Origin of the sequence: Silanimonas sp. (assembly GCF_027531545.1) — a bacterium.
In the GTDB taxonomy this organism is placed as follows: domain Bacteria; phylum Pseudomonadota; class Gammaproteobacteria; order Xanthomonadales; family Xanthomonadaceae; genus Silanimonas.
The window spans coordinates 282,894-340,564 of record NZ_JAPZSC010000018.1; the positions used below are offsets into that span (position 1 = coordinate 282,894).

General features: G+C 64.9%; 48 protein-coding genes, 1 pseudogene and 1 riboswitch (2 of these 50 cut by a window edge). Of the genes and pseudogenes, 39 read left to right on the forward strand and 10 right to left on the reverse strand.

The window, feature by feature from the left end; genetic code table 11:
* The 4 genes and pseudogenes from O9280_RS12530 to O9280_RS12545 all read left to right on the forward strand — a co-directional run.
* Positions 1–387: the final stretch of a methyl-accepting chemotaxis protein gene (locus tag O9280_RS12530; RefSeq protein ID WP_298343177.1), read on the forward strand. The gene continues 1,824 nt to the left of window position 1, outside the view; only the last 387 of its 2,211 coding nucleotides appear in the window; its start codon lies beyond the left edge, outside the window; the stop codon is at positions 385–387.
* Positions 388–424: 37 nt separating this feature from the next.
* The gene (locus O9280_RS12535) at positions 425–1,300 is read left to right on the forward strand and encodes a transporter substrate-binding domain-containing protein (protein WP_298343180.1); all 876 of its coding nucleotides are present in this window, start codon (positions 425–427) and stop codon (positions 1,298–1,300) included.
* A 33-nt stretch (positions 1,301–1,333) separates the two neighbouring features.
* On the forward strand, positions 1,334–2,179 hold the full coding sequence (locus O9280_RS12540) for a transporter substrate-binding domain-containing protein (protein ID WP_298343183.1): 846 nt from the start codon (positions 1,334–1,336) through the stop codon (positions 2,177–2,179).
* Between the two features lie 170 nt (positions 2,180–2,349).
* Positions 2,350–3,051, forward strand: a pseudogene (locus O9280_RS12545) (transporter substrate-binding domain-containing protein); the annotation flags it as partial.
* 53 nt (positions 3,052–3,104) lie between these two features.
* Here the strand turns inward: O9280_RS12545 and O9280_RS12550 are convergent.
* Positions 3,105–3,848 (reverse strand): hypothetical protein, encoded by a 744-nt coding sequence (locus O9280_RS12550; RefSeq protein ID WP_298343186.1) that lies wholly within the window; start codon positions 3,846–3,848, stop codon positions 3,105–3,107.
* Positions 3,845–7,384, reverse strand: coding sequence for an indolepyruvate ferredoxin oxidoreductase family protein (locus tag O9280_RS12555; protein WP_298343189.1), 3,540 nt, complete (start codon positions 7,382–7,384; stop codon positions 3,845–3,847). The genes O9280_RS12550 and O9280_RS12555 overlap by 4 nt, the downstream gene beginning before the upstream one ends.
* A gap of 299 nt (positions 7,385–7,683) precedes the next feature.
* Here O9280_RS12555 and modA point away from each other — a divergent pair, with 299 nt between their 5' ends.
* The 5 genes from modA (at position 7,684) to O9280_RS12580 (ending at position 11,513) form a co-directional block, all read left to right on the forward strand.
* Positions 7,684–8,421, forward strand: a complete 738-nt coding sequence (modA, locus tag O9280_RS12560) for a molybdate ABC transporter substrate-binding protein (RefSeq protein WP_343228757.1) — start codon at positions 7,684–7,686, stop codon at positions 8,419–8,421.
* Between the two features lie 10 nt (positions 8,422–8,431).
* Complete coding sequence (modB, locus tag O9280_RS12565; RefSeq protein WP_298343192.1) at positions 8,432–9,115, forward strand: molybdate ABC transporter permease subunit; 684 nt, start codon at positions 8,432–8,434, stop codon at positions 9,113–9,115.
* Positions 9,112–9,825, forward strand: a complete 714-nt coding sequence (locus tag O9280_RS12570) for an ATP-binding cassette domain-containing protein (RefSeq protein ID WP_298343195.1) — start codon at positions 9,112–9,114, stop codon at positions 9,823–9,825. The genes modB and O9280_RS12570 overlap by 4 nt, the downstream gene beginning before the upstream one ends.
* 47 nt (positions 9,826–9,872) lie before the next feature.
* Positions 9,873–10,625, forward strand: a complete 753-nt coding sequence (locus O9280_RS12575; RefSeq protein ID WP_298343198.1) for a helix-turn-helix domain-containing protein — start codon at positions 9,873–9,875, stop codon at positions 10,623–10,625.
* A gap of 75 nt (positions 10,626–10,700) precedes the next feature.
* Positions 10,701–11,513: a TOBE domain-containing protein gene (locus O9280_RS12580; RefSeq protein ID WP_298343201.1), complete on the forward strand. Its 813-nt coding sequence runs from the start codon at positions 10,701–10,703 to the stop codon at positions 11,511–11,513.
* Here O9280_RS12580 and O9280_RS12585 read toward each other — a convergent pair.
* On the reverse strand, positions 11,510–12,676 hold the full coding sequence (locus O9280_RS12585; protein WP_298343204.1) for a tellurite resistance/C4-dicarboxylate transporter family protein: 1,167 nt from the start codon (positions 12,674–12,676) through the stop codon (positions 11,510–11,512). The genes O9280_RS12580 and O9280_RS12585 overlap by 4 nt on opposite strands.
* A 3-nt stretch (positions 12,677–12,679) precedes the next feature.
* Between O9280_RS12585 and O9280_RS12590 the strand changes: the two genes are divergently transcribed.
* The 5 genes from O9280_RS12590 (at position 12,680) to O9280_RS12610 (ending at position 18,614) form a co-directional block, all read left to right on the forward strand.
* Positions 12,680–13,936: an alginate export family protein gene (locus O9280_RS12590; protein ID WP_298343207.1), complete on the forward strand. Its 1,257-nt coding sequence runs from the start codon at positions 12,680–12,682 to the stop codon at positions 13,934–13,936.
* Positions 13,937–14,017: 81 nt separating this feature from the next.
* Entirely contained in the window at positions 14,018–14,500 is a 483-nt protein-coding gene (locus O9280_RS12595) for a hemerythrin family protein (protein WP_298343210.1), read from the forward strand.
* A gap of 17 nt (positions 14,501–14,517) precedes the next feature.
* Positions 14,518–15,414: a prephenate dehydrogenase/arogenate dehydrogenase family protein gene (locus O9280_RS12600; RefSeq protein ID WP_298343213.1), complete on the forward strand. Its 897-nt coding sequence runs from the start codon at positions 14,518–14,520 to the stop codon at positions 15,412–15,414.
* A gap of 67 nt (positions 15,415–15,481) precedes the next feature.
* Entirely contained in the window at positions 15,482–16,693 is a 1,212-nt protein-coding gene (locus O9280_RS12605) for an NnrS family protein (RefSeq protein ID WP_298343216.1), read from the forward strand.
* Positions 16,694–16,697: 4 nt separating this feature from the next.
* A complete protein-coding gene (locus tag O9280_RS12610) occupies positions 16,698–18,614 on the forward strand; it encodes a pyridoxal-dependent decarboxylase (protein WP_298343219.1) in 1,917 nt (638 codons plus the stop codon).
* Here the strand turns inward: O9280_RS12610 and O9280_RS12615 are convergent.
* Genes O9280_RS12615 through O9280_RS12630 form a run of 4 tightly spaced genes read right to left on the reverse strand, consistent with a single transcriptional unit; the run spans position 18,572 to position 20,681 of the window.
* On the reverse strand, positions 18,572–18,955 hold the full coding sequence (locus tag O9280_RS12615; RefSeq protein ID WP_298343365.1) for a 6-carboxytetrahydropterin synthase: 384 nt from the start codon (positions 18,953–18,955) through the stop codon (positions 18,572–18,574). The genes O9280_RS12610 and O9280_RS12615 overlap by 43 nt on opposite strands.
* A gap of 40 nt (positions 18,956–18,995) precedes the next feature.
* Positions 18,996–19,397 carry a putative zinc-binding protein gene (locus tag O9280_RS12620; protein ID WP_298343222.1) on the reverse strand — a complete coding sequence of 134 codons (402 nt, stop codon included), beginning with the start codon at positions 19,395–19,397 and terminating at the stop codon, positions 18,996–18,998.
* Positions 19,394–20,470 carry a hypothetical protein gene (locus O9280_RS12625; protein WP_298343225.1) on the reverse strand — a complete coding sequence of 359 codons (1,077 nt, stop codon included), beginning with the start codon at positions 20,468–20,470 and terminating at the stop codon, positions 19,394–19,396. Before O9280_RS12625 ends, O9280_RS12620 begins: the two co-directional genes overlap by 4 nt.
* Positions 20,451–20,681: a DUF2249 domain-containing protein gene (locus tag O9280_RS12630; RefSeq protein WP_298343228.1), complete on the reverse strand. Its 231-nt coding sequence runs from the start codon at positions 20,679–20,681 to the stop codon at positions 20,451–20,453. The genes O9280_RS12625 and O9280_RS12630 overlap by 20 nt, the downstream gene beginning before the upstream one ends.
* Positions 20,682–20,829: 148 nt before the next feature.
* Positions 20,830–20,959: riboswitch (molybdenum cofactor riboswitch) on the forward strand.
* Here O9280_RS12630 and moaA point away from each other — a divergent pair.
* From moaA to ubiM, 15 genes are all read left to right on the forward strand, one after another.
* Positions 20,956–21,939, forward strand: coding sequence for a GTP 3',8-cyclase MoaA (gene moaA / locus O9280_RS12635; protein WP_298343232.1), 984 nt, complete (start codon positions 20,956–20,958; stop codon positions 21,937–21,939). (Overlaps the previous riboswitch by 4 nt.)
* 33 nt (positions 21,940–21,972) lie before the next feature.
* Positions 21,973–22,941: a bifunctional molybdenum cofactor biosynthesis protein MoaC/MoaB gene (gene moaCB / locus O9280_RS12640; protein ID WP_298343234.1), complete on the forward strand. Its 969-nt coding sequence runs from the start codon at positions 21,973–21,975 to the stop codon at positions 22,939–22,941.
* On the forward strand, positions 22,938–24,197 hold the full coding sequence (gene glp / locus O9280_RS12645; protein ID WP_298343237.1) for a gephyrin-like molybdotransferase Glp: 1,260 nt from the start codon (positions 22,938–22,940) through the stop codon (positions 24,195–24,197). Before moaCB ends, glp begins: the two co-directional genes overlap by 4 nt.
* Positions 24,194–24,454, forward strand: coding sequence for a MoaD/ThiS family protein (locus tag O9280_RS12650; protein WP_298343239.1), 261 nt, complete (start codon positions 24,194–24,196; stop codon positions 24,452–24,454). Before glp ends, O9280_RS12650 begins: the two co-directional genes overlap by 4 nt.
* 2 nt (positions 24,455–24,456) lie before the next feature.
* The gene (locus O9280_RS12655) at positions 24,457–25,008 is read left to right on the forward strand and encodes a molybdenum cofactor biosynthesis protein MoaE (protein WP_298343242.1); all 552 of its coding nucleotides are present in this window, start codon (positions 24,457–24,459) and stop codon (positions 25,006–25,008) included.
* Positions 24,983–25,552 carry a molybdenum cofactor guanylyltransferase gene (locus tag O9280_RS12660; RefSeq protein WP_298343247.1) on the forward strand — a complete coding sequence of 190 codons (570 nt, stop codon included), beginning with the start codon at positions 24,983–24,985 and terminating at the stop codon, positions 25,550–25,552. Before O9280_RS12655 ends, O9280_RS12660 begins: the two co-directional genes overlap by 26 nt.
* The gene (locus tag O9280_RS12665) at positions 25,549–25,893 is read left to right on the forward strand and encodes a hypothetical protein (protein WP_298343249.1); all 345 of its coding nucleotides are present in this window, start codon (positions 25,549–25,551) and stop codon (positions 25,891–25,893) included. The genes O9280_RS12660 and O9280_RS12665 overlap by 4 nt, the downstream gene beginning before the upstream one ends.
* A 67-nt stretch (positions 25,894–25,960) precedes the next feature.
* The gene (locus O9280_RS12670) at positions 25,961–29,707 is read left to right on the forward strand and encodes a nitrate reductase subunit alpha (RefSeq protein ID WP_298343252.1); all 3,747 of its coding nucleotides are present in this window, start codon (positions 25,961–25,963) and stop codon (positions 29,705–29,707) included.
* Positions 29,707–31,254 carry a nitrate reductase subunit beta gene (gene narH / locus O9280_RS12675; protein WP_298343254.1) on the forward strand — a complete coding sequence of 516 codons (1,548 nt, stop codon included), beginning with the start codon at positions 29,707–29,709 and terminating at the stop codon, positions 31,252–31,254. The genes O9280_RS12670 and narH overlap by 1 nt, the downstream gene beginning before the upstream one ends.
* On the forward strand, positions 31,251–31,937 hold the full coding sequence (narJ, locus tag O9280_RS12680) for a nitrate reductase molybdenum cofactor assembly chaperone (protein ID WP_298343257.1): 687 nt from the start codon (positions 31,251–31,253) through the stop codon (positions 31,935–31,937). The genes narH and narJ overlap by 4 nt, the downstream gene beginning before the upstream one ends.
* Positions 31,934–32,635, forward strand: a complete 702-nt coding sequence (narI, locus tag O9280_RS12685) for a respiratory nitrate reductase subunit gamma (RefSeq protein ID WP_298343260.1) — start codon at positions 31,934–31,936, stop codon at positions 32,633–32,635. Before narJ ends, narI begins: the two co-directional genes overlap by 4 nt.
* Positions 32,636–32,638: 3 nt before the next feature.
* A complete protein-coding gene (locus O9280_RS12690; protein WP_298343262.1) occupies positions 32,639–33,517 on the forward strand; it encodes a peptidylprolyl isomerase in 879 nt (292 codons plus the stop codon).
* A gap of 117 nt (positions 33,518–33,634) precedes the next feature.
* Positions 33,635–34,996, forward strand: a complete 1,362-nt coding sequence (locus tag O9280_RS12695; RefSeq protein ID WP_298343265.1) for a nitrate/nitrite transporter — start codon at positions 33,635–33,637, stop codon at positions 34,994–34,996.
* 13 nt (positions 34,997–35,009) lie between these two features.
* Complete coding sequence (locus tag O9280_RS12700) at positions 35,010–36,326, forward strand: nitrate/nitrite transporter (protein WP_298343268.1); 1,317 nt, start codon at positions 35,010–35,012, stop codon at positions 36,324–36,326.
* A gap of 66 nt (positions 36,327–36,392) precedes the next feature.
* The gene (ubiM, locus tag O9280_RS12705) at positions 36,393–37,652 is read left to right on the forward strand and encodes a 5-demethoxyubiquinol-8 5-hydroxylase UbiM (RefSeq protein WP_298343271.1); all 1,260 of its coding nucleotides are present in this window, start codon (positions 36,393–36,395) and stop codon (positions 37,650–37,652) included.
* Here the strand turns inward: ubiM and O9280_RS12710 are convergent.
* The gene (locus O9280_RS12710; protein ID WP_298343274.1) at positions 37,639–38,043 is read right to left on the reverse strand and encodes a ribonucleotide reductase subunit alpha; all 405 of its coding nucleotides are present in this window, start codon (positions 38,041–38,043) and stop codon (positions 37,639–37,641) included. The genes ubiM and O9280_RS12710 overlap by 14 nt on opposite strands.
* 135 nt (positions 38,044–38,178) lie before the next feature.
* Between O9280_RS12710 and O9280_RS12715 the strand changes: the two genes are divergently transcribed.
* From O9280_RS12715 to O9280_RS12725, 3 genes are read left to right on the forward strand one after another with little or no spacing between them, the layout of a single operon-like run.
* Positions 38,179–38,415 carry a hypothetical protein gene (locus O9280_RS12715; RefSeq protein WP_298343277.1) on the forward strand — a complete coding sequence of 79 codons (237 nt, stop codon included), beginning with the start codon at positions 38,179–38,181 and terminating at the stop codon, positions 38,413–38,415.
* A gap of 24 nt (positions 38,416–38,439) precedes the next feature.
* Positions 38,440–39,816: a hypothetical protein gene (locus tag O9280_RS12720; protein WP_298343280.1), complete on the forward strand. Its 1,377-nt coding sequence runs from the start codon at positions 38,440–38,442 to the stop codon at positions 39,814–39,816.
* A 5-nt stretch (positions 39,817–39,821) separates the two neighbouring features.
* The gene (locus O9280_RS12725) at positions 39,822–40,580 is read left to right on the forward strand and encodes a helix-turn-helix domain-containing protein (protein ID WP_298343283.1); all 759 of its coding nucleotides are present in this window, start codon (positions 39,822–39,824) and stop codon (positions 40,578–40,580) included.
* A gap of 835 nt (positions 40,581–41,415) precedes the next feature.
* Here the strand turns inward: O9280_RS12725 and O9280_RS12730 are convergent.
* A complete protein-coding gene (locus tag O9280_RS12730) occupies positions 41,416–41,811 on the reverse strand; it encodes a helix-turn-helix transcriptional regulator (protein ID WP_298343286.1) in 396 nt (131 codons plus the stop codon).
* A 609-nt stretch (positions 41,812–42,420) separates the two neighbouring features.
* On the opposite strand from O9280_RS12730, the gene O9280_RS12740 reads away from it, so the two are divergent.
* The 7 genes from O9280_RS12740 to O9280_RS12770 all read left to right on the forward strand — a co-directional run bounded on the left by O9280_RS12740 (position 42,421) and on the right by O9280_RS12770 (position 54,287).
* Complete coding sequence (locus O9280_RS12740) at positions 42,421–43,335, forward strand: TnsA endonuclease N-terminal domain-containing protein (protein WP_298343292.1); 915 nt, start codon at positions 42,421–42,423, stop codon at positions 43,333–43,335.
* Entirely contained in the window at positions 43,316–45,574 is a 2,259-nt protein-coding gene (locus O9280_RS12745; protein ID WP_298343297.1) for a hypothetical protein, read from the forward strand. Before O9280_RS12740 ends, O9280_RS12745 begins: the two co-directional genes overlap by 20 nt.
* A gap of 32 nt (positions 45,575–45,606) precedes the next feature.
* Positions 45,607–47,022 (forward strand): ATP-binding protein, encoded by a 1,416-nt coding sequence (locus O9280_RS12750; protein WP_298343299.1) that lies wholly within the window; start codon positions 45,607–45,609, stop codon positions 47,020–47,022.
* 1,715 nt (positions 47,023–48,737) lie between these two features.
* A complete protein-coding gene (locus tag O9280_RS12755) occupies positions 48,738–49,421 on the forward strand; it encodes a hypothetical protein (RefSeq protein WP_298343301.1) in 684 nt (227 codons plus the stop codon).
* A 368-nt stretch (positions 49,422–49,789) separates the two neighbouring features.
* Complete coding sequence (locus tag O9280_RS12760; RefSeq protein WP_298343304.1) at positions 49,790–51,574, forward strand: AAA family ATPase; 1,785 nt, start codon at positions 49,790–49,792, stop codon at positions 51,572–51,574.
* Positions 51,561–53,378, forward strand: a complete 1,818-nt coding sequence (locus O9280_RS12765) for an ATP-dependent helicase (RefSeq protein WP_298343306.1) — start codon at positions 51,561–51,563, stop codon at positions 53,376–53,378. Before O9280_RS12760 ends, O9280_RS12765 begins: the two co-directional genes overlap by 14 nt.
* Positions 53,379–53,381: 3 nt before the next feature.
* Entirely contained in the window at positions 53,382–54,287 is a 906-nt protein-coding gene (locus O9280_RS12770) for a restriction endonuclease (RefSeq protein ID WP_298343308.1), read from the forward strand.
* Positions 54,288–54,614: 327 nt separating this feature from the next.
* Here O9280_RS12770 and O9280_RS12775 read toward each other — a convergent pair whose 3' ends face one another.
* Positions 54,615–57,671, reverse strand: partial view of a CusA/CzcA family heavy metal efflux RND transporter gene (locus O9280_RS12775; protein WP_298343310.1) — the 3' portion only. Its footprint extends 90 nt past the window's final position; the window shows 3,057 of its 3,147 coding nt (coding positions 91–3,147); its start codon lies off the right edge, out of view; the stop codon is at positions 54,615–54,617.

Below are 57,671 nucleotides of genomic sequence, written 5' to 3' on the forward strand. Positions count from 1 at the left end.
GAGCAGGGCCGCGGCTTCGCCGTGGTGGCCAGCGAAGTGCGTGCGCTGGCACAGCGCGCCACGGCGGCCGCGAAGGAGATCCATGGCCTCATCGGCGAGTCGGTGGCCGAAGCCACCGAGGGCGCGAAGCTCGCGCACCGCGCCGGCGAGACGATGGAGATCGTCGTGCGCTCGGTGCGCCAGGTCACCGACATCATGGCCGAGATCAGCGCGGCCACGATCGAGCAGGCGCGTGGCATCGACCAGGTGAACCAGACCATCGTCGCGATGGACGGTGCTACGCAGCAGAACGCCGCCCTCGTCGAGGAGGCCAGTGCCGCCGCGGCGTCGATGGAGCAGCAGGCGGTGGAATTGCGTGACGCGGTCGGGCGATTCACCCTCACCTGAGTGCGAGAATCGGGGCGCGCGCCGGAACGGGCGCGCCATGTCGACACGGGGAGGTTCGGGGTTGCCGAACGGTTGGACGAACATCGCGAAGGGCCTCGCGAGCGCTGTCGCCGCGATGCTGTTCCTCGCGGCCCCTGCGTTCGCCGATGCCTGCAGCAAGACGGTGCGCTGGGAGCTCCAGCCGCCCTACGGGATCGTGCGCCCCGACGGCGAGCGCGCCGGCTACTACACCGACGTGGCCCAGGAAGCGCTCGCCCGGATGGGCTGCTCTTCGACCCTCGTCGCCCGCCCTTGGGCGCGCGGCCTGAAGGAACTCGAGGACGGCCAGCTCGACTTGATGCCCGGCATGTTGTTCAACCGCGAACGCAGCCGCTATGCGCTGTTCTCGCGCGGCATCAACCTGTCGCCGAACCTGCTCTTCCTGACCGCCGCGGCATCGCGGCGGGCCGCGCTGCCGCGCTTGGCCGACCTGCGCGACACCGACCTCAAGATCGCCATCGAAACCGGTGCCTACTACAGCGCCGAGTACGCGGCCCTGATCGTCGACCCGCGCTTCGCTGCGCGCTTGCATCCGGTGCCCGACCGCGCGCGGGCGTGGTTGATGCTCGAGAGCGGGCGCGTTGATGGCGTGATCTCCGACCAGGCCTCGGCGCTGGTCGCGGGCATGCCGCTGCGTCCGACCGGCGACGCGCCGCGTCCGGTGCTCGTGCTGTCCTCGGTGCCGGCACGCGTGGCCTTCAGCCGCCGCCACCATGACGAGGCCTTCGTCGCGCGTTTCGACGCCGCCATCGAATCGATGATCGCCGACGGCTCGCTGCTGCGATTGCGCGAGCGCTACGTGCCCTGTCCGACGGATCCGTTGACCTTGGGATGCCAGGCCGATGCCGTGGAACCCTCGCCGTCTCCGCCCTGAGCGAGGGATGGACGCCGAGCTATGCTCCAGCCCATGCGCCGCTCCCTGATCCTCTGTCTGTTCGCCGCATCGGCCGCGGCCACCGCCCTGCCGGCACGTGAAGCCTGCATCCGGACGGTGCGCTGGGAGCCGTCGGAGCCCCCCTACAACCTGCGGCTTCCCGATGGACGCCAAGGCGGCTACTCCGCCGACCTCGTGGTGGAGATCCTGCGCCGGATGGGATGCGAGGCCCGTCTGGTCGACATGCGTTGGCCGCGCGCGCTCGTCGAGCTGGAAGCCGGGCGCCTGGACATCATGCCGGGCATGATGCACACGCCCGAGCGCGACGTATTCGCGCGCTTCACCCGCAGCATCAACCTCTCGCCCAATCTTCTCTACCTGTCGGGGGCCGCGCGGCAACGCTATCCCGCGCTGAGCACGCTCGCCGACCTGCGCTCGACTGCGCTGACCATCGGCGTCGAATCCTCGGCCGCCTACGGGCCGGCGTTCGTCGCCCTGAAGGACGACCCGGCATTCCGCGCCCGTCTGTACTTCGTGCCGAACCAGCGCACCGCCTGGCAGATGCTGGCCGCCGGCCGTCTCGATGGCCTGATTTCCGACGATGTGCTTGCGCGCATGGTGGGCCTGCCGATGCAGCCGGAGGCGAGTGAGGTGCGCGCAGTGTTGACGGTGGCCGAGGCGCACGCGTTGATAGGATTGAGCCGTCGCACTGTCGATGCGGCGTTTGCCGAGCGTTTCGACGCGGTGCTCGCCGAAACCGTGGCGGACGGCTGGTTGCCACGCTTGCGCGAGCGCTACATCGGTTGCCCGACGGATCCGGCGACGTTGGGTTGCGTGGAAGCAGCCGGCATCGATGCCGCGGTGCCGCCGTCGGAATGAGGAGGCCTCGACTTCCCCGCGTGGCGCGTACAGATTCCGACGATGGGAGCGTCAGCGGCGTGAGTCCCTGATCGGGAACCTCGCGAGGAAGGCCGGAATCGCGCTGTTCTTCCCGGAAACCCGATGTGGCGAAGTGCTACGGTTCGCGCGTGGAGCTTTGTTGGAGCGGTATGCGCCTTCTATTCGCCCTGCTGGCCGCGCTTTGCGCGTGCGCACCGGCTTCCGCGGAGCCGGGGCCGCGCAATCCTTGTGTCCTCACCACGCGCTGGAACCCCCTGCCTCCTTACTGGCTAGCACGTGAGGGGCAGCCACCGACGGGCTATCTTGCGGAGCTTCTCACCGAGCTGGGGCGCCGTACCGGTTGCGAGGTGCGCTTTCGGGAAATGAACTGGGCGCGCGGCGTTGCAGAAATGAGGGCCGGCAGGATCGACCTGATCGCCGGCGCCGTGCAGAGTCCGGAGCGCGATCGCTTCGCCTATTTCACACGTGCGATCAATGCCACGCGCAACGTGCTGGTGCTTCGCGCCGAGCTGGCTGCGACGGTCGATGTCGACGATCTCTCCGCGCTCGCCGCAACGGAGCTCAGGATCGGGATCCAGGCCGGGGCCAATTACGGGCCTGAGCACGTGGCGCTCTCGCGCGATCCCGCGTTCGCCGCGCGGCTCCGTCCCATCCTTGAACCGAAGATCGGCTGGCAGATGTTGGCGAGCGACCGCCTCGATGGTTTTTTCATCGATGAGCTGAGTGCTTTGAGTTACCAGGCCGACATGTCCGGGCGCGTCCCGCTGAAGCAGGTCTTCATCTTCTCCGACGAGCCGTCGCGCGTCATGGTGGGTCGCCATCTCGGGGCAGCGAAGGCAGGGGCGGTGGACCGTGCGATCGATGCCATGGTGGCTGACGGCTGGCTGCTGCGCTTGCGCGAGCGTTACGTGCCCTGCCCGACCGACCCCGAGACGCTCGGCTGCGCCGCGCCCGCGTCCACGCCAAGCGCCTCGGAAACGCGGCCCAGCATGCCGAGCAGTGCGCGTGCCGAGGGCACGAGCGACTCCACGAACGCCCGATAGTCGAGTCGCGCCTCGTGCGTGACGTCCATCGCCTCGTCAGTCTCGGCATCGAGGTCGTTGAAGCGGAGAATGACACCGTCCCGCCCGACGGCACAGTAAAGGCCGATCTGTGCCAAGGGTGAGGCCGCCCAGGACTCGTCCGTCTCGTCGAAGATGACGAGGGTTTCGCCCGCGCGCAGCCCTTCGATGGCGTCGAGCGTCCGTCCGAGCATGGCGGCCTCGCGCGCGAAAACCGGCACCCAGACGCGCTTGCCGCCCCCGAGATCGAGCCCGATCGCGAGGCTGTAGTCCTGCACCAGCGGCCACCAGCTGGCAGCGCGAACATCCGGCGTCCGCGCACGCAGCGCCCTGAGCTGTTCGATGTAGGTATCGAACAGCGCCTGGCCTTCCCTGCCCCGGAGTCGCGTGACATCGAACTGCGCGAAGGCATCGTCGTCGATCGACCCCGCCGCCATCGGCTCGAGCGGCCCGCTCAGGGCAGGCAGGGCGAGCCGGTGCCGGCCCTTGAACCAGCCGAAGAAGCGCGGCACCGTCGCCTGCGTCAACAGGTTCAGGCTGGCCTCCAGATGCACCGGCTCTCGCAGCACCCGCGCCGCGGCGGTCACGTTACGAGGCCAATAGCGATGCCCGGCTTGGCCCAGCGCCGCAGCAGTTCGGCGCGCAGCGTCTCGGCCTTCTCGACGTGGCGCTCCTTGACGTGGCCGAAGCCGCGGATGTGCTCCGGCACCTCGGCGATCTCGACGGCGAGCGCGTGGTTCTCCGCCGACAGCTTCGGCAGCAGCTCGAGGATCGTCTGCACGTACTCGTCGCGCAGGCGGCGTTCCATCTTCCGCTCCTCGGTGTGGCCCACCGGGTCAAGCGCCGTGCCGCGAAGGAACTTCAGGTGCTTCAGCACCTTGAAGGCGCTGAAGATCCACGGGCCGTACTCGCTCTTCACGAGATGGCCGTCGGCGTCCTTCTTCGAGAGCAGCGGCGGCGCCAGGTGGAAGCGAAGCGAACCGCCGTCCTCGAATTGTTCCTTCAGGCGCGCCTCGAACTCGCCCGAGGTGTACAGGCGGGCGACTTCGTACTCGTCCTTGTAGGCCATCAGCTTGAAGGCGTAGCGGGCGACCGAACTCGACAGCGCATCCTTGCCCGGCGTCTTCGCGCTCTCCGCCGCGCGCACTTCGGCGACGAGGTCGCTGTAGCGCTTCGCGTAGGCGGCGTTCTGGTAGTCGGTGAGGAAGGCGACGCGGCGGGCGATGGTCTCGTCCAGCGTCAGCGACAGCGTCTCGTCGTCCAGCGCGTCGGCGGTGCCGCTGCGCTGCGCGGGCACGGCATCCGCCGCTTCGATCACCTTGTCGATGTCGATGGCCGCGAGGCGGCCCCAGCCGAAGGCCTGCTTGTTCATCTCGACGGCGGCGCCGTTGAGCTCGACCGCGCGCATCAGCGATTCGAAGGTCACCGGCACCAGGCCCAGCTGCCAGGCGTAGCCGAGCATGAACAGGTTGGTGGCGATGGCGTCGCCGCAGAGCGCGGTGGCGAGCTTGTTCGCCTCCACCGTGAACGGCGCACGGCCGCCGAGGCTGGTGCGCACCGTCTCGATGATCGCCTCGGCCGGGAACTGCAGGTCCGGTGCTTTCAGGAACGAGGACGGCATCGCCTCATAGGTGTTCAGCACGACTTCGGTGCGGTCGGCGCGGATCTTCGACAGCGACCAGTAGTCGTTGACGACGACCATGTCGCAGCCGAGCACGAGGTCGGCCTCGCCCGCGGCGATGCGCACGGCGTGCAGCTCGGCCGGGTTCTTGCCGATGCGGATGTGCGTGGTGACCGCGCCGCCCTTCTGCGCGAGGCCAGTCTGGTCGAGCACCGAGGTGCCCTTGCCTTCCAAATGGGCCGCCATCCCAAGCAATGCGCCGATGGTGACGACGCCGGTGCCGCCCACGCCGGTGAGCAGGATGTTCCAGGGCTGCTCGAGGCTGGAGCGGACGTTCGGCATCGGCAGCGCGCTGAAGTCGATCTTGGCCTTCGGCTTCTTCTTGCGCAGCGGCGCGTCAACCACCGAGACGAAGCTCGGGCAGAAGCCGCGCACGCAGCTGAAGTCCTTGTTGCAGCCGCTCTGGTCGATCTCGCGTTTGCGGCCGAACTCGGTTTCCTTCGGCAGCACCGAGACGCAGGCCGACTTCACCGAGCAATCGCCGCAGCCTTCGCAGACCAGCGAGTTGATGACGACGCGCTTCGGCGGGTCGACCATCAGCTTGCGCTTGCGGCGGCGGCGCTTCTCGGCCGCGCAGGTCTGGTCGTAGATCAGGATCGAAGCGCCCTTCACTTCCGACAGCTTCTTGTGCACGTCGTCGAGTTCAGCGCGATCGTAGAACTGCACGCCGTCCGGGAAGATCGACGGGTCGGACCACTTCTCGATGTCGTCGCTGACGACGACGATGGTCTGGATGCCTTCGGCGCGCATCTGCCGCGCGATGTCCGGCACGGTGAGCGTGCCGTCCACCGGCTGGCCGCCGGTCATGGCGACGGCGTCGTTGTAGAGGATCTTGTAGGTGATGTTGACCTTGGCCGACACCGCCTGGCGGATCGCCAGCGAGCCGGAGTGGAAGTAGGTGCCGTCACCGAGGTTCTGGAAGACGTGCGGCGTCTCCACGAAGGGCGCCTGCCCACACCACGTCGCACCTTCGCCACCCATCTGGGTGAAGGTGTCGGTGCGGCGGTCCATCCACGTGACCATGTAGTGGCAGCCGATGCCGCCCAGCGCGCGGTGGCCTTCCGGCACCTGGGTGCTGGTGTTGTGCGGGCAGCCCGAGCAGTAGGTCGGCACGCGCGGGAACAGCGGGCGCGGCAGGGCGAGCTCCTGCTCCTTCTCGGCGATCCACTTCAGGCGCGCGGTGATGGCTTCCGAATTGAAGAAGCGGTTCAGGCGCTTGGCGATGACGCGGGCGATGCGCGCCGGCGTGAGTTCGCTGGTGCTCGGCAGGATCCACTCGCCGCTCTCGTCGTACTTGCCGACGATGCTCGGGCGCTGGCCGTCGAAGTTGTAGAACTGCTCCTTCATCTGCGCTTCGATGAAGGCGTGCTTCTCCTCGACGACCACGATGTCCTCGAGGCCGCGGGCGAAGTTGCGCAAGCCCTGCGGCTCCAGCGGCCAGGTCATGCCGACCTTGTAGACGCGGATGCCGATGGCCTCGGCGTCCTTGTGGTCGATGCCGAGGTACTCGAGCGCCTGCAGCACGTCGAGGTAGCTCTTGCCGGCGGTGACGATGCCCAGCCGCGCGCGCGGCGAGTCGTAGATGATCTTGTCGAGCTTGTTGGCGCGTGCGAACGCGTGCGCAGCCTTCACCGCGTACTGGTGCAGGCGCATTTCCTGGTCGAGCGGCGGATCCGGCCAACGGATGTTGAGGCCGCCCGGCGGCAGCTCGAGGTCGGTCGGGATGACGATGTCGAGCTGGTGCGGATTGACGTTCACCGAGGCCGACGATTCCACCGTCTCGGCGATCGTCTTGAAGCCCACCCAGCGGCCCGTGTAGCGGCTCATGGCCCAGCCGAGCAGGCCCATGTCGAGGATGTCCTGCACGCCGGCCGGGTTCAGCACCGGCATCATTGCGCTGACGAATTCGCCTTCCGAACCGTGCGGCAGCGTCGAGCTGCGGCAGGCGTGGTCGTCGGCGGCGAGCACCAGCACGCCACCGTTCTTGTTCGTGCCGGCGGCATTGCCGTGCTTGAACACGTCGCCGCAGCGGTCGACGCCCGGGCCCTTGCCGTACCACATGCCGAACACGCCGTCGTACTTCGCGCCCGGCCACAGGTTGGTCTGCTGGCTGCCCCAGACCATCGTCGCGCCGAGGTCCTCGTTGATACCCGGCTGGAACTGGATGCCCGACGCGGCGAGGTGCTTGCGCGCCTTCCACAGCTCGAGGTCGAAGCCACCCAGCGGCGAACCGCGGTAGCCCGAGATGAAGCCAGCCGTGTTCAGCTGCGCGGCGCGGTCGCGCATCTGCTGCATCAGCGGCAGGCGCACCAGCGCCTGCACGCCCGACAGGTAGATGCGACCTTCCGAGCGGGTGTACTTGTGGTCGAGCGTGTACTCGCCATCGACGATGGCGGAAGACGCGGTGGAACGGTCCGTGGCGGAGGGCAGGACGGCGGACATCGGCAGGGCCTCGGGGGCGTTCGAGCAAAGACTCGGAATTATAGCCCGAGGCGCGGTGGAGGCCTTGTGGGATGGCGGGCCGAAAGAAAGTTCCAAATGCCGAAAGAAAGTTCCAAACCTAGGCACGTTGGCCGGGAATCGACCCAAAACAATGTTCCAAACGGCGATGAACGCCCTAATTGGCGGTAAGGGTGGACCGCCCCCGCCCTTTGACCTGCGTCATAGTCAGAGTCCGGAGGGGCGACTTACCGTTGCGCCTCACCGGACCTAACGGGATCGCCGTGTCCCACCGCCAACGCTTGAAGATCCTGAGCTTTCTGCTCTGCCTGCCCATGTCGACGGTGTGCGCCGCCGAACTGACGATTTCGGCGGCGGCCAGCCTAGGGGAAGCTTTCACCGAAATCGCGGAGCGCTTCGAGGCCGCCCACCCCGGACACGAGATCCGCCTGAATATCGGGGGATCAGGCGCCCTGTTGCAGCAGATCAGGGCAGGAGCGCCAGTGGATGTCTTCGCCGCCGCAGACAGCGAAACGATGGACCGGGCCGCTGCGGACGGATTGGTTGACGCCCGCCAGCGGCACGACATAGCTGGCAATGCGCTGGTGGTCGCGGTCCCAGCCGACACCCAGGCCATTCCCGCCAGCCTGACGGCGCTGGCGGAGCCGACCGTCCGCCGCATCGCGATCGGCCAGCCGGACGCGGTGCCGGCAGGGCGCTATGCCCGCGAAGCGCTTCAGACCGCCCGGCTTTGGGAAGCCCTTGCTCCCCGCCTTGTCCCTGCACAAAACGTGCGGCAGGCTTTGGACTACGTCGCCCGTGGCGAAGTCGACGCCGCCTTTGTCTATGCCACGGATCTCCCCTTGCAACCGGGACGTGTGAAGCTCGCCTTCACCGTTCGCGTGAAGACGCCGATTCGCTACCCGATCGCGCCCGTGGCGGACAGCCGCGAGCCAGGGGCGGCCCGCGCCTTTGTGGAATTCGTGCGATCCGCCGAGGGCCAAGCCATCCTGCGGCGCCACGGATTCCTCCCGCCGTGAACGGTGCTCGATGAACGAGTTCGCTGCCGCATGGCCGGCCCTCGCGCTATCGCTCAAGGTTTCGCTCTGGGCCAGCGGCATCACCCTCGTGCTGGGGACGGCTCTGGGCTACCTCCTTGCGCGCGGTCGCTTCCCGGGCCGCGAACTGCTGGACACCCTGCTGACCCTCCCGATGGTGCTGCCCCCCACCGTTCTCGGCTACTACCTGCTGGTGCTGATTTCGCGCCGAAGCGCGCTGGGTGGCTGGCTCGATGCGGCCTTCGATGTGCAGTTGGTCTTCACTTGGCAGGCCGCAGTGATTGCCGCGACCGTGGTTACGCTCCCACTGGTCTTCAAGCCCGCGCGAACCGCGTTCGAGGGCGTGGACCATCGGGTGGAGGCGGCTGCACGAACGCTCGGATTGCCGGACTGGGCCGTGTTTCTGCGCGTGACACTCCCCCTGGCTTGGCCGGCGATCCTCGCTGGATTGCTGCTCGCGTTCGCCCGGGCCATGGGGGAGTTCGGCGCCACCCTGATGGTGGCCGGTAGCATCCCCGGTCAGACCCAGACCCTCTCGGCAGCCATCTACGAGGCGGTTCAGGCCGGACAGGATGGGCGCGCCCTGTTCCTCGTCGTGGTCATGACGGTGGTGTGCTTGGCGGTGCTGCTCGCCGCAGGACGACTTCGTGCGAACACCTCGAGGGGGAAGGCGTGATCGACACGGCACCAAGGATCGACGTCGCACTCCGTGCCAGCTTGCAGGCCGGCTCGCGTCGCTTCCGACTCGACGTATCGTTTCAGAGTGCTGCCACTCGGCTCGTCATCTTCGGGCCCTCCGGTTCCGGAAAGACCCTGCTTCTGCAGGCCATCGCAGGCGTAGTGCGCCCGGATAGCGGCCACGTGCGTCTGGGCGGCAGGACGCTCTTCGATTCAACGGCCGGCCTCGACGTGCCGCCTCGGGACCGGCGGCTGGGCGTGGTGTTCCAAGACTACGCGCTGTTTCCACACCTCAACGTGCGGCAAAACGTCAGCTTTGGACTCTCCACAGGCCCTTTGAACCCGACCCGTCACCAACGTGATGCCCGGGTGGAAGACTGGCTTCAGCGTTTGGACCTCACCGCCAGCGCGCACCAGTTCCCGCATCAGCTGTCGGGTGGCCAGAAGCAACGGACCGCCGTGGCCCGTGCCCTCGTCCGAGCACCGGACGCCCTCCTGCTGGACGAGCCTTTCGCGGCTCTCGACCACGGATTACGACGCGAACTCCGCGGCGAGTTGGATGCGTTGCAGCGCCGGCTCGACATTCCCATGCTGCTGGTCACCCACGATCCCGAGGACGTCGAGGCACTCGGCGCCGCCACGGTCCAACTGGCTGGTTGCGCGGCCGAGGGCCGGCCTTCACACGAGCGTAGAGGTGGAAAGGAATAGCGCTGTTGCGCAAGGTTGGGCGCCACGCCAAGCCTTCGCCCCATCGGATGGAACCGCGCCTCTTCCAGACCCTGCTCGAGCAGCGCGCTTGTTCGGATTGCGTGCTCAAGCCGATGTGCAGGCCCGCCATCGTCAGGCCCGACGACGTAGAGCGGATGTCGGACCACGTGCTCCCCCGGCGATCATTGAGCGCTGGTGAGCGGCTTTACGAGCAGGGCCAGAGGGTCCGGTCTCTGTTCGTTTCTCAGGCTGGCGTCTTCAAAACGGAAACGTTGGCGGCGGATGGGAGGTTGCAGGTCCTCGGTTTCCACTTCCCTGGCGAACTCATGGGATTGGAAGCGATTGCAGGGATGCACTTTCGTGCGGATGCCTTTGCGATGGAGCCCGCCATCATTTGCGAGATCCCGCTGTCGGCACTGGAAACGGCGGCCAGCCGACAGCCGGAGTTCCAGCACCACCTCCTGCAAGCGGCAGGCTCCTGCCTGGCTGATCAACAGGAACATGTCGAGCTCCTCGCCATGCGACAGGCCGACGAGCGCGTCGCGCTGTTTCTGGTCGGCCTTCTTCAGCGCGCCGAACGGATCTCTGGAAAGGAAGAGGCGTCGATCCATCTGGCGATGGGCAGAACCGATCTCGCGAGCTACCTGTGCCTTACCATCGAAACCGTCAGTCGCACCTTCTCCTCGTTGCGCGATGCAGGAATCCTCGGCGTTCAAGGGCGGCACCTGACGGTTCTCGACCGCCAACGCCTGATTGCGATGTCGGGAAGCGAGGGTGCGAAGAGCACGCGACGCGCATGAGCAGCCCTCTTGACCCACATCATTTCCGAAGTGGCGGCTGACGCCTAGCGTTGCGCGCAGGCTTCTGGAATTCCAATGACCATCATGACGCGGCCGTTCTCGCTTCGAGGAGCGCTCTGGATAAGCGCGGGCGAGGACATGGTGGCCGACCGCCAACGGATCGAGCTTCTTTTGAAGATCGATGAGCTGGGCTCGATCTCACGCGCCGCGAAGATGATGGGCTGGGGCTACAAGTCCGCATGGGACGCCGTGGAGACCATGAACGTCTTGGCGGGCTCTCCACTGGTCGCGAAAGCCGTCGGAGGACGCGGCGGTGGCGGCACGCGGCTCACTGATCAAGGCCACGGACTGGTCAAGGCGTTTCGTCTGATCGAGCGCGAGCATCGGCGTTTCATCGAAACCCTCGATCGGGATGCCGCAGGCATCGCCGACGAAGCACTGCTCTCTCGAAGGACTTCCATGAAGACCAGCGCCAGAAACCAGCTTCCCGGGCGTGTTCTGGCCGTTGTCGAGGGCGCCCTTGAGGACGAAATCGAGATCGATATCGGCGGCCAACAGCGAGTCGTCGCCACGATCACCCGCAGCAGCCGAGAAGCACTTGGCCTCGGGATCGGTGCGGAGGTATTTGCCCTCGTCAAGGCATCGTCGATCATCCTGGCGTCCGCGGACGCACAGGCGAGGTTCTCGGCGCGTAACCAGATTACCGGCCCCGTCCGTCGGATCATCACGGGCGCTGTGAGCACGGAGGTTGTCCTCGAGATGCCGAACGGTGGTCACCTTGTCGCCAGCATCACGTTGGCGAGCGCGCAAGCCCTCGCGCTGAAGGAAGGCGATGTCGTGACCGCGCTGTTCAAGGCGTCCGCCGTGATCCTTGCGGTAGTCGCCTAATTCTCCGGCGCAATGCGAGGACGCCAAGGGCGGCGGCCCAACCGCCGTAGCAAACCCATCATCACCACCACCCAAGCCAGGCTGCCGCCTGCCAAGACCAGCGTCGAGATCCATCCCAGCGGCTCGAAGTCGGCGGCCAAGCCAAGCCGTGCGCTGGCCACGGCGTACATGCCGAGCGGGAACACCAGACTCCACATGATCGGTTCATAGCGCAGCGGGCGCCGATTGATCCCGTGCTTCCACACGCCGAACAGCGTGAGCAGGGGAATCCACCACGTCGCCCACGCCCAGATCATCATCGTCACGCCATCGACGAAGGGGCGCTGCGCTGCGAGGAAAGGCAGCGGTGTCTCCAGCGCGATCAGCGCCGTGCCGGCATTGGCGGAAATCGCGGCCGCACCCATGACCACCCAGAGCAGCGGCCCGACGTCGTCCGGTGCGAGACGCAGGAAGAAGATGCGGTAGCAGAATAGCGTCACGAAGATGCCATAGAGGCACAGCCCGAGCCCCCACAGCATGTGCACCTCCACCTGCATGTAGCGCCCGTACTCACCGAGCTCAGGCACGAGGCGCGCGCCCAGCACCACCAGCGATTGCGTGCCCACGATGGCGATCAGCCAACCGCCGTGCACGATATTCACGTTGTGCTCGTGAGTGAGGAAGGTGAGCACCGCGAAGGCGAGGTAGAGCAGCAGGCACCAGACCACGAAGGCGAAAGCCCATAGCCCCATCGCAACCGGCGCCTGCCCGTGACCGAGCGCGATCTGTCCGACCAGCGATGCCGCCGCGACGAGGGTGAAAAAGCCGAACACCAGGCGCGGATTGGTGAGGTCGTCGCGAACGGCCGACGACGCAAACACGACCCGCGCCAGCGAGAGGGCCATCAGGACGACAAACGCGAAAAGCGCAAACGCGTCGAGAAATCGTCCCACTTTGGGCAGTGCGTGCAGATGAAAGCCTTGCGCGAGGATGGCGCTTGCCATCACCAGAGCGAAGTTTCCTGGATGAAGCGCAGCCAAGCCTTGACGCTGCACTGCGGTGGGTTCGATGGACGGGGATTTAGGGGCAACCATGGTGGAAGTATGGCTCGGCCGCCAGCCAATCAACGATCCGCTTGATCTGCGGCAAGGCGTTTCCGGAAGCCGTGGCAGGAAGATGCGCACCGAATGAACCCCAAGGAGTCTCTCGTGCATCGCCTCGCCATTGCCATAGCGCTTGCCCTTCCTCTTGCCTGTTCGGCCGCGATCGCAGCCCAGCCCGGTGTCGCCCCGGTAACGTCTGCGGCCACGCCAGCGCCTCCGAGCGCAGCGCCAAAGCCTTGGACCGTCAACCTGCGCTACCGCTACGAGGGCGTGGACGACGATGCTTTCGCCCGTGACGCTGATGCCCACACGGCACGCGTGCGCGCGGGCTACACCTTCGCCTTCGGCGGCGGATGGACGGCGCAGCTGGAAGGCGAGGGCGTTGCCGAGCTCAACGACCGCTTCAACTCCGGCGCCAATGGCGAGACGGCCTACCCAGCGGTCATCGACGCGCGCGCTGTCGAGATCAACCAGGCTTGGCTCGACTGGCGCAGCACGGCTTTCGGCACCCGAATCGGGCGTCAGATGATTGTGCTCGACAATGCCCGATTCCTCGGCAACGGGGCATGGCGCCAGAACATGCAGACCTTCGATGCCGTCCAAGCGCAATGGAAGCCCTCGGCTGCATGGGACGTCCAGGCCTATTATCTCGACGCCGTGCAACGCTCCCCCGGCGACAACGCCCGCGACCGGCTCGCCCGTGAGCGCGACCTCGACGGCCGTCTGCTGCGCGTGGCGCGCACCTTGCCGGGGGGCAGCGTGGCGGCCTACGGCTACTGGGTGGAGGATCAGGACGTGGCCGCTGCGTCCACCCGCACGCTGGGACTTCGCTGGTCCAGCGCGTGGGCACTGAACCCGGCGTGGAAGTTCGGGCTCACGCTCGAAGGCGCCACGCAGCAGCCGTGGGCCGACGCCGTTGGCGGTCGCACCGGCTACGCGCTGGTGGAGCCGCGGCTCGAGCGCGGCCCGCTGGTGTTCAAGGCGGGCTTCGAACGGCTGGGGGCCGGTGACGGCCGGGCGTTCCAGACACCCCTCGCCACCCTGCACGCTTTCAATGGGTGGGCCGACAAGTTCGCGACGACGCCGATCAACGGCCTCGAAGACCGCTACGTCTCGGCGCAGGGCGGATTCACGGTGGCCGGCAAGGCCGCGACCTGGCAGGTGATGGGCCACGACTTCCAGTCGGACCGCGGCGCCGATTACGGCACGGAATGGGATGCGTCGCTCGCCCTCACGCTGCGTCCGGGCCTTGTTGCCTTGGCGAAACTCGCCGACTACCAGAGCGACGGCTTCGCCCGCGACACCCGGAAGCTGTGGCTGCAACTGGAATGGGCGCTGTAGACCGCGCCTGCTGTTGACGCCTGTCAATGCGCCTCCACTCGAGCGGGCGCTCAATGGCACCCCTCGACGCGATCACTGGCCATGCCCATGCGCCTTCTCGGCCTCTCCAATGCCTCATGGCCCGCACGTGCCAAGGCCCGAACGGCGTGCCCGGCGTGGCGCGAGTCTTTCGCCACCGGGCACGCCGGCATTGATGAGGACCATCAGCGATTGATCGAGCTGCTCGCCGACAGTTGGCGCGCCTTGGCCGACGATGCATTGCCGAAAGCAGAGGTCCGTCGGCGAATCGAGGCGCTTGACGCGTTTGCGCGACAACACTTCAGCTTCGAAGAGCAGCTCCTCGCTCATCCGGGCATGGATGCGGGACACCGCGATCGCCATATCAAGGGACACCAGCGTTTCCTCGAGACGGTTCAGGGGGTGCTCGACATGGTCGAAAACCTGCCGCCCGACGTCTGTTCCCACTTCATGGATTTCCTCGGCTCGTGGCTGGTGCACCACATCCGCGAAACGGACAAGGAACTGGCCCGTCAGTGCGTGCTGCTGGGCCTACCTCTCGCATAACCGCCGACCTTGACACCATGAGCGATCAGGCGGAATCGAGCTCTTGCCCACAGGCGCGTGTCGCGATCATCGGCTCGGCTGGCCGCTACGGCCGCTGGCTCGGTGGCTTCTTCGCGGCGAATCCCGCACTGGCCGCCGAGGTCCGCGGCTACGACCCCGCTGATACGTCGAGTATGGCGTTGGCAGCGCTCGCGCACTGGGCCGACGTGGTGGTGTTCAGCGCGCCAGTGGCGACGACCGTCGAGGTGATCGGCCGATTTGCAGCGCTGGCACGTGAGCGCGCGGAACGACAACTTTGGATGGACCTCACCTCGATCAAGGCCGCCCCGGTGGCGGCGATGCAAGCCTCGGGCGCGGAGGTGCTGGGCCTGCACCCGATGTGCGCACCGCCTGCGCTGCCGCATCTTGCCGGACAGCGGCTGGTGGTGTGCGAAGAGCGGCTCAAGGTCTGGCGGCCCTGGACAACGGCCTTCCTGACGGCCACCCGCGCCACCCTCGTGCCGCTGGACGCGCGCGAACACGACCGCCGCGCCGCGCAGGTGCAGGCACTCGGCCATGCGGCCCATCTGGCCCAACTCACCGTGCTCGCCCGCGGAGGCGCATCGCTCGACGCCCTCGACGCCTGCGCGACGCCGACCTTTGGCCTCGACCTCGCGATGGGGATGCGCCTGCTCTCGGGCGATCCCGGGCTGTACGCCGGCCTGCTATCCCTGACCGAGGAATCGCGGGCCTCGGTGCGGGCCTTGCGCGACGCCTGCGCGTGGCTCGTGGACGCCGTGGAGAGCGCCACCACGTACGACGCCCTCGTGCCGCACATCGTCTCGCTGCAGCAATGGGCGGGGACGGCGCGCATCACCGGCGGCAATGCCGCCTACCTGCGGGCCGTGGACGGGCTGCGACCGCCGTCGGATTGACCCACATCAGGGCGTGAGCGGCGGCGACGCGCGAGGCTGGCGCCCTCCTCCGCTTGCAGGCCCCGCCATGGCCACCGTGATGCCCGCGCCGATGCGCTTCGCCCTCGTCGATGCCCCGCATCGCCTTCTATTCTTCATCGGTGCCACGAATGTGCTGGCGGCGATGGCCTGGTGGCTGGCCCACCTGATGGGCTGGTCGGAGGCCGCGCTCGAGGGCTTGCCGGCCACCTGGCTGCACGGCTTCCTGATGCAGTACCAGGTGCTGCCGGCCTTCATCTTCGGCTTCCTGCTCACGGTCTTCCCGCGCTGGATGGGCCTCGGCGAGGCGAAGCGCTGGCACTACCTTCCGGTCGGCCTCGGGCTGCTGCTGGGGCAGGCCGCCACGCTGGCGGCGGCGTTCACCGGTTCCAGCCTGCTGCTGCACTTCGGCTGGCTGAATACGCTGGCCGGATGGCTGGGCGCGATGGCCGTGCTCGCCGGCTGGCTGCGCGAGGCGCGGATGGGCGATTGGCATGCGCGCTCAGCCTTCGCGGCACTGCTGGTCGGCCTGTGCGGCGTGCTCTCTTTCGGCGTGTGGCTGCACGGCGGCTCGCCGCTATGGCTGCACTTCATGGCGGTGATCGGTGGCGTCGGCTTCCTGATGCCGATCTACGCGACGGTGGCGCACCGCGTGTTCCCGTTCTTCGCCGGCAACGTGGTCAAGGGCTATGTGCCGTGGCGGCCGATGTGGGTGCTGGGCGCGCTGTGGGCGCTCACACTGATCCACCTCGTGGCACCGATCGTGGGCTGGAATGCGCTCCGCGGCGTCGCCGACCTCGCGCTGGCCGGGCTCGGCGCGGTCGTGCTCTGGCGCTGGTGGCCGCGCGGAAAAGCGCCACCGCTGTTGATGGTGCTGTTTGTCGGCCTCGCGTGGTGGCCAGTGGCCATGGCCCTGTACGCATGGGATGCGCTGGCGCCGATCCTCGGCCTCGGTGATGCGCTCGGCCGCATGCCGCTGCATGCCCTTGCGGTGGGCTGCTTCGGCACGCTGCTCGTGGCCATGGTGACACGCGTGACTGCGGGGCACTCCGGCCGCCCCTTGGTGCTGGGGCGTGTGGCGGGCTTTTCATTCGTTGGCATGAATGCCGTGGCACTGATTCGCTTGGGAGCGGAGTTCAGCGCGCAGCCGATGACGTGGTGGCAGGCCAGCGCCGTCGGCTGGCTGCTGGTTTTCCTTCCTTGGGTGCTGAAGAGTGCGTGGATCTATCTAGTGCCGCGCGCTGATGGCAAGCCGGGCTGAGCGCATGGACATCGATCGCGAGCTCAACGCCTGCTTTATCGGGCCCTATGGCGAGAACGACCAGTTGTTGGAGTCACTGACGGTTGAGTTCCTGCGTGACCACGTCTACTGGCGGCGCAACCTGCACCCCGAGGACGTCCCGGTCATTCCCACCGGCGCGAACCGGCTGCCGAAGTTCCTCGCTTTCGAATCGAGGATGCGCCGCGAGCTGCACGGGTTGTCGGCCGCGCTGAAGCGCAGCGTTCCCTTCCACAGCCCGCGCTACATCGGCCACATGGTCAGCGATCTGCTGATCCCAGGCCTCGCCGCGCAGATGCTCGCACTGCCTTACAACCCGAACAACGTCTCGGCGGAATCGGCGCCGGTGACCATCGACATGGAGCTCAAGGCCGGGCTGCAGCTGGCGGCAATGATCGGTTTCGTCGCCGACCCAACGCGCGAGGACTGCGCTTTCGGCCACCTCACCTCGGGCGGCACGTTGGCCAACGTGCAGGGCCTGCGGCTGGCGCTGGCGCTGAAGGCGTTTCCGGTGGCTCTCCAAGCGGCGAGCGTGCCATTGCCGGGTGTGCCGGACACCGCGAGCGCGGCGTTCCAGCTCGCGCCAGCGGCCAGCGTCGCGCTATGGACTGCTTGGAAGCAGTGGCGCGATGCCTTACCGGCGAAAGAGGCCCGCGAATGGTCCGGACGCGTGGAAGCGCAGAGGCTCGAACAGCTCGGCCTTGCCGGCTTCTTCGCCCGCCATTCCGGCTTGCGCGCGCCGGCGGTGTTCGCACCGAGCACGGCGCATTACTCGTGGAGCAAGGGCTGCAAGCTGCTCGGCCTCGGCCGCGACCAGCTGCGCCTGATCCCCGGAAAAGCCATGCGCCTCGATCTCGACGCGCTGTCCGACGCACTCGACGCCTGCCACGCCGCCGGCGAACCGGTGCTGATGGCGGTGGGTGTGCTCGGCAGCACCGAGTTCGGCACCATCGACCCGATCAGTGGCCTGCTCGACCTGCGTGATCGCTGCACCGCCCGCGGGCAAGGCTTCGCCGTGCATGTCGATGCGGCTTGGGGCGGCTACCTCGCCTCGCTGTTCCGCGAGGCCGACGGCGCGCTGCGCTCGCGCGCGGCCGTGGCCGAGGGCTTCGCGGCCTTCCCGGCCCCGCACGTGCAGGCGGCCATCGAGGCCCTGCATCGCATCGACAGCATCACCATCGACCCGCACAAGCTCGGCTACCTGCCCTACGGCGCCGGCGCCTTCCTGTGCCGTGACCAGCGTGCCATCGACGTGCTCGCCGAAGGTGCCGACTACGTGTTCCAGCCGGACGACGGCGGCGATTTCTTCGCCCGCCATCGCAGCCTCGGGCGCTACATCCCGGAGGGTTCGAAAGCGGGGGCGAATGCCGCGGCGGTCTACGTGACCCATCGCGTCCTGCCGCTCGATGCCAGCCACTTCGGCGAACTGCAGGCCCTGAGCCTGCGCGCCACCGAAGTCTTCGTCGCCAAAGCCGAGGCCTTCTGCCAGCGCGTGGCCGGACGCGTACAGGCCCTCGTGCCCTTCCACCCGGACAGCAACCTGGTCTGCCTCGCCTTCAACCCGCGCGGCAATGCGCGTCTGGCCGACGCCAACCGCTTCGTCCGCGCCCTGCAGCGCGCGCTCTCCGCCGACCCCACGCGTCCGCTGCAGCTCGGCGAGTACTTTGGCTCGGTGACGACGCTGAAGCGCGAGGCCATGGGCGATGCCGACACCGCGCGCCTGCTCGAAGCGCTCGACCTGCCACCGGACGCGCTGGAGGCCGAGCCCGGCGAAGGCAACGATCGTCTGGTGATCCTGCGCCACACGCTGATGAATCCCTTCCTGCTCGACGAGCACGGCGACAGTCCGGTGATGGACGGCTACTTCGCCTTTCTTGAGCGCTGGATCGTTGACCATTCATAGCGGGCGCCGCTCGATTCCGTCTCTTCGACCTCGACGGCGAACAAGGCGGGCAAAGCGAGGCGCAGGCGCTCAGCCAACCAGACACACAGCAACTCGCTGGTGGGGTTCTCGAGTCCGGGAACGTCGTTGAGGCAGGTGTGATCGAGCGAAGCGATGAGCGGCTTGGCGACGCGGCCCACCTCGCCGAAGTCGACCACCCAGCCCAGCACGGGGTCGAGCGGGCCGCGCAAATGCAGGATCACTCGGTAGGAGTGCCCATGCATCGCGCCGCAGGGATGGCCTGGGGGGACGTACGGCAGTCGGTGCGCGGCTTCGAAGCGGAAGGATTTCCGCAGCTGCAGGACAGGCGCCACCTCCCCGCTGTCTTGCGGCGCATTCGATCTAGGCGGCATCGACGCGGTCCGCCTCGGCCTTCGGCTGCATGGCCCGCGCCTCGGGCCGGGCGAGGGTCTCGTAGAGGCGCTGCACGTCGTCTGGATCCGGGTCGCAGTGCTTGAGCTTACGGATGCCGTGGTCCGACAAGAGCACATGGCGCTGCGCCACGACACCGGCCTGTTCGAGGCAGGCGGCCGCACAGGCCATCACGCAGCCGTCGAAGGCGAGGATCGGCCGTCCGCTGCGCGCGGTCTTCACCAGGCCGGGCACGCCGCCACCCACCCCGGCGATGCAGGACATCTCGGCTTCGCCGTCGCGATCGAGCATCAAAGCGAGGCGGTTGGCCAACTGGGCGGCACTGGAGCAACCGGAGCAGGAATAGACGAGGGGCAGGTCGGACCGTTTCATGACGACTCGAAAGATGGGGCAGTGGCGCGGAACCGCCGGGCACGCCAAGCGGGGAACAGGAAGGCGATCACCAGTGCGGTCGCCGCGATGGACTCCGCGCCCAGCGCCCATCGACGAACGCTCGGCGCTTCGGGGAAGTGCATCGCCATGGCCCACGTGCCAAGGGCAAGCACGCGAAGCGCGAGCCAAGCGCCGAGGATTCGAGGGGGCAGGAGGCGATCCATGCCCGGCACTTGTCGACCCCTCGGCACCCGTTGGCGCAGTCGCCACCAGTGCAGAAACGCTGTGATCGGCAGTGCCGTGGCCGGCACGACGAGGGCGACCGCAGCAGCAATGAGCAAGGCGGGCAGCATCGCGTCTGTCCCACGGATGGAAAGCGAATGCAGCAACACCGCTGCCAAGGCCATGCCGCCGCCCAGTAGCCAGGCAAGGCCAAGTCCCGGCCGCCGTCGGAAGGGCCATTCGAGCCGGAGCGCCTTCCGCCAGACGACACCGGTGAGCGTGGGCAACAACAGTTGCGATGCGCCGATCACGACACCCCCGAGGCCCAGCGCGACGCCCACGGTTCGATGCGCGACAACACCTCCCGGCACCGTTTCGCCCAAGAGGCGAAGTCCGCCGAGCAGGGCGGCCACGCCGAGACCGACGAACCCGATCATGAGCGGTGCACGGACCGTCGCCGGGCCGGAAGAACGCAGAAGCCCGATCACCAGTGGCGTGAACAGCGCCCAAAGTGCCGCAACCACCCAGGGCGCCCCGATCACGCGCATTTCGGGCCATTGGAGAGCAGGCCCCGCCAGCATCATCAACAAGCCGGCATTGAAGACGACCAACACGGCGACCCAACCCGCGGTGGGGAACAGGCGCGGGAATCCTAGGACCGCACTCCCGAACTGCAGGGCGGCTCCGGCAGCGGCATTGCCGAAGACCCCGAGGATGAGGCCATGCAGAAGGGCCCAAGGGTCTGCATCCAACCAACCGATCGCCGGGAGCAGTTGGGCCCAGATGACCGAAGCACCGAGCGCAAGCAATGGCTGGACCGGCGGGACGGCGTCAGGGGCGATCCGGACCATTCGCCCCCTCCAGATGGATTTCGCAACCGCCGTCCGGGAGCATTCTGGCGTGGCGCAGGATGTGCCGGTCGCGCAAGGCTTCGAGGAGTGGGGCAGGCCAGAAGGGCGTCAACACCACGACGGACTCGCCCGGCGCCAGGCGATCCGCCAGCGCGAGCGCCCGGTTCAGGGGCTCGGGCGGGTTCAGCTGGCGGAAATCGTGGATGTCCATGCGCCCTCCTCGAGGCAGGCCATCGTCCTGACCTGAGGCCCTCGACGCTCTGAGGCAGGTCAAGCGAACGACGACTTCCGCCCATCGGCGCTGGCATTGATCCGGATCAATGCGCGGCGAGGGAGCCACTCCGTAGCCTGTGCCGGCAGCTCGCGCTGCACTCCGAGTCGCCCGGCCTTCGTCCCAGACATGGCTTGGCGACCGTGGCGGAGCCTCGCCACCCGGCGCCATCGGAAACGGTGACGCCGCCCGTGTTTGGAAAGGAGCGGACAACATGACGCTGCTGGCGGACCGGTTCGGCCGGACGTTTCCGTACCTGCGCCTGTCGGTCATCGAGGCGTGCAACTTCCGTTGCACCTATTGCCTGCCCAACGGCTTCCAAGCCCGCCCGGGTCGCCCGGAGCCGCTGTCGCGCGAGGAAATCGCCCGCCTGCTGCACGGCTTCGCCGCCGTGGGCCTGCGCAAGCTGCGCCTCACCGGGGGCGAGCCCAGCCTGCGCCGCGACCTGCCGGAACTGATCGCCAGCGCCGCGGCCGTCGGCGGCATCGAATCCATCGGCCTGACCACGAACGGCACCCTGCTCGATCGTCGCGTGACGCGCTGGCGCGAAGCCGGGTTGACGAACCTGAACGTGAGCGTGGATTGCCTCGACCGCGAGCGCTTCCAGACCATCACCGGCCACGACCGCCTCCCGGAGATCCTGCGCGGCATCGAGCTGGCCCGCGAGCTGGGCTTCAAGGCCATCAAGCTCAATGCCGTGCTGCTGCGTGACCTCAACGACGACCAGATGCCGGCCTGGCGCGACTACCTGCGCGAGCGCCGGGTCACGCTGCGCTTCATCGAACTGATGCAGACCGGCGACAACCGCGCCTACTTCGAGCGCCACCACCTGCGCGCCGACGGCCTCGAGCAACAGTTGCAGGACGAAGGCTGGCGCCTGCTGCCACGCGCCACCGATGCCGGCCCGGCGCGCGAGTACGCGCACGCCGACTTCGCTGGCCGCATCGGCGTCATCGCGCCGTATTCGAAGGACTTCTGCGCGGGCTGCAACCGCCTGCGCGTTACCCACACCGGCGATCTCCGGCTGTGCTTGTTCGGCAACGTCGGCATCCCGCTGCGTCCGCTGCTGCAGTGCGACGACGACCGTCCGCGCCTCGTCTCGGCGCTGCGCACTCAGCTCGGTCTCAAGGCCATCGGCCACCGTCTGCACGAAGGCGAAACCGGCCTCACTCCCAACCTCTCCACCATCGGCGGCTGAATGGACGCATCGTCTTCCCCTTCCGGCTTCCACATGGCCGACGTGCGTCGCAAGCGCGCTACCGAGCGTCGCGCCGTCGCCGTCGGTGAATTGCGCGCCGGACCGGTCGGCTATGCCGCCCTGGTGAATCGCGCGCTGCCCAAAGGCGATGCGATGGCGATGGCCGAAGTCGCCGGCCTGCAGGGCGCGAAGAACGCCGCGCAGCTGATGCCGCTGTGCCATCCGCTGTCGCTGGAATACGTCGACGTGCGCTGCATGCCGGTGCCCGAGCGCCACGCCATCCGCGTCTACTGCGAGACGTCCCTCACCGCGAAGACTGGCGTCGAAATGGAAGCCTTGGCCGGCGCCAGTGCCGCCCTGCTGACGCTCTACGACCTCACCAAGCCGGTGGAGCCGGCGTTGTCGATCGAGGCCGTGCGCCTGTTATTCAAGGAAGGCGGCAAGAAGGGCCTGTGGGTCCATCCCGACGGCCTGAGTGATGACGAACGCGCGCACTACCGGCCGAAAGCCGACCCGCGCCTCGACGGCGAAGCCATCGCCGTCATCACCCTGAGCGATCGCGCCAGTGCGGGCGTCTACGAAGACCGCAGCGGCGCACTGATGGCGGAGACCCTCGAAGGGATGGGCGCGCGCGTGCAACGCCGCCTCCTGCCCGACGGCATCGACGCCTTCGCCGCGGCGCTGCGCGAGGAAGCCGCACACGGCACGCCGCTCGTGCTGTGCACCGGCGGCACCGGCTTCGGCCCGCGCGATCTCGCTCCCGAGGCCTTGGCGCAGGTCGCCACGCGCGAGGTGCCGGGCTTGGCCGAACTGTTCCGCAACGCCAGCAGCGAACACACGCCGCTGGCCTGGCTGAGCCGGGCCCGCTGCGCACTGGTCGGCGACGGCACGCTGGTGGTGCTGCTGCCGGGCAGCCCGAAGGCCGTGGCGCAGGGCCTCGACATCCTCGGCCCGCTACTGCCACACGCGCTGGCGATGATGCGTGGGGCGCCGCACGCATGACCACAATGATCAGCATCGAAGACGCGTTGGCGCTCATCCGCGCGGAATGCGCGGCGCTGCCCGCCGAACACGTACCGCTGCGGCAGGCACGCGGCCGGGTGCTGGCAGTGCCCATCGACGCCCCGCGCGCGCTGCCGCCCTTCGACAACGCCGCCATGGACGGTTTCGCCCTGCGCTGGCACGCCGGCATTGCACCGGGCACGGCGATCCCCGTACTTGGCGAGCAGGCGGCCGGCGATGGCGTTAGAGGCCAAACGATGGGGGCCTGCAGCATCATGACCGGCGCCCGCATCCCGGATGGGCTCGATACGGTGGTCCCCGTCGAGGACTGCACGGTGCTCGCCCGCGATGCCGAAGGAAAACCACTGGCGATCGCATTGGCCGCCGCGCCCCGGCAGGGACAGCACATTCGACTTGCCGGCGAGGACGTCGCCCTCGGCGAACGCGTCCTCGAAGCGGGAGCCGTGCTTAGCGACGAAGCCCTGATGGTCCTGCGTGGCATCGGTATCGGCGAGGTCGACGTGCATCGCCGCCCCCGACTCGCGCTGGCCTGCACCGGCCGCGAGCTAGTCGACACCGATGGCGCTGCCCTCGCATCCGGCCAGATCGCCAACACCAACGGGCCTTATCTCGAGGGTCTGTTCGCCGAGGCGGGAGCCGAGGTCGTGGCTTGCGTGACAATCCCGGATGAACCCGCCCGGCTCGTCGCCCAGCTGAGCGACTGGTTCAACGCCAGCCTCGATCTGGTCGTCACCACTGGGGCGGTGTCCATGGGCCGCTACGACTTCGTGCCCGACGTATTGCGCGACGTTGGTGCGACGATCCGATTCCACAAGCTGAAGATGCGGCCCGGCAAGCCCTTGCTGTTCGCCACGAAGGGGCGCACGCGGGTGTTCGGACTGCCCGGCAATCCGGTATCGAGCACGGTCGGCGCACGCTTCTTCGTCGACGCGGCGATCCGGCGCTTGGGCGGACAGGCCGACGAAAAGGCGATGGCACTGCCGATCGCCGCGGAGGCCCGCAAGAAGCCCGGTTTCTCCATGCTCCAGAAGGCCCGGATCGCAATCGATGCCGAAGGCCGCTTGGTCGTTCGCCTACTGAAGGGCCAAGAGAGCTTCAAGACCGCACCGCTACTCACCGCGAATGCCTGGGTCGTGCTGCCCGAAGCGTCGGAATCGATCGCGGCCGGCACCCCCGTTTCCGTCTATCCGCTGCGCCCCGGCACGAGCAGCATTGCAAGGGAATTCCCGCCATGATGATCACATTGCAACTCTTCGGTCGTTTCCGCGAATTCAGCCCGAACCCCGAAATCGCCCTCGAATTCCCGGGCATCGCCACCGTCGGCGAGTTCCGCGTCGCGTTCGACGCCTGGGCGCAGGCGAACTGGCCGGGCTACCGACCAGCCTTGCTCGAGACCGCGGCGATCGCCACCGATTCCACATTTCTTCGCGCCAACAGCCCGCTGCCCGCCGACGGGCGGATTGCCGTATTGCCGCCGGTGAGCGGGGGTTGAGAATGGAGACGACCCCGCGCATCGCCTGCCATGTCGTCGACATCGCCGACGGCCGACTGGATCCCCAAGCCGCCATCGATTTCGTCGCCGACGACGCCTTCGGCGGCATCGACGTCTTCATCGGCCGCGTCCGCGCCAACAGCCATGGCCGTGAATGCGTGGCCGTTCATTACGACATGTTCGATCCGCTGGCCCTAACCGTCTTCCAGCGCACGGTCGCTCAGGCCCTCGCGAAGTACGGACCGAAAGGCAAGGGCTATGTCGCGCATGCCAAGGGCAAGCTCGCAGTCGGCGATCTCGCCGTGATCGTCGCCTTCGGCACCCCACATCGCGACGAGGCGTTCCGTGGTTGCCGCGACATCATCGAAGCGGTCAAGCACGAGGCGCCGATCTGGAAGCGTGAGCACTTCATCGACGGCGTGACCGAATGGAGCGAGGGCTGCTCGCTGTGCGGCAAGGAGCCCGACACCGGCGACTCGTCGAGCGCCGACGCGGCCACGCCGTCCCCGGCGCAAGCGCAGGCGATGCATGGCGCCTTCCGCGCCCTCGGCTGAGGCCTGCCTCGGCGTTGTGCTCGCCGGCGGCCAGAGCCGCCGCATGGGGCAGGACAAGGCCCTGCTCGACTGGCAGGGCCGCTCGCTGATCGATCACGCGCGGCAACGTTTCGCCGACGCGGGTATCGCAGAGAGCGTGGTCAGCGGTGATCGCCCCGAGCACGGCGGCATCCCCGACCAACATCGCGGTGAAGGACCCCTGGCCGGCCTGCTGGCCGTCGCCGAAGCCTATGCCGGGCGCCGCCTGCTGGTCGTTCCGGTCGACATGCCTTGCCTTCCAGCGGCCTGGCTGGCGCGGCTCGCGGCCGCCTCGCCGTCGGATTGCGCCCTGCACTACGACGGCTACCCGCTGCCCCTGCGCATCGACGCCACGCTCGACCTGCGACGCCAGCTAACGGCATGGCTGGACGACCCCGCGGGGCCACGCGCCCTGAAGCATCTCCTCCGCGCCCTCGACGCTGGGACGATCCCCCCGCCGACTCCCTCGGGGCTTGAATTCGACAACGCCAACACGCCCGAGGACTGGGCGAGGATCAACGCATGAAACTGCAAATCGAAGGGGACCGGCTGCGGCTCCGGCTGACGGAGACCCAGCTCGATACGCTGCTGCGCGACAGCCGGGTGGAAGCCTCGCTGCCGTGCCCGTCCGGCGAGCGCGCGCACCGCGTCCTCGTCCTTGATCCAGGCCTCATGGCCGCAACCTGCGAGGGCGACCTCATGGACCTCCGGATCGGGTTGCCCCGTGCCGGGTTCGAAGCCTTTGCCGCGGAGCGACCACGCCGCGACGGGCTCGTCTTCACGGCGGGAGCCATCGAAATCACGGTCGAAGTGGACGTCCGGGACAGCCGCCGCCGCCAGCTCACCGGCAATCCAGCGGTCGGTTGACGCACGTCAATGAAGTCGGGCGGCTCGGGCAGGAACACTGCGCCGGTCATCGCCAGAGAGCCCGACCATGAGCTACTTCCTCGACCGCTTGAACTTCCTCAAGCCGTCCCCCGAACCCTTCGCCGACGGTCACGGCGCCACGCGCAGCGACGACCGCAGCTGGGAAGACAGCTACCGGCAGCGCTGGCAGTACGACAAGATCGTGCGCTCGACGCACGGCGTGAACTGCACCGGCTCCTGCAGCTGGAAGGTCTACGTGAAGAACGGCCTGGTCACCTGGGAAACCCAGCAGACCGACTACCCGCGCACGCGCCCCGACCTGCCGAACCACGAGCCGCGCGGCTGCCCCCGTGGCGCCAGCTACTCCTGGTACCTGTACAGCGCCAACCGGGTGAAGTACCCGCTGATGCGCTCGGCCCTGCTGAAGCTGTGGCGCGAAGCGCGCCGCACCAAGTCGCCGGTCGACGCCTGGGCCTCGATCGTCGAGGACAAGGCCAAGGCCACCAGCTACAAGTCGAAGCGCGGCATGGGCGGCTTCGTGCGCTCGAGCTGGGATGAGGTCAACGAACTCATCGCCGCGTCGAACCTCTACACCGTCAAGCAGTACGGCCCCGACCGCGTGGTCGGCTTCTCGCCGATCCCGGCGATGTCGATGGTCAGCTACGCCGCCGGCGCGCGCTACCTGTCGCTGCTCGGCGGTGCCTGCCTGAGCTTCTACGACTGGTACTGCGACCTGCCGCCGTCCTCGCCGCAGGTCTGGGGCGAGCAGACCGACGTGCCGGAATCGGCCGACTGGTACAACAGCCGCTACATCATCGCCTGGGGCTCGAACGTCCCGCAGACCCGCACGCCCGACGCGCACTTCTTCACCGAAGCCCGCTACAACGGCACCAAGACGGTCGCGATCACCCCGGACTACTCCGAGGTCGCCAAGCTCACCGACCACTGGCTGCACCCGAAGCAGGGCACCGACGCCGCGCTCTCGCAGGCCTTCGGTCACGTGATCCTGAAAGAATTCCACGTCGACAACCCCTCACAGTACTTCACCGACTACTGCCGGCAGTACAGCGACATGCCGATGCTGGTCCGCCTCGAGAAGCGCGCGGACGGCCGCCTCGTGCCGGAGCGCTACTTGCGCGCCGCCGACCTCGGTGGCCTCGGCGAAACCAACAACCCCGAGTGGAAGACGCTGGCCTTTGACGAAGCCAGCGGCGCCATCGTCGTGCCCAACGGCTCGGTCGGCTTCCGCTGGGGAGAGAAGGGCAAGTGGAACATCGAGGAGAAGGACAGCGCCGGGCGCGACACTCGCCTTCGTCTCAGTCTGAAGGACGCCAACGACGGCATGGCGTCGGTCAGCTTCCCGTACTTCGGCGGCATCGAGAACGAGCACTGGACCGAGTCGAAATTCACCGACGTCCTTGAGCGCACCATTCCAGTCAAGAAGTTGGAACTGGGCGATGGCAGGGAATGGCTGGTCACGACGGTGTACGACCTACTGCTGGCCCAATACGGCGTCGATCGCGGATTCGGTGGCGGGAACGTCGCGGCGAGCTATGACGACAACGTCCCTGGAACGCCCGCCTGGCAGGAGACCATTACCGGCGTGCCGCGCGCCGAAGTGATCAACATCGCCCGCGAGTTCGCTCGCACGGCCGACAAGACCCGCGGCCGCTCGATGATCATCGTCGGCGCCGCGATGAACCATTGGTTCCACAACGACATGAACTATCGCGGGCTGATCAACATGCTCGTGATGTGCGGCTGCGTGGGGCAGACCGGCGGCGGCTGGGCGCACTACGTGGGGCAGGAGAAGCTCCGCCCGCAGTCCGGCTGGGCACCGATCGCCTTCGCCACCGACTGGAGCAAGCCGCCGCGCCAGATGAACGGCACGAGCTTCTTCTACTTCAACTCCAGCCAGTACCGCTACGAGAAGCTGGGCGTCGACGAGATTCTGTCGCCGCTGGCCGACAAGTCGAAGTACACCGGTTCGCTGGCTGACTTCAACCTGCGAGCGGTTCGCATGGGCTGGCTCCCGGCCATCCCGCAGCTCAACACCAACCCGCTGAAGCTGGTGAAGGACGCCGAGAAAGCCGGCGTGGCGCCGGTCGAATACGCCGTCAGCAAGCTCAAGGACGGCAGCCTCGACTTCGCCTTCGCCGATCCGGACGCGCCGGAGAACTACCCGCGCAACCTGTTCATCTGGCGCAGCAACCTGCTGGGCAGCTCGGGCAAGGGCCACGAGTACATGCTCAAGCACCTGTTGGGCACGCGCCACGGTCTGCAGGGCAAAGACCTCGGGGAGCGCGGCGCTGCCAAGCCTGAAGAGATCAAATGGCGCGACGAATCGCCGGAAGGCAAGCTCGACCTACTGGTCACGCTCGACTTCCGCATGTGCACCACGGCGCTCTACAGCGACATCGTGCTGCCGACGGCGACCTGGTACGAGAAGGACGACCTCAATACGTCCGACATGCACCCCTTCATCCACCCGCTGTCCAAAGCGGTCGACCCGGCGTGGGAAGCGCGTTCGGACTGGGAGATCTTCAAGGGCATCGCCCGCACCGTCAGTGATCTGGCGCCAGGCGTGCTCGGCGTCGAGAAGGACCTGGTGCTGGTGCCGACGCTGCACGACACCCCGAACGAAATCGCCATGCCCTACGGCGTAACCGACTGGAAGAAGGGCGAGTGCGACCTCATCCCGGGCAAAACCGCGCCGAGCATGGTGGTCGTGGAACGCGACTACCCGAACCTGTTCAAGAAGTTCAGTTCGCTGGGCCCGCTGCTTGACAAGCAGGGGAACGGCGGCAAGGGAATGAGCTGGGACACCAAGCACGAGGTGGAATTCCTTGGCCGGCTGAACCACGAAGTGACCACGCCGGGCATCAGCCAGGGCCGGCCGCAGCTGGAGTCGGCGATCGACGCCGCCGAGGCGATCATGCACCTCGCGCCCGAGACGAACGGCCACGTCGCCGTGAAGGCTTGGGAGTCGCTGGGCACGTTCACCGGCCGCGAGCACACGCATCTCGCGGTGGGCAAGGAGCACGAGGCGATTCGCTTCCGCGACATCCAAGCTCAGCCGCGCAAGATCATCAGCTCGCCGATCTGGTCGGGCCTCGAGGACGAAAACGTCAGCTATAACGCCGGCTACACCAACGTCCACGAGCTGATCCCTTGGCGCACGCTCACCGGGCGTCAGCAGTTCTACCAGGACCACGAGTGGATGCGGGACTTCGGCGAGGCACTGATGGGCTATCGCCCGCCGGTCGACACCAAGACGATCAAGCCGATCATGGGCAAGAAGCCCAACGGCAACAAAGAAATCGTCCTGAACTGGATCACCCCGCATCAGAAGTGGGGCATCCACAGCACCTACAGCGACAACCTGATCATGCAGACGCTGTCGCGTGGCGGCCCAATCGTCTGGCTCTCAGAGGATGACGCCAAGAGTGCCGGCATCGAGGACAACGACTGGATCGAGCTGTTCAACGTCAACGGCGCCATCGCGGCGCGCGCGGTGGTGAGCCAGCGCGTGATGAACGGCATCGCGATGATGTACCACGCACAGGAACGCATCATCAACACGCCCGGTAGCGAGATCTCCGGCACGCGCGGCGGCATCCACAACTCCGTCACCCGCGTGGTCGTGAAGCCCACGCACATGATCGGCGGCTACGCGCAGCTGAGCTACGGCTTCAACTACTACGGCACCGTCGGCACCAACCGCGACGAGCTGGTCGTGGTGCGCAAGATGGACAAGGTTGAATGGCATGACGGCGAACCGGTGCCGGTGGCCGCGAAGAAGGAGGTGGTGTGATGAAAATCCGTGCCCAGATCGCGATGGTGCTCAACCTCGACAAGTGCATCGGTTGCCACACCTGCTCCATCACCTGCAAAAACGTCTGGACCAGCCGCGAGGGTGTCGAGTACGCCTGGTTCAACAACGTCGAGACCAAGCCCGGCATCGGCTACCCGAAGGAATGGGAGAACCAGCAGAAATGGAACGGCGGCTGGGTGCGCGGCCGCAGCGGCAAGGTCACGCTGAAGGCCGGCGGCCGCCTGCGCCTGCTGGCGAAGATCTTTGCCAACCCCGACCTGCCGCAGATCGACGACTACTACGAGCCCTTTGATTTCGACTACCAGCACCTGCATCAGGCGCCGGAGGGCCAGCACCAGCCAACCGCCCGCCCGCGCTCGCTGATCAGCGGCGAGCGCATGCAGAAGATCGAGTGGGGCCCGAACTGGGAGGAGATCCTTGGCACCGAGTTCGCCAAGCGCAGCAAGGACAGCAACTTCGACGGCGTGCAGCGCGAGATCTACGGCGCGTTCGAGAAGACCTTCATGATGTACCTGCCGCGGCTGTGCGAACACTGCCTCAACCCGGCCTGCGTCGCGTCGTGCCCGAGCGGTGCCATCTACAAGCGCGAGGAGGACGGCATCGTCCTGATCGACCAGGACAAGTGCCGAGGCTGGCGCATGTGCGTCTCCGCCTGCCCGTACAAGAAGATCTACTACAACTGGAAGTCGGGCAAATCCGAGAAGTGCATCTTCTGCTACCCGCGCATCGAGATGGGCGAGCCGACGGTGTGCTCGGAAACCTGCGTCGGCCGCATCCGCTACCTCGGCGTGCTGCTGTATGACGCCGACCGCATCCAGGAAGCCGCCTCGGTGCCGCAGGAGAAGGACCTCTACCAGGCCCACCTCGACATCTTCCTCGACCCGAACGATCCGGCGGTGATCGCCGCCGCGCGCGCCGAGGGCATCCCCGACAGCTGGCTCACCGCGGCCAAGGCCTCGCCGGTCTACAAGCTGGCGGTGGACTGGAAGCTCGCCCTGCCGCTGCACCCGGAATACCGCACGCTGCCGATGGTGTGGTACGTGCCGCCGCTGTCGCCGATCCAGTCGGCCGCCGACGCCGGCCGCATCGGCAAGAACGGTGAGATTCCCGACGTGAAGTCGCTGCGCATCCCGGTGCGCTACCTCGCCAACATGCTGACGGCGGGCGACGAAGCCCCGGTGGTCCGCGCGATGGAACGCATGCTCGCCATGCGCGCCTGGCGCCGTGCCATGCACGTCGACGGCGTCGAGGACCTCGAGGTGCTGCAGCAGGCGGGTCTGACCCTGCACCAGGCCGAGGAGATGTACCGCTACCTCGCCATCGCCAACTACGAGGACCGCTTCGTCATCCCGACGGCGCACCGCGAGTACGCCAACGACGCCTTCGGCGAGCGGGGCGGATGCGGCTTCACCTTCGGCAACGGCTGCTCGCCATCGAGCCCGGCAGAGGCCCTGTTCGGCGGCCGCTCGACGCAGACCTACCACGTGCCGCCGAACCGGCAGACGCCGGAAAGGGAGAAGGCATGAAGCTCCTCAAGCTGATCGCCGTCCTGCTCGACTACCCGCAGGACGAGCTCTGGGCTCACGGCGATGAACTGCGCCAGGCGGTCGACGATCCGGCACTTTCGCCGGCTCGTCGTGCCGCCTTGCTGGGCTTCATCGATGATTTGATCGCCACCGAGCCGATGGACGCGCAGGAGCGTTGGCTTGGCCTGTTCGATCGCGGCCGTTCCATGAGCCTGCTGCTGTTCGAACACATCCATGGCGAGTCGCGCGACCGCGGTCAGGCCATGGTCGACCTCCTGTCCACGTACAAGAAAGCGGGCTTCGAACTCGGCGCCAAGCAGCTGCCGGACTACCTGCCGGTCGTGCTGGAGTTCCTCGCCACGCAGCCGGTCAGCGAAGTGCGCGACTGGCTTGGACACACCGCGCACATCCTCGAACTGCTCGCCGCCCGGGCGCAGGAGCGACAGAGCCCCTATGCCGTGCTGATCGAGGCGCTCGTCGAGATCGCCAAGGGCCGCGTCGACCTCGACCTGCTGCGCCGTCGCGTCGCCACCGAAGAGCGTGACGACACCCCGGAAGCGATGGACAAGGTCTGGGAAGAAGAAGCCATCCGCTTCGGCGTCGAAGCGCCGACCGAAGACTGCAACCCGCCCACTCGGCTTCCGGCCGGCGTGAAGCGCATCGAACCGACGGTGACGCCATGAACTACCTCAACACCTTCTTTTTCCAGTTCTACCCCTACATCGCCCTCGCGATCTTTGCGATCGGCTGCTGGGCACGCTTCGACCATGGCGCCTACACGTGGCGCACCGGCTCGAGCCAGCTGCTGTCGGACAAGTGGATGCGCCTCGGCAGCAACTGGTTCCATGTTGGCATTCTTGCGATCCTCGGCGGCCACTTCGTCGGTCTGCTGACGCCTCACTGGGCTTACGAGCCGTTCATTACCGCCGGCCAGAAGCAGATGGTGGCCATGGTGGTGGGCGGCTTCTTCGGCCTGATGTGCTTCATCGGCATGACCATCCTGCTACTGCGTCGGCTGTTCAATGCCCGCATCCGCGCCACTGGCACCGGCCGCGATCTGCTGGTCCTTGTGCTGCTTTACGCACAGCTGATCCTCGGCATGTCGTCGATCGCGCTCTCCGCCGACCACCTTGACGGTTCGCAGATGATCAAGCTCGGTGAGTGGGCGCAGCACATCGTGACCTTCCGCCCGGGCGCTGCCGAGTTCGTCGCCGATGCGCACTGGATCTTCAAGGCCCACATCACGCTCGGCCTGACGCTGGTGCTGATTACTCCCTTCACGCGCCTCGTCCACGTGTGGTCGGTGCCGGTGGGCTACCTGACGCGCCCGTACCAGATCGTCCGCAAGCGCCAGGCCGCGCTGCGCTACCCGGGGCACTGAGCCATGGCTGGACGCATCATCCCGGTCGTCATGGATGCCGGTGCGCTTTCGGAGGCGGCCGCCAAGGCCGCCGCCGAGGCGCACGACCACGACGCCGACCCGAGCAGCCCGCTGCCGGGCCCGGCGCCGGTCTTCGTGCGCGTGGCCGGCGAGCCGATCGACGAGGCCGAGATTGCCCGCGAAATGCAGTTTCACCGTGCGGCCGATCCGCACGCGGCCCGCGAGGCGGCGGCCACGACGCTCGTGATCCGCGAATTGGTCGCGCGTGAATGTTCGCGGCTTGGGCTGCCGATCGAGCCATTGGAAGGCGAGACCGAGGAAGAAGCCCGCGTTCGCATCCTGCTCGCCGAAGCGGTCGAGGCTCCCGAAGCCGACGAGGCCGCGCTCCGCCAGTACTACGAGGCCAACCAGGCCCGTCTCCACGAACCGGACCGCGTTCGCGTCCGTCATGTGCTGCTCGCGGCGCCGCCGGCCGACATCAAGGCGCGGCAACGGGCGCAGATTCAGGGCGAGGAGTTGCTCGCTGCGCTGAAGGCCGAGCCGGACCGCTTCATTGAGTTTGCGATGCGCCATTCCGCCTGTCCGTCCCGCGAGCAAGGCGGCGAACTGGGTTGGATCGAACGCGGCGACACCGTGCCCGAGTTCGATCGGCAGCTGTTCATGCTGAAGCCCGGCCTCGCGGGACTTACCGTGGAAACCCGCTACGGCCACCACGTGGTCGAGGTACTCGAACGAGTCGACGGTGCCGCGCTGACGTTTGCAGAGGCTCGCGACCGCATCGCCTCCTACCTCGAGACGCAGGCCCGGCAGAACGCCGTGCACCAATACCTGCACATCCTCGCCGGTCAATACGGCGTCGAAGGCATCGCACTGGGGGCTTGATCCCCGTCAACCGCGACCTGCGTCGCGGTTGATGATCGTCAAGGCGAGTGCGGGGGCGAATCGCCATCGTGGCAGGGAATGAACTACCCACACGCCACGACGCGATCGGAGCCCAGCATGTCGAGCACACCCCTTTCCCCACCACGCACCAACGGGACGTGGCTGGATCGTTGGGAACCGGAAAACGAGTCGTTTTGGGCCAACGGTGGCTCGAGCGTGGCTTGGCGGACGCTGGCCATCACGACCGTTAACCTGACCCTCGCTTTCGCTGCTTGGTTCCTTGTCTCGGCCTTGGTGGTTCGCCTCCCGCAGGTCGGCTACCAGTTCACGCCAAGCCAGCTGTTCTGGCTGACCGCGATGCCCGGACTTGCCGGCGGCACGATGCGGCTGATCCACATGTTTCTGACGCCGATGGTCGGCACTCGGCACGTCGTCGCACTCTCCACGTTGTCCCTGTTGGTGCCGTTGTTCGGGTGGTTCTACGCCGTGCAGGATCCGGGAACCCCCTATTGGATGGTGCTCGGACTGGCGTTCCTTGCCGGCCTAGGCGGTGGCAACTTCTCGTCCTTCATGCCGTCGACGAGCCTGTTCTTCCCGAAGCGCCTGCAGGGCACGGCACTGGCGATCCAGGCCGGCATCGGCAACCTGGGCGTGTCGATCGTGCAGTTCGTGACGCCCTGGATCATTGGCTTTGCCCTGCTGGGCGGCGCCGCCTTCCTGGGCGAGAGCCAGACGATGGTAAAGAACGGCGTCGAGAGTCAGGTCTACCTGCAGAACGCCGCGGCCGTCTTCATTCCCTTCGTCGTGGTGTTCGGCATCACCGCGTGGCTGCTGCTGAAGTCGGTGCCGGTAAAGGCCAACTTCGCCGAGCAGTTCGACATCTTCAAGTCGAAGCACACGTGGTCGATGACCTCGCTGTACATCATGACCTTCGGCGGCTTCTCGGGTCTGGCCGCCACGTTCCCGCTGTTGATCAAGCAGGGGTTCGGCGGCTTCGAAGGCGCGCCTGATCCGCTGAAGTACGCCTTTTGGGGCCCGCTGATCGGGTCAATCGCCCGGGTCATCGCCGGTCCGCTGTCCGACAAGCTCGGCGGCGCCCGTGTCACCCAGTGGGCGGGCTTGGGCATGGTGGTCTGCACCGTGCTTGTTGCGATGACCGTGGCACCCACCTCGATCGACGGCTTCCCGGCTTTTGTCGCTGCAATGCTGGCCTTGTTCTTCTTCGCCGGCGTCGGCAACGCCTCGACGTTCAAGCAGATGCCGATGCTCTTCCAGCCCCGCCAAGCGGGGGGTGTCATTGGCTTCACCGCGGCCATCGCGGCTTACGGGCCTTTCCTGTTCGGCATGCTGTTCGCGTGGTCGTTCGGAAGCTTCGAATCCGCCGTGCCGGTGTTCTACGGCCTCGCCGCCTTCTTTGCCTTCAACGTCGTGCTGAACTGGCGGATGTACGCCCGCCGCGGCGCCGCCAATCCCTGCTGATCGGAGACCCGACATGGCCACGGATTTCAGCCGGGTAAGCCCGGCCAAGCAACAAGCCGCCCTGTGGATGGGCACGCTCGCTTTCACCGTCAGCTTCGCGGTCTGGACAATCTTCTCGATCATCGGACTGAAGATCAAGGAACAGCTGGGGCTCAACGACACAGAGTTCGGCCTGCTGGTCGCGATGCCGATCCTCACGGGCTCGCTGATCCGCATCTTCCTCGGCGTGTGGACCGAGCAGTTCGGCGGCCGCATCGTCTTCTTCGGCGTGATGCTGGCCGGCGCGATCTCGGCCTGGCTGCTGACCACAGCGACGACCTACACCGGCTTCCTGTTCGCCGCACTGTGCGTCGGCATCGTTGGCGGCAGCTTCACCGTCGTCATCACCTACGTGTCCAAGTGGTTCCCCAAGGAAAAGCAGGGCACCGCGCTCGGCATCGTCGGGGCCGGCAACATCGGTGCCGCCGCCACGAAAATGCTTGCACCGCTCGTCATGGTCGCCTATGGCTGGGAGGGAGTGGCGAAGATCTGGGCGGTCGCGCTGGCGGTGATGGCGGTAGTCTTCCTGTTCACCACCCAGGATGAGCCCGACCTCGTCGAGCGCAAGGCACAGGGCGTCAAGGCCGTGCCGTTCATGGAGCAGATGCAGCCGCTCAAGGAATTGCGGGTCTGGCGCTTCTCGCTTTACTACTTCTTCGTGTTCGGTGCCTTCGTCGCGCTCGCGCTCTGGTTGCCGCGCTATCTCGTCGGCGCCTACGGCCTCGATCTGAAGACCGCCGGATTGATCGCCGCCGCCTACTCCATTCCCGCCAGCCTGTTCCGCATCGTCGGCGGCTGGGCCTCGGACAAGTACGGCGCACGCAAAGTGATGTACTGGACCTTCATCGGCTCGGTGATTTGCACCTTCTTGCTGGCCTATCCGGCCACGACCTACGTGGTGCAGGGCGTGCGCGGGCCGATCGAGTTCACCTTCGCAATCACGCTGTTGCCATTCACCTTGCTGGTGTTCACGCTGGGCTTCTTCATGTCGCTCGGCAAAGCCGCGGTCTACAAGCACATCCCGGTCTACTACCCGAACAACGTTGGCTCCGTGGCAGGCGTGGTGGGCATGATCGGCGGCCTCGGTGGCTTCATCCTGCCGATCGTCTTTGGTGCGCTGAACGATCTCATCGGCGTGTGGACCAGCTGCTTCATGCTGCTGTTCGCCCTTGTGGCCATCGCGCTGACGTGGATGCACTTCGCGATTCGCCGCATGGACGAAGCGCGGCATCCGGAACTGCGTCGCGACACGGATCTTCCTGAGGTCATGGCCGACGCGCCGCGCTCTTGATCTGAATCAGGGCGTTCCGATGGATACACGCCCAGAGTGAGCCCCTCTCCTGAGGGGCTCATCTCCATGGTCAAGGCAAACCGCATCCTGATCGTCGGCGCCGGTCCGGCCGGCCTCTCCATGGCACGTGCATTGTCCGGAAATGGTCTCGATATCCAGGTGTTCGAGCGCGCCTCACGCGAGAGCTTGGCTTCACCGCCAGACGACGGCCGAGAAATCGCCCTCACCCATCGCAGCGAGCGACTGCTGCGCGAGCTTGGCCACTGGGAGCGACTCCAGGCCGAGGAGATCGGCCCCCTTCGCGAAGCCTTGGTACTGGACGGCAACGCGCGCGATGGCCTGCGCTTCCAGATGCCTGGGGGCCCTGGGGACGTCGACCCCCTAGGCTGGCTGGTGCCCAATGCCGCTCTTCGCCGGGTTGCTTTCCACGCATTGGCAGACCGCAGCGATGTCACCGTTCACACCGATGCCGTGGTGACCGACATGGCAACGGACGGCCAAGGTGCAAGCCTGGCACTGGCCGATGGCCGACGTGTCCAAGGCGACCTGCTGCTTGCGGCGGACACCCGGTTTTCCTCCGCTCGTCGGGCCTGCGGCATCGCGGCAGACCATCATGATTTCGCCAAGGTCATGTTGGTGGGCCGCGTGCGTCATGATGAGCCGCACCGAGGGACCGCATGGGAGTGGTTCCGATACGGCCAAACGCTCGCGCTACTGCCGCTGCACGATCCGCATACGGCTTCGGTAGTCATCACGGTCGCCCCGGCTGAAGCCCTCGCGCTGCAAGCCCTTTCCCCGGAGTCCCTCGGCGAGGCGCTCTGTCATCGCTTCGACCAACGTCTCGGAGCCATGACGCCACTGGGTCCTTTGCACGCGTACCCTTTGGTGGGCGTCTATCCGAGACGCCTCGTCAGCGAGCGCGTCGCCCTTATCGGTGACGCCGCCGTGGGTATGCACCCGGTTACGGCGCACGGCTACAACTTTGGCCTTCTCGGCGTAGCCACACTCTCGGAGTTGCTCAAGGATGCGCAGCGCCGGGGACGGCCGATCCACGATCCGCGCTTGCTCGCCGACTACGGGCGGCGCCACCGACGCGCCACTCGCCCCCTGTATCTTGCAACGCGACTCGTTGCGGGGCTGTACACCGACGACCGGTTGCCGGCCCGCGCACTTCGCAAGGCTGGAGTCGCCGTCGCCACTCGGCTCCCTGGCTTCGCGTCGGCCGTCGTCAAGGGGCTGCGCGATGATGATCGCGGTGCCAGTGCGCGCTGGCCGATGACACGCCAACTGATCGGGGGCCTCCTGTCGAACCTCAGCCGCGGCTGAGATTCACCAGCCGGCCTGCGCGATCCACGGCAAGGAATCGGGCGATCCGCCCGCCCTTGATCTGCTCGACCATCATCCGCATCGGCTGCACGGCCTCGTCGGTGTTTGGCGCATGGCCACCACGGCCCTCCATCGCCGCGACGAACAGGATGCGCCAGTCGTCGATAGCGGCCTTGGACTCCGCCATCAGGCTGGCGAACGAGGCGATCTCGCTGGGCAACTTGTCGACGCAGACCGCGGGCGCCAACGCCCCGCCTTCACCGCGCTCGAACGCGGCCCGCTCTGCCGGCGTGGCGTCCGGCGGGCACTCGGCGCGGGCGAACACCAGCAGCAGGCGCTGCGGCTCGGGTTGGCTGGCAGCGGCAACGAGAAAGTCATCAAAGGTCTGCATCGGGGTGGGTGGGGCAGGTTGAAGTTGAGCAGCAGTGTAGGGGCCTCGCGCCGACGCCGGCTTGACCTGCATCAGTGCGCGTGATGTCCCGCCGGGCGGAGACTGCATTCCCGACCCTCCCAAACAGGTGGAGCCATGTTCGCGCAACTTCCCAATGCCACCGATGCCAAAGCGCTCGAAGCCTTTCGATCCATCCTCGCCAAGATGGATCCCGAAGCGAAAGTCTTCATGGATGACCAGTCCGGCGAGGTCTTGGTCAAGGGTCAGTTCGACGCCCAGCAGCTGGCGGACGCCATCGAGCAATCGGGGCTCGGAATGAAGGTTCTCGCCGCCGGGGGCGGCGGCTGTTGTGGCGGCTGCGGTTGCGGCTGACCCGCCCCTACGGAGCAATGCGAGATGACAGACTTCGGCACACCCTGCGACATCGAGCGCCTGGCCCGCAATCTCGGGCGGGGGGGCGGTCGCTATGCACTCTACCCGCCGCCGCGATCATTCCGCCCATTCAGCGACGCGCGCTTCTGCTCCGCAGTCCGCGATTCGAACGGTGATCCGATCCCTGCCCAGCTGGCCTTGCACTTCGACATTCCCGCCAGCTATCGATCCTCGTTCTGCGGGAGCGAAAGTGGACCACGACCGGCCGGCGGATCGCGAGCCGAAGCCTATGGGCATCGACTGGTTCGGGAAATCGGGCTCACCGGATCCCTGTTCGACCGGGACCGCGACGTGGTCCATGTCAGCCTCGCCCCAGGGATGGCCCGGTGGATGTCCGCGACGCAGATGGAGGAGCTGCTCTCCAGTTTGGATCGGCATTTTCACCTCAGGCACCTCGGTGGACTCGACCTCGCAATGACGGTCGAACCGGATCGAACGCCGGTGTCCCCCCTGCGCGACTGGTCCGCTCTTGGCTTTAACCGCGTTGGCATCGGCATGGGCAGCTTGCTCGGTTCCGACACCCCCCTCGAACAGCGCGGCACCCGACTTCAGGCCACCATCGACGCCTTGCGCGATGCTGGATTCGCAAATCTCAGGGTCGAGCTGCCTTACGGACTGCCGCACCAAGAGATCGATACCTTCGAGGCGATGCTGTCGATCGTGCTCGAGGCCAGTCCGGAGCGAGTCGGGCTCCGGAACTGCGCCGCTTACGCCGACGTCGCCCCCACCGCGACGAACGGCGTGTCGTCCACGACGCTCCAAGCCCGCATGCTGCTCTGCGCCGCAGAGCGGCTCAAAGACGCTGGTTACCTGCATGTGGGACTGGACGTCTTCGCCCGCCCGAACGACGCGCTCGTCCTCGCCCAGCGCCGCGGGCGCCTGTATCGCGATGCGCTCGGGTTCGGCGTGCATGGTCCAACTGACCTGATCGGCTTCGGAGTCGGGGCCATCTCGCAACTGGGCGGATGCCATGCCCAGAATCCGCTGGACCTTGCGACCTGGGAAACCCGGCTGGATCAGGGCCAGCGTCCCATCGATCACGGCATCGAGCTAGATGCGGACGACCGCATCCGGGCGTCTGTCCTTCAGGGGATCCTGTGCCAAGGCGAGATTGCGGTGAACGAACTCGAAGCCCGGTGCAGCCTCGACTTTAAGGAGGCATTTGCGGACGCACTCATCGCCCTCGCCCCGTTGTTTGAGGAAGGTTCGCTGTTCTGGGAGGCTGGTCGAATCCGCCTCGATCCGATCGCCCGCCTTTCCGCCCGGGCCGTCGCCAGTGCCTTTGATCGCCACAGCTGGGCTAACCTAGGCGCTCCGCAGCAGATCCGCGCCTCCGGCTGAAACCCATGTCCGCTTCCTCCCCCGGACTCCGCAAAGCCTTCAACCCCGCGGCGTCCGACGACGGCGATGCACTGCACTTCTGCACGACCTGTGCCTTCTCACAGGCCTGCCTGTCCCAGGGCTATGCGAAGTCCGACCTCGCCGATCTCCACGTGCTCGTCGATCACGTCGGTCCGTACAAACCCGGCGACTACCTGTTCCGCGAGGGCGAGGCGTTCAATGCCATCGCTGCCGTTCGTGGCGGCACGGTCAAGACCTTCATTATCGATGCTGCTGGCAACGAGCAGGTCCTAGGTTTTTACCTGCCCGGCGAAGTGATCGGACTGAGCGCGATCCACTCCGAGCGCTACCCCTGCAACGCGGTCGCACTCGACACCGTCACCCTCTGCCGGTTCTCCTTCCCACAGCTCTCGTTGCTGGCGACCCGAATGCCGGGATTGCAGCAACAGCTCTTCAGGCTGCTAAGCCTCGACATCGGCAAAGCTTCACTGCTGGCCGGCGACCACAGCGCCGACGAGCGGCTCGCTGCCTTCATGGTGTTGCTGTCGCGGCGCTATGCGGCCCGCGGGTTCTCACCGCGGCGCTACACCCTCACGATGGCCCGGGCCGACATCGCGAACTACCTTCGCCTCGCGCCGGAAACCGTGAGCCGGATCTTGAAGAGGTTCTCGACAGATGGCTTGGTGGAAATTCAGCAGCGCGACGTTCATCTGGTTGATTTCGAAAGGCTCGAGGCGCTGGCCAAGCCAGTGCTGCGATCGTGAAGTTAGGACTTTCGACGAATCTGGCCGAGAGTCCCTTTACGGCATCCAGCCCCATGTGCCCAAGCCATTTGTCTTTCATTAATCGGCACACGTTGTGGTGAACGAGATAAGCCTAGAAGAGGCAGGGCCGCGAGCAGCTCGCGAATCCGACCCGGCTGCTCACCCAGCTCTTCGGGGCATTTGGGCATCATCTCTTCCTTGACGGCCATGTGCGGTTGCTCAGTCGGGTGATGCGGCCCGTAGCGCTAATCGGCGCTGTTTCCATCGGCAGATATGCTGCAACTCGCGTCCGGATGGGGATGGGTCGGGATGTGAAGAGGCTAAGCGGCTGATACAACGTGCAGACGATCAGTGTGATCGCTGTAATCACTGCACCCTTTTCGAAGACGCTTCCTGGTGCGAATACGGTCACCACAAGCAGCATGACGAACCCTGACAAAACGACGCCAGCCGCCGCTGCAGTCAGGACGTAGTTGCGCCAAGCGGGGGAGAGGCTAACGAAGGAGTCGTCTGTCCTGATTTCCCGATTGAGGAAGAGGACCCGGAGATCCTCCACGGATGCGCCTCGAGCTTCCAGCATTTTTGCTGGAACCCGGAGCTCGTCACGGAGCCTTTTCCATAGCTTCAGATCCTGATCGGCTTTGCCAACCCGTGCCGCTGCACAACGTTCTTCGAACGTGCCGTCCCCGAACCACTCGAGTGTCGCTGCAAGTCGACGCTCAGCCAGCGTAAGCCTGGCACGAAGCCAAAGCTCACAAGCGGCAAACCGATCAAGCAAAGCACCGACGCAGTGCAAGGATTTGGGAAGAGGAATCACGCCATGGCCTCGCGACTCCTAGGCACGGCGCACGCCTTGCGCTTGCCGGGGGTTCGAACTGCCACCTGGGTCGGCGAAGCTGACCAGGAGCTTGAACCGTTCAATGCGATCAGTGATCTGGGCTTCGTTGGCTTTCCCGGTCGCATAAGAGCGCTCAATAGCCTCGATCGCCCTGATTGCGACTTCGACAGACACGGTATCCACCGGCATGCGCACCAAGTGCTGCACCAAGGAGCTGACATCAATGCCTGATACGTGAAGTCCTTCCAGATAGTCCAGCCCGGGCAGTCTGACGCCCTGTTCGTACAGGCTTTGGCTAAAGCGTTTCACGCCCCCCAACTGCGCGAACGCTTCTTGTGTGAGTCCAGTGGACCCACGGAGTTGACGCAATCGTCGACCAAACTCTTCGCTCATACGATCAATGTTGCATGATGCCGCACGAGAGTCTATAAGGGCTAGTCGAATCGCCTAATGGCTACAAATGAGCGCCCCGAGAGAAAAAAAGCATCAGCCCATAGGGGGCAGTCTCATGACTCCAGGAGACGTAAAGTCCGCTTTCGCTCGTCGCGGAATCGCGATTGCGGAGTGGGCGAGAGCCAATGGATACCCCGAAAAGCTGGTTTATCGCGTTCTGCGTTCCGCGCAAGTTCCTCTGCGGGGCAAGAGCCACGACATCGCCGTCCAACTGGGCCTCAAGAGCGGCGTTGTCCGCGCTTGTAGCGGCGCGCTGCTCAACCAACAGCCCGTTTCGCAGGGGGCCGAGAGTCCTCGGCCGCCTCGCGCCGACGACTTAAGTGCGCCGGCAAAGTGCTCACCTGCAAGGGGGTGGCCGACCGGTAACCGTTAGTCAAATCCTTGCCGGAAAAAAGAACGCCACCCCCTGGCAGGGGTGGCGCTCCGGCGTGGCGCGTCGAGACGAGCCTGAACCGCTCGCCGAGGATCTACCTCGGCCTTCTCGCCGTCAAGCCTCCGGAACATCCCTAGACGCTCTCGCAACAACGAGAGCGAGCCGGAGGCTACCTGATGAAATTGCAAATCAACGCGGCCAAGTTGTCGTCCGCCATCGCTGATGGACGCGGAAGAGGCGTGGGCGACGAATACACGCCGTGGATTCAGATTCGCCGATCGACGAGCAGTCCTTTTTCGAACCAATCGATCTGGCGTCTTCCCGGCATGCGAAGAGCCAGTCACTTCTTGTCCCGCGGCGAGCGCGAAATCGCGACCATCGTCAGCTTCGCAGGCGCAACGGACATCCGGGAGCAGTATCCCCTGTTCGCCTGGCCGCATCCGCATCCTGCGGATGAGATTCACGGGGTGCACAGCAATTCACCCCACATCGGCATGGAGCGCATCGCAGCCGAAGCAGGGATCAAGCTAACGCACTATCCGAGGACGAAGATTCCGGTGGTCTTGACCATCGATCTGATGGTCACGTTCCCCGAACGCGACACCTCAAAAGATCAGCTGCTGGGCATCAGCTGCAAGCCGCGCCAGGGACGCAATGGTGGCTACCCTCTGCGCGTCCTTGAGCGGCTGGAGTTGGACAGGCGCTACTGCGCTCGTGCAGACATCCGCCATTTGCTGCTACATCCAGAGATGTTTCCGCGGGATCTCTCAGCATCACTCACGTGGATCTCCCCCGACTCTCATCGCAACGCATGGGGGGCAATCCGAAAGTCGAGTACCTATCTCGACTTTGTAGATCGCGTGGGCCGCAAGGCATATGAACGCCCCCCCTATTTGGTCGTTGAAAAGGCGGCGTCGCGCCTAAGCATTCCTTCAGCTCAGGCAGGAGAGTTCCTCAAGATCGCTCTGTGGACTCAAGATCTCGATGTTGACTTGAACCGACGCCTAAGCATGTCGAGTCCCTTTCGACCTGGCGGCAGAGCGATGAAGACACTTCTCGCATCGATGCTCTTTGGCCGCCGCGATGCCTAAGCTTGGTCACGTACTCGTCGACACGACAGTCACAGGGGCGCTCGCCGCGCCACTGCGCATCCTGATGATTGATCAGGAGGACGGGAGCGCAATCGTTATGCCGCTTCGCCGTCAATCGCCGAACGGGCGCTCGATCTACTACCTACAACATCCAAGATCGATGCGTCTCTCGGCAATCGGTGAGCTGATCGATCAGGGCGCCATAAGGGAGGCCGCCTTCGACGTGCCGGCACTTTGGGGGGTGTCCGATGCCGACTACGTCTCGGCTGCCGCGAACCAAAAAGACGCGGACGACCGGGTAAACAGGCTCAAGAAGCGCGATGAATTCTTTGAGAGCATCGAGCCATACATCTCCAAGCTATCCATCCAAGGAGTGATTCGGAGCTTCAATTCAGTCATCGCCCAGATTGGGAAGGACAGTCCGACGAAGAGCGCTGCCCAACAGATCATTCGTCGCCTGTGCCTCTACATCCTGTCGTTGGGGCGGAGAAACTCGCTGATTCCACTGACGAGCCGATGTGGAGCACCAGGAAAGGAGCGGACGGTCGTGAGGCCGACGGGAAGGCCAAAGCAAAACACCCAAGGCAAGAACTATGTGATGACGGAAAGCGATAAGGAGAAGTGCGCGATCGCTATGCAACTCTGTGATGCCGGGAAGTCACTGAGCGAAGCCTTCGCTATCGCGAACACTGCCTATTGGAGTGATGCCTCAACGGACGAACAAGGTCGAGTGACCCACAAACTTTGGGACGTCTCGAGCCGCCCAACACTTGACCAGTTTACGTATTGGGGGCGAAGAGCGTCCGCTAACGTAAAGCTCAAGACATTTGGAGACTTCCATCGAGAGGCGCCTACGCGTCGTGGCGGCAGTTCCGCGGATAAGGCCCATGCGGTCGGGGTTCTCATGGAGCTCGACAGCACCAGCGCGGACGTCTATCTGACATCCGTCGAGTCACGGAACCGAACTCTTCCGCCGATGCATCGGTACGTCGTCAAATGCCCGGTCACGAAGGCCGTTCTTGGCTTTCATCTTGATTGGGAGGCCCCGAGTCCGCGAATCGCCCTCCGAGCCGTTCTTTCCGCTGCGGAGGACAAGAAGGCGCTTTGCGAGCGATTCGGTGTTGAATGCGGAGTGGATCAATGGCCGGGAATTCTGGCTTCTTCATACCTTGTAGACAACGGTGAATTTAAGGCGAGTGAGATCACCGATGCCGAGAAAGAATTCGGGTTCGCAATTGAGTACACGCGAGCCTACTCGGGTGAGTCGAAGCCGAACGTCGAATCCCAGCACAAGTCGGACCATCTCCGTCTGGACCACAAGCTAAGTGGAACAACCCGCGGCCGACAAAAGAAGCGCGGGGAAGAGACGCCGGCTTCCCGGGCCTTGATCAATTACTGGGAATTCATGCAACTGGCTCTAAAGCACTACCTTAGGTGGAACGACGAACTGGTTCCGGATTGCGCACCGGTTGCGATGATTGCCGCTGGGCTATCGCCAACAAGAATCAACGTCTTCAAGTGGTTTCGGGATACTCATCAGATCAAGCAGAAGCATGTCGATCTCGAGCATCTTCGCTTCTTCACGTTGCCTTCTTGGCCCGCTGTCCTGAAGGAGGACGGGATTCACCTGCTTTCCCAGGATAGGAAGAGCATTCTCAGCTTCGTTCGATACTACTCGGCAAAGCTTTGGGACGATGATCGATTCCAAAAGATCAGGGCAAGACGCCGCTCGCTTCGAATTGATATTCGCATCGACTCGAGCAACATTGAGCAGATCTACGTTCCTCTTTCTGAAGGAATGTGCATCGTTCCGAACGTGACCGCCATCGACCAAGAGAGAACGATGTGCGGACTTGCGGACCTCATCGAGTCCACGCGCAGCTGGAATGAGAAAAGGCATCAGTCCCGACAACTGAAGGAACAGGCCGAGGCAAGCGATGTCCTCGAGCGACATCAGATCGAGTCGGATGCCAGAAGAGAGAAGCGAGCCGAGTCGGCAAAAGGATCGAAAGGACCTGGGCGTTCCCAAAGGGATCGAACCTCGCTAGCGGAACGCGCGCGTGAGGAATCTGCGAAGGTCATTGCGCAATCGAAAGCATCAGTGTCGAGGGCGTTAAGCAAGAAGGAAGCCACAACCATAGAAAGTCCTGGCGACGAAAAACTCGTCGATGCGCCGACTCCTGAAGCTGCGATCGTGTCTCGATTCTTGCTTGATATGAGGCAAAAGAGATCGTTATGAGCGGTCCGAATGATCCCGGGGGGAACCCGCTGGTGCATCATCTTCCTGCTTGGCGTTCGCAAGAAGAACTGATCCGTCAGCTGTATTTCGACCCATTGGAAGGCCGTCTTTCAGAGTCGTCCTCAGTCGAGCAAAGAATGCGTCTCTTGGGCGAGTACAAGGCAGCCTTTGTGCCGACAGCGATGGCGGTCGATTTGGCATACATGCTGCAAATGGAGATTCATCAAGCAATGGACGCTCGCGATCCTCGTGTGTCAGACAAGATCCTCGAACTGAACAAGATCGCCCTAAGCGCAGGTGAACCCATAGCGAAAGAGGCATCGGCCTTCCACGCAGCAGGTGGCGCCATGCTCCGTGGCGACACTGGCGTCGGCAAATCGGCGACACTCGCTGCCGTGTCTCGAGTGGTTTTCCCAATACATCTCGTTGACTATGGATCGACTCTCGAGAAGTATGGGATCGCTCGACTGGTTCACGTGTACTTCCTTCGCATAGACCTCAATTCGAAGGGATCTACCTGGACTCTTGCAACAGCGATCACCGGTGCACTAGACAAGCTTCTGGGCACCAACTACACGGCGCGGGTGGGTCGGGCGAGAAATCACGAGATCGCAATCGCTGACGTCTTGCGGATCCTTCTGCAGCATCATGTAGCCGTATTGATTCTAGATGAGCTTCAGGACAAGACGTTGCAGATCGCCAATCAAGCGATCGACGTTCTTGAGTTCTTCAGACACCTGATGAATCACGGAGTCGCCGTCATCCTTTCGGGTCATCCGAAGGCATTCACTCTGGTGGAGAGCAACACGCAACTCATGCGCCGATTCTCGATGATCGGCGATTATGAGTTCTTTCGAGGCCTGCCAACGGCCTCTCCCTCAGATAAGGATCCAAGCTCGGAGTGGGACCAGTTCACCGAAGCCATGATGTGGTTCCGTGTTGTCGACGCCGTCGAGGATGAATCGACTGTGCGCGCAAACCTCTCGGAGCTTAGCGGTGGGTCTAATGGGATATTCACGGTCCTTTGGATCGAAGCCCAAAGAATTGCACTGTCACGGAAATCATCTCCAAGCGCCGTCACCGTGAAGGATGCTCAGAAAGCTGCAACTACCCCAAGGGGGAAGGTTGCGAAAAAGCTTGGCACCGCATTCCGGCTTGGGGGCCTAGAAGCCTCGAAGTATGACGACATTACTCCTGATCCGCGGATCACCGGGGTCAAAGCTGGGCACCAAGTCCAAGATCCCGTCATTCCTCAAGGGAAGGAAACGCCGGACAGTATCAAGGCAATGATCGCTGCATCAGAGAGAGGCAGAAAAGCCAAGGAAAAGAAGGCCAAAGCAAAAGAGACCGTTGCGGATCTTGATGCGGATGACCTCAGGCGAGCTCTGAAGGAAGAACTTGATGCGGATCTTGTGGGGCTCGCGCCACAGGGCGCACTGAAGTTTTGATGGGCGACCTGCATCTACAGACCGACTTGAATCATCAGTGCCTCGTCGAGCCCCAGGGCCTTTTCCCGACTTGGGCTCCTCGGCGACGGAGCTCTCGAGACGTCCAGTGGGATGTTGGTTTGCCTAGGTAATTCCAGAGCGCTACAAGAAGATCGTCCCCGCACAGGGCTGCCACCTTCCGCGCCGTAACCTCATCAATGTGAAGTTCCATCTTATGGTAGCGAGATGCCATCGGTGTAAGCATTGTCCGACATGAGCGCTCGTCAACTCCGGACTGTTGTGCAATCTCGCTCAACTGAATGAGAAGCCTTTGGTATTCCGGGTTAGTGGTTTGGGCTTTAGCGTAAGAGAGCTCCGTTTGCTCCGACGGACTGTCGTTCAGAGCAGAAATGCCCATGTGCCTTAGCGCATCGAAAGTGATGAGCCGTGTCACAAGGTCGCACGGACGTCCTCGAAGTCTGATTTCCGCATCAACGTTGAATCGATTTCCGAGACTTAGCATCCTTCCCACTTCACTCAAGCTCATATCCCATCGTTCAGAGACCTTGCGTTCGACATGCTTGATTAGCTCCGCTGTGTCGCCAATGCACGCCTTTGCGGCACTCACTAGGGCGATCCAGTTCTCGATGCACACATCTTGCGGGTCGGAAAAGCATGCTGTGTGCCAAAGCCGGATTAGTGCGGCGTATCCGTCAGACGGTGCAATCTCTCGCTCAATGGGAAGGAGCTCTGAAGCTTTGATCTCATGCGGCATCCCCGGGAGTATCCCGTGCCCGCGACTGCTAAAGACGTAGGGCGCCTCGAGGAGTTCGCACCCATGAATGGTGCAGTGGCCAAGCCACGGCGCCTGATGCGAGGCGCGCCAGGTCGAAAATCCTCGCTCCGACAAGTCTCCGTCCTTGCAAACTGGGCAAAGTCTGTAGGCGGATGCTGTTAGGCGCCTCATCCATCGGGAGTGTACGAGTGAGGCGCACAGCCGACTGGCGTCTTCAACCCCCATTTCACTGCGAAGACTATGGTATAGCCCTCTCCGGCCCGCGGCGCAGTACGCTCCTAGCATCGAGAAGTCCGCCGCAACTCTTCCTGTCTTCTGGATATCTCCGTAGATGCTGAGTGCAACCCGAGGTGCGTCTCTCGCGAACGGCATGACGACCTGGCTCCAGTCACAGCGCGTTGCGATCCCCGCAAGCGCTTGGTTCATAGAGCGCTTTCCCATCGAACGTGCGCGAAAGAGAATCACGTTCATCAACAGGTCGTCTCTACGTAACGCCGGCGCGTAGCCAATCGGCTCGCGATGATTCTCGGAAGGCGAGACGTCCGGGATAGTGATGTTCACATCGTGCATCGCTCTTCGGGGTGGGCCCCCTACCTGCACGGAATGCTTTCATGTTTCGTGGTTTGGAACATTCTTTCGGAACCGGGCGCACGGATACCGCCCGGGCGAAGGCCCTTAGGCCCTCATTCCAAGGACGCCAAAACTAAGCTGGATGGCCATGATGCACAGTCGTGATCGGCACCATGCCGCTGCCTTGGCAGCCAGCCTTTCGTTGCCTCGATGGTACGAGACCGCCGCCGAGCTCGGCCTGATAAGTGAGGGGCGCAAATCGACCCAAAGCAGCCGTTCACCCGGGGCATCAGCTTCTAGACCTCCGTGCCACCAAAGACTGAGGTAGGGTCGTAGCCTTCACGTACATCCAACATCGATAGAGGGGCTCGTGAGCGAGTCGAACGGCCACTTTCCGCGACCGGTTTTCGATGCGAACGGAACCTACACGGTGCGAACCGCCGACAGTTACTTGGTAGACGACAGCCGCGTGCGAGAACTGGCCGATATCGTTTACGCGCGCCGAGACTTGGCCAAGGCATACGACTTTCTCGCTCGGTGCTTGGACGAAGACGGCAGCGGGCGATCGGATGAATTCGAGGAAGCCCTGTGGGTGGCCACGGTCGTCTTTTACGCCAAGCCTTTCGGACGCAACCACGCCCGCGGCGCGTTCGATGCCAACGCTTTCCTCAACGAGCGATTGAGCGACGACGGTCGGCGATTACATGAGTACCTGCGCCGCTTGCGCCATCGCTGGGCCGCGCACGACGACGGCCTCGGCGAGGACAAGACGGTCGCGATCTACTTGCCGCCGTCGCCCCCACAGTCGTTTCTCGAGCTTGGACTGCACGCACAGGCGCGTCGGGTCATCTCCCCAGGTACAGAGATCGCGCGTCAGGTCGAACCACATGTCGCGTGGGTTCGCGACATCCTTGCGGCGCATGAGACGCAACGCCGGGACGCCATTGCGCGCGAGCTGATAGCCACCCGATTCCACAACCTGCAGCTGATGGGCATTGCCTCGTCCGCGCCTTTGGCCGTGGATCTCGATTCGGTCCTTCGCCTTCCGCGATAACCGAATGAGACGATGGGCGTGGCTGGCGGCAACATAGAAAGCGAGTCGGGGGGCAACGGACGGCACCCTGAGTTTTTGCCGACTTGGGCCTACCCAAAGCGACCTTTTCCCTAGTGTTTGGTTTCCAAGCGGTTGTACTACTCGTACTCCGGGCGGGGGCGTCGTGGTGAAACTGAGCTCGCTAGGCGCTACATCTCCGGCGTCGGACGTCATGAGTTTATGCTGTAGGTACATCAGGGTACCGGGACTTCGATTGGAGCCGCTCAACCAGACAGACCAACGAGTCAGTCGCCTCGCAATTGTTGCTTCCGCTTAGCTCGGTAGTCAGGAAACAACGGTCAGCTCAAACCCAATCAAGGAAGAAGCGTGTGCGCATTTCGCGAGTAAGAATCAAGAACTTCACAAACTTCTCGGATGTCGACGTCGAGACCGGTGAAAGCATAGTCATCGTCGGCGAAAATAAGGCTGGAAAGACCAATTTCATTCGCGCGCTGCAGCTGATCCTTGACCCTGGGCTCTCTGAACGTGATCGGCAGCTAGGGTTTGAGCATTTCTGGGATGGCTTGGGAGAAGAAAAGCTCGGCGAAAAAATCGAAGTCGCAGTAGAGCTGACCGACTTTACGGGCGATCCGCGGTTGATGGCGCACCTCAACGACTGCGTGGTTGATCCGGGGCCGCCGATGGTTGCGCGTCTCACTTACCGTTTCCAACCGAAGGCAAACCTCGGGCGGGACCCGGAGAGCCTCGCTGACTATGAGTACATCGTCTTCGGTGGCGACGACCCCGAGATGTCAATTGGGTCGTCGTTGCGGCGGATGCTTCCGCTCGACGTGCAGGTTGCGCTGCGCGACGCCGAGAAGGATCTGGCGAGTTGGCGCAATTCACCGTTAAGGCCGTTGATTGAGGAGCTAGCGACCTCCCTCGATGAAGGTGCGCGGGCCGAAATCCAAAAGCAAGTAAACGAGGCGCAGGCCGACCTGATCAGCCATGATGAAGTAATCGAAACAGCCAGGCGGATTAGCGAACGCCTGATCGCGATCGCCGGCCAGGAGCATGCAGTGCCGTTGGCGCTCGGCCTGGCGCCGACGCGGGTCGATGCGCTGCTACGTAGCCTGCGCCTGCTCATCGACAATGGTGCGCGCGGCATTCCTGATGCCAGTCTTGGTACCGCGAACCTGATCTTCCTAGCGCTAAAGAGCCTGGAGCTGGATCAGCTTGTGATGGATGGCGAGCGCGACCACACTTTCTTCGTGGTCGAGGAACCGGAAGCGCACCTTCACCCGCACGTTCAGCGTCTCGTTTATCGCTATTTCCTGGGAGGCGGCGCAGATGACGAAGAGCAAACGCCCGTACTCACGACCATCCTAACCACGCATTCGCCACATATCGCGAGCGTCACTCCGATACGATCGATTGTGCTGCTTCGTAAAGACGCGGCAACCAATGCGACAATCGCTGTTTCGGCGGCCAAGGCACCGCTCGACGAGCGCGATGAGGCGGACCTCCAGCGCTACATCGACGTGAGCCGTGGCGAGATCTTCTTCGCTCGCGGGGTCGTCCTAGTGGAGGGCGATGCGGAGCGGTTTCTTGTGCCTGCCTTCGCCGAGGCGCTGGGCATTCCGCTCGACATGCTGGGCATCACCGTATGCTCGGTCAGCGGCACTAACTTCTCGCCGTACGTCAAGCTTTTGGGTCCAGAGGGTCTCAGCATTCCGCACGTCATCCTGACGGATCGTGACCCGAATGGAACGAGCCCACCGCTGGTCCGGCGCCGCCTGATCAACGTCCTTGGGCTGGTAGAAGACGGTGTGAACTACGCTCTTCTGGACGCCGACGACGTCATCGCGCGTGCGGAGGCAGTCGGGTACTTCGTGAACAGCAACACGCTCGAGCCGGAACTGTTTACCGGGGGGCTTGCTGAGGCGATGCAGAAAGTCATCGATCAGGAGCTGTCAATCAACCAGGCGACGCGCGATCTGATCCAAGGATGGGTCGACGACACCGACACACTCGACGAAGAGAAATTGATCAAGCTAATCGAGCGGATTGGCAAAGGGCGCTTCGCGCAGGCGCTGGCGCCCCACGTCGATGAGGATACGTGTCCTGACTACATCCGCCAGGCGCTAGAGCATATCCGTGATGCCGTTACGTAGTGTCAGCGCGGCGTATCTCGCTCAAGCCGTCGATCTTGCCGGGAATCCGGGTCAGCAGGCTGCCTACAATTCCACGGGAAACTGCGTGGTTCTGGCCGGGCCCGGCAGCGGGAAAACGAAGACGCTGGTGCTCAAGCTCGCCCGGATCATGGCAGAGGATGTGCGTGCACCCCGAGGAGCGGCATGCATCACCTACAGCCACGAATGCGCACGCGAACTGACGCGTCGACTGGAGCGCCTGGGCTTGCGCGAGGCATCCAATCTCTTCATCGGCACGGTGCATGGGTTTTGCCTGAGGCATCTTCTCATGCCTTATGGTCGACTTGCGGATCTCCCGGTGCCGTTCCCACTCGCCGTCGCCACGCAGCGGCAGAGCGAACAGGCGATGAAGCGCATCGGTGATCGGCTCTTCGGTGTTGGCCATCCCAACAAGCCCATGGACCTTGGACGACATCGACGGTCCGTCCTCGACCGAACATCGGTCGCCTGGGCCTGTAAGGAGGAGCTCGCGGCCTGGGCGGAGGGATATGAGGCCGAGCTGCGTCGACTGGGTCTGATCGACTTCGATGATCTCGTGATCTTCGGACAGCGTCTGGTTATGGAGCACGACTGGGCGCTCCCTCTGATTAAGGCCAAATTTCCGGTGCTTGCAGTCGATGAGTATCAGGACCTCGGCGTCGCTTTGCATCGTATCGTCGAGCGCATCGTCTTCGATGGCGGCGTCCGGCTCTTCGCGGTGGGAGATCCCGACCAGTCGATTTATGGTTTCACCGGCGCCGACGGAGCGCTGTTGCGGGAGCTGGCTGAGCGGGAAGATGTTGAGCAGGTTCAGTTACAGCTCAACTATCGTTCGGCGTCGCGCATTGTCTCTGCATCTGAGATGGCTCTAGGCGAGGTTCGTGGCTATCAGTCCAATGACCTGAATCGTGAAGCGCTCATAGAGTTCGTTCAGTGCCCGGGTGGCCTTGCAGGGCAAGCAGCGCATGCGTTCACAGAGATCATCCCAGCTGCTCTCGCAGCTAGGCCCGGGCGCACATTGGGTGATATCGCTATTCTCTATCGCGACTACAGAGGCGGCAACGTCGTGGCAGAAGCCGCCGCTGTCGCAGGCGTCAATGTTGTCCGCGTCGATACGGCCGCTCCTTACCGCAATGTCCCGCTCACGAGCTGGATTGAGGATTGCGCGGCGTGGTGCTCTGGCGGATGGCGCGAGGCCCGGCCACAGTTGCGTGGATTGCTCGATCGTTGGCTCGGTTTCTCTCGGGGTCGGATTTCGGAAGCGCAAGCCCGAGATGAATCGAAGCGCCTGACGCAGCTCCTATGGTCGCTTCGCGTCGAGGAGGGATTAGCCCGGGATTTCGTCACCGCAGTACGGGTCGGAATGCTTGATGCGCTTATTGCGACGCAGCCGGCTCTCATTGATCAGAGTGAGCAGGTCGATTGCATGTCGGCGGCCTTAGCGGTCGGTGGACCGCTAGCCGATCTCAACTTAGCGAGCCTTGGTGGCCGCGATGGGTCCCCGTTGCATCTGAACCTGCTGACGCTGCATTCCGCAAAGGGATGCGAATACGACGTTGTGATCATGGTCGGACTCGATCACGGGAGTTTTCCCTGGCTCAATGAGTCACCCGCTGCACTCCGCGAGAGTCGGCGCCTCTTCTACGTTGGCCTGACGCGTGCCCGCGACGAGATTCATATGCTTTATTCTGGTTACGTCGATACAAGCAACGGTCGAATCAATCGGGGACGCTCGCCATTCGTTCATGAACTTGAAGCGCGAATGGAGGCGGCCGAGGGTCATTAATCCATGTTGTCATTTCGAGAAGCTCAGGTTATCGAAGACCTGGCAGACCTCCTCTACGACTTCCTTCCCGGAAGCGGAAACAACAAGACCGCGTTTCCCATTGCTGCCGCAAAGGCTGGCGTCGGAGACTTCTGGTTCCCAGGCAGCAAGCGACCAGCCATTGTTCAACTCCTGACCGCGACGCTTGAACAGCGCAGGTCGTGCTTCACTGAACTGATCGTAGCGATTGTGCGTCAGGCGATGACCTACCGGCGAGGGAAGAGCAATCCGATCCGTCGCGAAGAAATCGATCGGCTCAACAGCCTTCTTCCAGGGGTGCAGTTCAGAATCCCGGAACTGCTCGATCCGGGATTCCTGAGCAGCTTTGGCTTGCCAAGGCCTGTAGAACCTGCGTCGAGAACGTCCGCGACCCTAAGTGCAGATAAGGCGCATGAGCTCACCACGCTCCTCATCGAGATCACCAAACTCGACCCCCAAGCGCGAGGTCTGCGTTTCGAAGGCTTTCTCAACGAGCTGTTCGCCGGCTTCGGGCTGGCGCCGCGCGGCTCTTTTCGGCTCGTCGGCGAGCAGATCGATGGCAGTTTCAGACTGCACGGCCAAACCTACCTGGTCGAAGCGAAGTGGCATGGGCCTCAAATCGGCTTTGCAGACCTGATGACCTTCTCGGGCAAGGTCAGTGGGAAAGCGTCCTGGTCGCGCGGCCTGTTTGTTAGCAACTCCGGCTTCACGGTCGATGGCTTGGAGGCGTTCGCGCGTGGGCGACAGACCAATCTCATTTGTGCTGACGGGCTCGACCTTTATGAGGTTCTCTCGCGCAAGGTCTCGCTAATCACAGTCTTGGAGGCCAAGGAACGCCGAGCCGCCGAGACGAATCGGGCGTTCGTCCCAATGAGGGATCTGAATCTCTAGTTGCAGGTAAGCTGATTAACGGTTGGCCAGTACGAGTCGTGGCTGAGACGACGAAGCACTCGGCAATGTCGCCATGCAGCCGCTGAGGCCGACCGCTAGCAGGTACATGTCGTCGCTCGACGTCTGCCGATCCGATTCCCCCCCCCCCGATATTGAGTAGCGCGGCTTTCTGGAGTCGTCAGCCTCAGGCGAACGACCGTGATTGGCCGAACCTGGCCTGACGACTGGCTGGCTCAAGCCGACCCAAAGCGGACGTTGCACCATCGAGTCATCGCTCTCGCGATGATCCCGATGGCGCCCCAGGCCCATGGCCCGGGGCGCTCGACGTCAGCCGTTCTTGATCGAGTCCTTCGATTCGCTGGCCCTGTGCACTAGGCGATACAGCGCCGGAAGCACAAACAGTGTCAGCAGTGTCGACGACAGCACGCCGCCAATGACCACCGTTGCCAGGGGCCGTTGAACCTCGGCGCCGGCACCCACGGCCAAAGCCATCGGCACGAAGCCGAGGCTCGCGACGAGAGCGGTCATCAGCACAGGACGAAAACGCGTGAGCGCACCCTCGCGCACCGCCTCATCCAAGCCCATGCCCTCCAATCGCAACTGGCGGATGAAACTCAACATGACGATACCGTTGAGCACCGCGATGCCGCTGAGGGCGATGAAGCCCACGCCGGCCGAGATCGACAGCGGGAGGTCGCGTAGCAGCAGGGCCGCGACGCCGCCGGTCAGCGCGAGCGGAACGCCGGAGAACACCACCAGCGCATCGCGGCCAGAACCGAAGGCAAGGAACAGGAGGCCGAGAATCAGCACGAGCGTCAGCGGCACCACGACCGAGAGGCGTTGCGTGGCGGAGATCAGCTGTTCGAACGTTCCGCCGTATTCGACCCAATAGCCCGGAGGAACGTCGACCTCAGCGCCGACACGTTGCTGAACGTCGGCAACGAAGGAGCCGAGGTCGCGGCCACGGACGTTGGCCGTCACCACCACGCGGCGCTTGCCGTTCTCCCGGTTGATCTGGTTCGGCCCTTCCTCGATGGCGATACGGGCCAGTTCGCGCAGCGGCACCGTGCGCACCGTCTCGGCACGCTCGACCGGGAGAGGAACCGGCAGGTCACCCAGTCGATCGGCATCGTTGCGAAGCCCATCCTCAAGCCGGACCACGATCGGTGCACGACGATCGCCCTCGTAGAGCATTCCGGCCTCGGTGCCACCGATGGCGGTCGCCACGACCTGCTGCACCGCGTCCAGAGACAGCCCTAGGCGAGCCAGCGCTTCGCGGTCGGGCTCGACGACCAACATGGGTAGACCGGTCGTCTGCTCCACGCGGACATCAGCGGCCCCCTCCACATTCGACATGGCCGTCTCGATCGCCTGTGCCGTGCTCATGAGCACATCGAGATCATCGCCATAGACCTTCACCGCGACGTCCGAACGGACACCGGAGATCAGCTCGTTGAAGCGCATCTGGATCGGCTGGGTGAACTCGTAGTTGTTGCCCGGGACGGTGGCCACCAAGGCCTCCAGCTCGGCCACCAGTTCGGCCTTCGTCTTGCCAGGATCAGGCCAGTCCTCCCGCGACTTCAGGATGACGAAGGTGTCGGCCACGGACGGCGGCATGGGATCGGTCGCAACTTCGGCAGTACCGATCTTGCTGAACACGCGTTCGACTTCCGGCAGTGTGAGGATCTCCCGTTCGAGCACTTTCTGCATCGCGACGGATTGGGTGATCGAGGTGCCCGGGATGCGCATGGCGTGCAGCGCGACGTCGCCCTCGTCGAGGTTCGGGATGAATTCGGTGCCCATCCGCGTGGCGGCGAATCCGGCACCCGCGACCAGCACGGCGGCGGCCAGAACGACGCGCCAGCGCCATGCCAAGACCCGATTCAGCGCTGGCGCATAGCCACGCTTCAGCCACAGGACGATCCGGTTTTCCTTCTCCTCGACCCGGCCACCGAGGCCCACCGCCACCATTGCTGGAACGAAGGTGAGCGAGAGCAGCATGGCCGCGGTCAGTGCGAACACGACGGTGAAAGCCATCGGGTGGAACATTTTTCCTTCGACGCCGTCGAGCGCGAAGATCGGCAGGTACACGGCGGTGATGATGCCGACGCCGAACAGGCTGGGCCGGATCACCTCGGCCGTGGCGGAGGCCGCCAGTTCGTAGCGCTCCTCGCGGGTGAGCAAGCGGCCGAGCTTGTGCTGCATCTCTCCGAAACGACGGATGCAGTTCTCCATGATGATCACTGCGCCGTCGACGATCAGGCCGAAGTCCAGCGCACCGAGACTCATCAGGTTGCCGGAGACACCGCCCTTCAACATGCCCGTCGCCGTCATCAGCATCACCAGTGGGATGACGGCGGCCGTGATCAGCGCGGCGCGCAGGTTACCGAGCAACAGGAACAGCACCACGACGACCAGCAGCGCACCTTCCGCCAAGGACTTGGACACGGTGCCGATGGTTCGATTCACCAGCGCCGTCCGGTCATAGACCGTCCGCAGGATCACGCCCTCGGGCAGGGTGCCTCGGATCGACACCACTCGGGCGTCCACGGCTTGCGCCACTTCACGGCTGTTGGCGCCTACCAGCATGAACACCGTGCCGAGCACCACTTCTTCGCCATTCTCGGTGGCCGCGCCGGTGCGCAGTTCCTGGCCCTCCTTCACCGTCGCCACGTCGTTGACGCGGATCACCCGGGTCCCGCGGCTGGCCACCACCACCGACCCGATGGCTGAGGCATCGCCGAGCTGGCCCGGCACGCGCACCAGCACCTGCTCGCCGCGCTTCTCGATGTAGCCGGCGCCGACATTGGCGTTGTTGCGCTCCAGCGCGTCGACCAGATCATCCAAGCTGAGATCGAGTGCAACGAGCCGTGCCAGATCCGGGGCGACCTGCACCTCTCGGGCATAGCCGCCGATAGTGTTGACCTCGACCACGCCGGGGACCGTGCGCAGCTGCGGCTTCACCACCCAGTCCTGCAGCGTGCGCAGGTCGGTCGGTGTCCAAGCCTGTCCGTCCTGACGCGTCGCGCCCGGCGCCGCTTCGACGGTGTACATGTAGATCTCGCCGAGGCCGGTGGAGATCGGCCCCATCGCCGGCTCGAGGCCGGTGGGCAACTGGCCGCGCACCTGCTGAAGCCGTTCAGCGATCTGCTGCCGGGCCCAGTAGATGTCGGTGCCGTCCTGGAAGACGACCGTCACCTGCGACAGCCCGTAGCGCGACAGCGAACGGGTGTAGTCGAGCTTGGGAATGCCGGCCAGCGCGGTTTCAACCGGGAAGGTGACCCGCTGCTCGGCCTCGAGCGGCGAGTAGCCCGGCGCCTCGGTGTTGACCTGCACCTGCACATTGGTGATGTCCGGCACCGCGTCGATGGGCAGCCGGAACAG

Bases quoted from the DNA above. Each gene is read 5' to 3' on its own strand.
- O9280_RS12535 (WP_298343180.1), top strand. From the start codon at position 425: ATGTCGACACGGGGAGGTTCGGGGTTGCCGAACGGTTGGACGAACATC.
- O9280_RS12540 (WP_298343183.1), top strand. From the start codon at position 1,334: ATGCGCCGCTCCCTGATCCTCTGTCTGTTCGCCGCATCGGCCGCGGCC.
- O9280_RS12555 (WP_298343189.1), bottom strand. From the start codon at position 7,384: ATGTCCGCCGTCCTGCCCTCCGCCACGGACCGTTCCACCGCGTCTTCC.
- modB (WP_298343192.1), top strand. From the start codon at position 8,432: ATGAACGAGTTCGCTGCCGCATGGCCGGCCCTCGCGCTATCGCTCAAG.
- O9280_RS12575 (WP_298343198.1), top strand. From the start codon at position 9,873: ATGGAACCGCGCCTCTTCCAGACCCTGCTCGAGCAGCGCGCTTGTTCG.
- O9280_RS12580 (WP_298343201.1), top strand. From the start codon at position 10,701: ATGACCATCATGACGCGGCCGTTCTCGCTTCGAGGAGCGCTCTGGATA.
- O9280_RS12590 (WP_298343207.1), top strand. From the start codon at position 12,680: ATGAACCCCAAGGAGTCTCTCGTGCATCGCCTCGCCATTGCCATAGCG.
- O9280_RS12595 (WP_298343210.1), top strand. From the start codon at position 14,018: ATGCCCATGCGCCTTCTCGGCCTCTCCAATGCCTCATGGCCCGCACGT.
- O9280_RS12600 (WP_298343213.1), top strand. From the start codon at position 14,518: ATGAGCGATCAGGCGGAATCGAGCTCTTGCCCACAGGCGCGTGTCGCG.
- O9280_RS12605 (WP_298343216.1), top strand. From the start codon at position 15,482: ATGGCCACCGTGATGCCCGCGCCGATGCGCTTCGCCCTCGTCGATGCC.
- O9280_RS12610 (WP_298343219.1), top strand. From the start codon at position 16,698: ATGGACATCGATCGCGAGCTCAACGCCTGCTTTATCGGGCCCTATGGC.
- O9280_RS12620 (WP_298343222.1), bottom strand. From the start codon at position 19,397: ATGAAACGGTCCGACCTGCCCCTCGTCTATTCCTGCTCCGGTTGCTCC.
- O9280_RS12625 (WP_298343225.1), bottom strand. From the start codon at position 20,470: ATGGTCCGGATCGCCCCTGACGCCGTCCCGCCGGTCCAGCCATTGCTT.
- O9280_RS12630 (WP_298343228.1), bottom strand. From the start codon at position 20,681: ATGGACATCCACGATTTCCGCCAGCTGAACCCGCCCGAGCCCCTGAAC.
- moaA (WP_298343232.1), top strand. From the start codon at position 20,956: ATGACGCTGCTGGCGGACCGGTTCGGCCGGACGTTTCCGTACCTGCGC.
- moaCB (WP_298343234.1), top strand. From the start codon at position 21,973: ATGGCCGACGTGCGTCGCAAGCGCGCTACCGAGCGTCGCGCCGTCGCC.
- glp (WP_298343237.1), top strand. From the start codon at position 22,938: ATGACCACAATGATCAGCATCGAAGACGCGTTGGCGCTCATCCGCGCG.
- O9280_RS12650 (WP_298343239.1), top strand. From the start codon at position 24,194: ATGATGATCACATTGCAACTCTTCGGTCGTTTCCGCGAATTCAGCCCG.
- O9280_RS12655 (WP_298343242.1), top strand. From the start codon at position 24,457: ATGGAGACGACCCCGCGCATCGCCTGCCATGTCGTCGACATCGCCGAC.
- O9280_RS12660 (WP_298343247.1), top strand. From the start codon at position 24,983: ATGGCGCCTTCCGCGCCCTCGGCTGAGGCCTGCCTCGGCGTTGTGCTC.
- O9280_RS12665 (WP_298343249.1), top strand. From the start codon at position 25,549: ATGAAACTGCAAATCGAAGGGGACCGGCTGCGGCTCCGGCTGACGGAG.
- O9280_RS12670 (WP_298343252.1), top strand. From the start codon at position 25,961: ATGAGCTACTTCCTCGACCGCTTGAACTTCCTCAAGCCGTCCCCCGAA.
- narH (WP_298343254.1), top strand. From the start codon at position 29,707: ATGAAAATCCGTGCCCAGATCGCGATGGTGCTCAACCTCGACAAGTGC.
- narJ (WP_298343257.1), top strand. From the start codon at position 31,251: ATGAAGCTCCTCAAGCTGATCGCCGTCCTGCTCGACTACCCGCAGGAC.
- narI (WP_298343260.1), top strand. From the start codon at position 31,934: ATGAACTACCTCAACACCTTCTTTTTCCAGTTCTACCCCTACATCGCC.
- O9280_RS12690 (WP_298343262.1), top strand. From the start codon at position 32,639: ATGGCTGGACGCATCATCCCGGTCGTCATGGATGCCGGTGCGCTTTCG.
- O9280_RS12695 (WP_298343265.1), top strand. From the start codon at position 33,635: ATGTCGAGCACACCCCTTTCCCCACCACGCACCAACGGGACGTGGCTG.
- O9280_RS12700 (WP_298343268.1), top strand. From the start codon at position 35,010: ATGGCCACGGATTTCAGCCGGGTAAGCCCGGCCAAGCAACAAGCCGCC.
- ubiM (WP_298343271.1), top strand. From the start codon at position 36,393: ATGGTCAAGGCAAACCGCATCCTGATCGTCGGCGCCGGTCCGGCCGGC.
- O9280_RS12710 (WP_298343274.1), bottom strand. From the start codon at position 38,043: ATGCAGACCTTTGATGACTTTCTCGTTGCCGCTGCCAGCCAACCCGAG.
- O9280_RS12715 (WP_298343277.1), top strand. From the start codon at position 38,179: ATGTTCGCGCAACTTCCCAATGCCACCGATGCCAAAGCGCTCGAAGCC.
- O9280_RS12720 (WP_298343280.1), top strand. From the start codon at position 38,440: ATGACAGACTTCGGCACACCCTGCGACATCGAGCGCCTGGCCCGCAAT.
- O9280_RS12725 (WP_298343283.1), top strand. From the start codon at position 39,822: ATGTCCGCTTCCTCCCCCGGACTCCGCAAAGCCTTCAACCCCGCGGCG.
- O9280_RS12730 (WP_298343286.1), bottom strand. From the start codon at position 41,811: ATGAGCGAAGAGTTTGGTCGACGATTGCGTCAACTCCGTGGGTCCACT.
- O9280_RS12740 (WP_298343292.1), top strand. From the start codon at position 42,421: ATGAAATTGCAAATCAACGCGGCCAAGTTGTCGTCCGCCATCGCTGAT.
- O9280_RS12765 (WP_298343306.1), top strand. From the start codon at position 51,561: ATGCCGTTACGTAGTGTCAGCGCGGCGTATCTCGCTCAAGCCGTCGAT.
- O9280_RS12770 (WP_298343308.1), top strand. From the start codon at position 53,382: ATGTTGTCATTTCGAGAAGCTCAGGTTATCGAAGACCTGGCAGACCTC.